Below are 51,134 nucleotides of genomic sequence, written 5' to 3'. Positions count from 1 at the left end.
ATCGCAGCACAGGACCGTCGGTGAGTCCGGTCCATCGGAAGCTGTTCCGCAACCGTCGCTATCCTGCAGCCTGCATTGACCGTATCAAATCCTATTACTTTTTAGCTGTATCCTATAGCTGCATATCATTTGGCCTTGCAGTAGCTACTTGTAATAAGCAGTTGTATATGCTATTCGACTGTTGGGAAGTATGCAGGTAGTGGTCACAGATATAGCTATCAGAATTACATGCTATACAGCTATTTTCCACTATTATTAAGCTTTATGGGAAAATGTCATTAACTACATAAGTTGATCTTCTTATGTACACATCACAATCAGGAACGTAATATAACATTATATCTGCAGCTATACCTCTGTGTAGTTACAATTGTATAACGATAGCAAATGCTGCTCGATATTCCCTGCTAGAGTAAACGGCTGTTATGACTGTTATCCCCATCAAGGATTTCATTATTGAAAACTTTGTGGCTAGTGAATATCGATTGAAAAACAACGAAGATAAAAAATTAAGCAATCGTTTGTGTAGATTAAGCAAACGATTGCTTTCAAGTTTCATTTTTTATTTAGAAAAAAGTGTTATATTATTGTTATAGAGATTAAGTTCTTACATAAGAACCAAATATAAATCCAATCCAAAAGGATTTTTCTATTGACTGTTTAGTTTGTTTTAAAATAGGTGATTTTTTAGAGGGACCAATTGGTCCCTTTAAATTTATATGAACTTTAAATTATGGATTCTAGAAGAGATTTTCTAAAAAAGGCCGGAATATTGTCATCACTGGCTGTTTCACTCCCTACTTTGGTCAATGCCAATACGGCAGCAGAGTCGTTTAATATGTGTGGCTATGCAGCTCCAAAAATTGATAAAGTCAGAGTAGCAGTGATTGGACTGGGCATGCGCGGTCCTGGTGCTGTTGAACGGTTGTCCTTTATTGAGGGATGCGAAATTGTCGCACTTTGCGACAAACATCCAGATCGGGTTGAGCGCGCAACAAAAATCGTTACATCGAAAGGTCTAACAGCTCCGAAAGCGTATTCCGGTGAAGATGGCTGGAAATCCTTGTTAAAAGAAGAGAAACTCGATCTGGTCTATATTTGTACGCCTTGGGATTATCATACTCCGATGAGTATTGCCGCGATGAAAGCGGGTAATCACGTGGCTTGTGAAGTGCCGATCGCTTTGACAATCAAAGATTGTTGGGAGGTCGTGAAGACATCTGAAGCGACTAAAAAGCATTGTATGATGCTGGAAAATTGCTGTTATGATTTCTTCGAAATGCTGACATTGAATATGGTGCGCCAAGGCTTGTTTGGCGAACTCGTCCATGCCGAGGGTGCTTATATTCACGATTTGCTGGATCTTAATTTTGCAAAGAATGGCTATGATAACATGTGGCGCCTGAGAGAAAATATAAAATTAAATGGAAATCTATACCCTACTCATGGTCTTGGCCCTGTGGCACAATGCTTAAATATCAATAGAGGGGATAAGATGGATCATCTTGTGGCAATGTCTTCCAATGATTTTATGATGGGAGAAAAAGCAAAAGAGTTAGCGGCCAAGGATTCTTTTTTTCAGGAATTTGTCGGAAAGAAATACCGTGGTAATATGAATACAACGCTTATCCGAACCGCAAAAGGAAAAACGATTATGCTGCAGCATGATGTTACTTCTCCTAGACCTTACTCTAGGCTGCATACACTGAGCGGTACGAAAGGGTTTGCGCAAAAGTATCCTACGGAGAATATTGCTTTTGGCCATGAATTCATTACAGAACAGAAATTAAAAGAACTGTACGATAAATACACACCAGAATTGGTAAAATATATTGGTGAGCAGGCAAAACAGGTTGGTGGACACGGTGGGATGGATTTTATGATGGACTGGCGTCTGATTGACTGTTTGCGCAACGGATTACCTTTGGACCAGGATGTCTATGATGCTGCTTCATGGAGCTGTATCGTACCATTGAGTTTTGAATCTGTAGAAAAGAACTGTAAAACAGTTGATGTACCGGATTTCACAAAGGGCGCATGGAAAAATAATACGCCGGTAGAAATCACGTTAAAAGGCGGCGGAAATACGCCTATTCGTTCTAGATCAGCGAAAAAAGAAAATATACAACTGGGCGTATAGGCCTCTTATATAAAGTGACTTATTGAAGGGGAACTTTTTATTGTTCCCCTTTTATGTTTATCTTTAATTATGTTATTCAATCTGACTCTAATTACCTGTTTATCGTTATTTTCCACCAAGGATACACTTTCCTGTTGTGTTGGGGAAAATATACCTACGCGCGCAGGTATGATAAAATCCCAAATTGCTCAGTTAAAAAGTAAGACTACGGACAAGATGATATTAGTCGAAGGGGGCAAATTTTTGATGGGAAGTTCAAATTTTGAAGATAGTAAGCCTTTACATCAGGTGCAACTGAATTCATTTTATATGGACGAACATGAGGTCACAAATGCACAGTTTGCGCAGTTTGTAAAGGAGACAGGTTATGTAACTGTTGCTGAGCGGGAGCTGGATCCGAAAGATTTTCCAGGGGTGGATCCCAAGATGTTAGTTCCGGGATCGGCTGTATTTTCCAAACCTAAAGAACTCAATTCATTAAACAATTATCTGATGTGGTGGGAGTATGTCCCTGGTGCAAACTGGCAACATCCCGAGGGACCGAATAGCTCGATAAAGGATAAAATGAATTATCCGGTTGTTCAGGTTGCCTATGAAGATGCTGCAGCTTACGCGAAATGGGCAGGTAAACGATTACCTACAGAAGCGGAGTGGGAATATGCGGCTAGAGGACGTAAAGATGCAAACGATGACTTGTATTATTGGGGCAAGGACTTGAAGCCTAATGGTAAATGGACCGCCAATATTTACCAGGGAAAATTTCCTGTACAAGATTCAAAGGAGGATGGCTTTGAGGGGACTGCGCCTGTAAAATCATTTCAGGCAAATGCATTGGGACTGTACGATATGGAAGGGAATGTGTGGGAATGGTGTGCTGATTTTTATAGACCCGATTATTATCAGCATAGTACAACTGCTAACCCCAAAGGACCACAAGATTCTTATGATCCGCAGGAACCAAATCTTGAAAAACGCGTTCAGCGGGGAGGGTCATTTCTTTGCAATGATCAATATTGCGAAAGGTATAAAGCCGGAAGCAGAGGAAAAGGGGAGGTCAACAGTCCTACAAATAATGTTGGGTTTCGCTGTGTAAAAGATATAAAATAGAAAAGGCTTGCATTTGCAAGCCTTTTCTATTTTATTGATATGTCTTATTGCGCATTCAAAAACATTGATTTTTGATTGTACAATTCTCTGAAATAAGGATCTTGAAGATCTTTGATAAAGCGAATTGCTTCACCAGTTGATTTCATCTCAGGGCCTAATTGCTTGTCTACTTCAGGGAATTTATTGAAAGAGAATACAGGTTCTTTAATCGCGTATCCTTTCAGCTTACGTTCGATCGTAAAGTCTTTCAATTTATTAACACCCAACATAACTTTAGTAGCAATATTGATGTAAGGAACATCATAAGCTTTAGCGATGAAAGGAACTGTACGTGATGCACGTGGATTAGCCTCGATAACATATACATTTTCACCTTTTACAGCAAACTGAATGTTTAATAGACCTCTTACGTTCAATGCTTTTGCTAGTTTAATGGAATATTCTTCCATTTTATCCTGAACAGCTTGTGATAGGCCAAATGGAGGCAATACAGCTGAAGAGTCTCCTGAGTGGATACCAGCAGGTTCAATATGTTCCATCATACCAATGATGTGTACATCTTCACCATCACAGATTGAATCTGATTCAGCTTCTTCTGCACGATCCAGGAAGTGGTCGATCAGGATATGGTTTCCAGGAAGGTTTTTCAACAAGTTGACAACAGCTTTTTCTAAATCTTCATCGTTGATAACAATGCTCATGCCTTGTCCTCCCAATACGTAAGAAGGACGAACCAATACTGGATATCCAACTTCGTTTGCAACTTGTAATGCTTCTTCTGCTGAAGTTGCTACACCGTATCTTGGATATGGAATTTCCAATTCTTTCAATAGATCGGAGAAACGGCCACGGTCTTCTGCCAAGTCCATATTCTCAAATGAAGTACCGATGATTTTTACGCCAAGTTGCTCTAGACGCTCAGCCATTTTAAGAGCCGTTTGTCCACCCAACTGAACGATAACACCTTCTGGTTTTTCTAATTCGATGATCTCACGTACATGCTCCCAGAATACGGGCTCGAAGTATAATTTGTCAGCCATATTGAAGTCTGTCGATACAGTCTCCGGGTTACAGTTAACCATAATCGCTTCGTAACCACATTCTTTAGCCGCCAATAAACCGTGTACACAGGAGTAATCGAACTCGATACCTTGACCGATACGGTTAGGACCTGAGCCTAAAACGATGATTTTCTTTTTATCTGAAGAGATCGATTCGTTTTCTTCTTCGAATGTCGAATAGTAGTATGGTGTTTGTGCAGGAAATTCTGCAGCACAAGTATCGACCATTTTATAAACACGGTTGATACCTAACTCCTTACGACGATCGTAAACTTGATCCTCTGTTACATTTCCTAATAACCATGCAATTTGCACATCCGAATAGCCTTTTTGTTTTAAGGTCATGAAGAAATCGCGTGGAATATTATTCAATTGATAACGACGTAATTCTTGTTCAAGGTGTACCAACTCTTGGATCTGTACTAAGAACCATTTGTCAATACGTGTTGCCTTACGGATAGATTCCAAAGGAACGCCTAATTCGAAAGCATCTTTGATATGGAATAAACGGTCACCGCTTGGATGTTCTAAGCTGTCCATGATTTCGTCAAGGTTTCTCCATTGACGACCGTCAGCACCTAAACCAGCGCGGCCAGTCTCCAAGGATTGACAAGCTTTCTGTAAAGCTTCGATAAATGTACGGCCGATTGCCATTACTTCACCTACTGCTTTCATCTGTAGACCTAATTCCTTGTTTGCTCCTTTGAATTTATCGAAGTTGAAACGAGGGATCTTAACGATCACATAGTCTAATGTTGGTTCAAAATATGCGGATGTTGTCTTTGTGATCTGATTTTGCAATTCATCCAAGTTGTAACCAATCGCCAATTTAGCTGCAATCTTCGCAATTGGATAACCAGTTGCTTTCGATGCTAAAGCGGAAGAGCGTGACACACGTGGATTGATTTCGATGGCAATAATTTCTTCGTTTTCTGGGTTTACCGAGAACTGAACGTTACAACCACCTGCAAATGTACCAATTGAACGCATCATCAGAATAGCCTGATTACGCATGTCTTGATAACATTTGTCTGACAATGTCATGCCTGGTGCAACAGTGATTGAGTCTCCAGTGTGGATACCCATTGGATCGAAGTTTTCAATGGTACAGATGATGATAACATTGTCGTTGGTATCACGAAGTAATTCCAATTCAAATTCTTTCCAGCCTAATACCGCTTGTTCTACCAAAACTTCGTGTGTTGGTGAAGCATGTAAACCTCTATTTAAGGCTGCGTCAAAATCTTCTTTTCTGTGAACAAATCCACCTCCTGTACCTGCAAGAGTATAAGATGGACGTATAACAAGCGGATAGCCAATTTCTTGTGCCGCTTCTTTACCTTCAAGGAATGAGTTTGCAATTTTGGATGTTGCAACGCCCACACCGATATCAACCATTAATTGACGGAATTCTTCACGGTTTTCAGTTTTTTCAATGGCAGCAACATCAACACCGATAACTTTTACGTTGTATTTTTCCCAAAGACCTAGGTTAGAAGCTTCGATACATAAGTTCAAAGCAGTCTGGCCACCCATGGTAGGAAGTACAGCGTCAATGTTGTGTTTTTGCAAAATTTCTTCAATACTTTCGCATGTTAATGGAAGTAAGTAGACATTGTCTGCAACAACTTTGTCCGTCATGATTGTTGCAGGGTTTGAGTTGATGATGGATACTTCAATACCTTCTTCTTTCAATGAAAGAGATGCTTGAGATCCAGAATAATCAAATTCACAAGCTTGACCGATAACGATGGGACCTGATCCGATGATTAAAACCGACTTAATGGAAGTGTTTCTTGGCATTATATCTAGTTCAAAAAATTAAATTTCCTATTGTAAATCTGAGCAAAGACAATCAAAAGTAGCTCATGGGGAAGGGTCATTCCGACTGCTTTGTCGGAGTGCAAAGTTACATTTTAAATTTTGAAAATTAACTATTTATTTTAAGAATATTTCAAAAAAAAATGTAGTTTTTTAGAAAAGTGGCCCTGAAAAAACAAAAACGAGTTGGAAAACATAAGCAGTATGTTTTCCAACTCGTAGGCAATAATGGGGCTGATTTGTTTAATAAACGATGATTTCGTCCGTAAACAAGTAGCCTTTTTTTGGATTGCTGGCTTTGATTTTTATATAACGAGCCTGTTGGGCTTTGTCAAGTTTGAGTTCAAACCTTTTGAAAGTCAACTTGGATTCTTTATCGGATATGTCATTTTTGATTGTTCCTACGGATCTGAAGGTACGGCCATTATCCGAAAGCAGGACTTCCATTTCTCCTGGCATATAAACGCCGGGGCCGATCATCTGCATAAAATTCATGGCTACCTGGTGTATTTCTTCCCTACGTTCCATATCCACGACAACATCAATCGGACTGGTGAATCCTTGCCATTGACCATCGTGATAGGAAAGACCGCCCATGATTCCGTTTGTTAAGGTAGAATCTTTTTGTGCTGGATATCCCGACCATGCTGTGTTGTACGTTACTTTTTTTCCAATAGCACGATGAATGTCAATATCAAAGGATAGGGTTGGACCGATTTTGATAGAATCTAGAAAATAAGCGGCATTGATATGACCTGTTGAGCTGAGTTCAAATGGTCCAGTATATGGTGTAGACAAGATTGTAGGCTCACTGCTATCAATGGTATATCGGATCTGATCTGTTTTTAGTTGCTCCGTTGTCAGCGTAATTTTATTGTTGTTTTTCGCCGCATTGTATGTTGCCGTGTAAGCGACATTGAAGGAAGGACGATAATAATTGACGTTTAGATCTTGTAGTAGCTTATAATGTGATTGTAGTCTTCGCTGAAAGTCTGTCCAGTTTTTCCCATCTTTATTTGTCCAATTGACTTCCGCCAAAGCCAGTGCACGTGGGAACACCATATATTCGAGGTGTTCGGTGGTAGGTACATATTCTGTCCATATATTCGCCTGTGCTCCGAGGATATGCTTGGCTTTGTCCCCTTGTATCGCAGCTGGAATAGGATCATACGAATAAACCTTATCAAGTGTCACGTAACCCCCGATGGCCTCAGGCTGTGTCCGTGGGTCTGTCTGATAAGAATCAAAATAGAGGTGTGAACCTGGAGTCATGATAACATCATGGCCTGCATTTGCGGCCTTTATGCCGCCGTCTTCACCGCGCCAGCTCATGACGGTCGCTCCTTCGGTTAGCCCCCCTTGAAGGATTTCGTCCCAACCGATCAGCTTTCTACCCTTGGATTGCAGGTATAGATCCATTTGTTTGATAGCATAGCTCTGCAATTCGTCGACAGATTTTAATCCTTCTTTTTGCATGAGCGCCTGATCTTTTGGGCAGGTTTCCCAATGCTTTTTCTCAGCTTCATCACCGCCGATATGAATGTACTGGGAAGGGAATATCGTGAGGACTTCATCCAAAACATTTTTTAGAAATTCAAAGGTTTTTTCATTGCCGATACAGAATTCTCCCTGACTATAGGGCTTTCCGGAGCAAGAGAGTTCGGGATATACGGCCAATACTTCTTCCGAATGTCCGGGCATTTCTATCTCAGGAATTACATTGATTCCTTTGCGGGCTGCATAGTCGACCAATTCGCGAGCTTCATCCTGGGTATAGAATCCACCGCTGGCATTTGGCTTACCTTTTTCTACATACTGACGACCATTGTTCCACCAATCTTTCCAGCCCGTATGTGTTCGCCAGGCCGCCTTTTGTGTTAACTCCGGATATTTCTTAATTTCCAATCGCCATCCCGCTCCGTCGGTTAAATGCCAATGAAAATTGTTGAATTTGTAGATGGCCATGATGTCGATATACTTTTTGACAAAAGATAGCGGCATAAAATGGCGCGATACATCCAGGTGTAAGCCACGGTAGGCGAATCGTGGCTCATCGACTATTGTCGCATAGGCTATTTTACTTGGATCAGCTTGTAGATAACCCAATTGAACCAGTGTGTAAATCCCATTGATAACCTGGGGTACATTCCAGGCCCTGAGTAGTAGGCCTTTTTCATCGATTTGGATGGAATAGGCGTTCTTGCTAAGGTTATCTGCATCGACTGCTTTAATAATGCGAAAGCCTTCTTTTGGGCCTTTTTTATTTTTCTTGAGTACTTCGACAGCTAGGCTTTTGATAGCTGGGTGTTCAGTAAGCAGTTGTGTCGCCTCCTGAAATTCATCTGAAACAATAACCTGAAGATGTGTAGGGATAGCGTATGTTCCCGTAGCCAATGTGATTTTCGAAGGTTTGGGTATAATGTCAAAGTTGGTTTGGGCATGTGCAGTAAAGATGGTTGCACCCCCAAGTAACAACATGGATAAAGATCGGCTCAGTCGCATAGTTTTGTTATTAGATTAATGATAATCAACACAAATATCCTAATTTTTGTTTCATAATTCTATTATTGGTGGCAATCGGTCATTTTTTATGATATAAAACCAACAAATTGACGGTTAGAAATTACATTTTTAATCCTTAACTTTGTTGTATGATTGAACTTCCAGTTATTCCGGCAACTCCTGCACAACGCAAGCCTGATTGGTTGCGTGTCAAATTGCCTGTTGGTAAAGAGTATAGACATGTCAGAAGTCTTGTAGACGAGCATAAATTACATACAATTTGTGAGAGTGGAAATTGCCCGAATATGGGCGAATGTTGGGGCGCTGGAACGGCAACCTTCATGATTTTGGGAAATATCTGTACACGTTCTTGTTCATTTTGTGCGGTAGCAACAGGTCGTCCTCTGGCGGTTGATTTGGATGAACCTAATCGTGTCGCTAATTCTGTCAAGTTAATGCAGGTAAAACACTGTGTGATCACTTCGGTGGATCGTGATGACCTAAAAGATGGTGGTTCGGTAATATGGGCGGAGACAATCAACGCAATCCGTAGAGAAAGCCCAGAAACAACCTTAGAAACACTTTTGCCAGATTTTAAAGGACAATGGGATAATTTGGACCGCGTGATCGCAGTACGTCCCGAAGTTGTTTCGCACAACCTCGAAACTGTCCGTCGTTTGACAAGAGAAGTTCGCGTTCAGGCTAAATACGATCGTTCACTCGAGTGCCTACGCCGCATTTCTGAAGCTGGACTCCGTACAAAATCAGGTATTATGCTTGGCTTAGGTGAAACTGAGGAAGATGTTATCGAGGCAATGCAAGATTTATATAACGTCGGGGTACATATTTTGACATTGGGTCAGTATTTACAGCCTACGAAAGCTCACCATCCTGTAATCGAATGGATTACACCTGCACAGTTTGAGAAATATCAGAAAATTGGTTTAGAAATGGGATTCAAGTATGTGGAGTCAGGACCGTTGGTTCGTTCTTCTTATCATGCTGAGAAACATCTATTCGATATGCAATAGAGAATAGTTCTAAAGTGTTTTAACGAAAAATACTTTTTCGCAAGATATAAAAAGAAGCCTGAGTGATTTTTGCTCAGGCTTCTTTTTTTAATAGCTCAAGGCAATTGTTTCTTTTCGATGGAGTTTGATGCTTTAAAGGTTAAAAACTGTGCGGAGTAAAATTGTTCTCCCGCGAAGTTCAAATTCATTCTGGGAAATCATATTGGCCGTCATTAAATAAGTACGATAGTTTTTGATATTGGCCAAATTATTCATTTCCAATTCGAAATCCATTTTCCACTTGTTAACCTTATAGCGCGTAAAAAAGTCTATGAAGGTATAACTCGCATTCTTCATGTTTGTTTGAAAGGTGGCAAGATTACGCAGGTTTAGTCGCATAAAGCCATTTTTGAATGGGCTGGTCGGAAAACCTATATTATGCATCATTGTGGTGGTTTTATTTTGGATCGTATTGTCCAGGCCCTGTTGTTTACTTCTGCTCCAATTGAATAGTCCTGAATAGGAAATGTTATAAGATTTAAAGACTTTAGCTTCTATACTTGGTTGAAATAGATAGCTCATACTTCGAATAGGGACTAGGGCGTTGTTTAACAATTGATTGTATTTGAAGTGAGAAATGCTTCCTTTTAGTTTAAGGGTACTTGCCAGGGGGAAAATGTATTTATCAAACCCGATCTGAGAAGACCAGCGCTCCTGCAGGTTATCCATATTGACCAAGATATTTTCGGTGATGTTATTTTTTATAACGGAAGATAATATCGTGTTGGAAAGCGATCTTGAATAGCTAATACCAGCATTTGCAAATAATACTTTTAGGGTACGGGCTAAATTATAATTGAGATTAAATGTATGTTTTTTGGATTCATTTAGCGCTGCATTATTTTGGCTGAGCATTCTATAGTTCCGCAATACCGCACCACGGTATATATCTTCTATGTTGCCAATATCCTGCGCAAATTGATAGTTAAATTGAAAATAGTCTTCTTGAGAAACCTGCCATCTCGCTTTTAAATTAGGATTGATTAGCACGGAATTTTTGGACGTGGACAGCTGATGACTGACGTCTTCATAATGTGTAAATAAATAGGTGACCGGGATGTCGAGCTGGGTTTCAAACCGATTTGTTTTCCAGGAATATTGAGGAGTAATAAATGCTTGGGACCTGCTCCAATGCAGATCATTACGGGTATTATCGCCCAATGCTCGAATATGTTGATCATTATCCGCTATTGTAAGGAGCGAGTTGAAGTGTTGGCGATCTGTATTGAAGCCAATTTGATAGTATTGTTTGATTTTGCCTTTATTGAAGCGATAACCTGTACTGATCTCCGTAAAAAAGGAAGGAATTTCAATTTGCTGACGGCTACTTTTATAGGGAATGCTATCGTTGAGTATTTCTGGAAAAACACCGGGATAGATCTGTAAAGTCTGTGGTTTATTACCATAATTTAAAGACCAGTTGATTGCAATAATGTCATTGTTTTTAAGTTGGGGTATATAGCTAAACAAGTTGCTGAATCCCTTGATGTGGTGTTTCTGGAACTGCTCGATCTGGCCTGAAGAGTTTGCCAACAATGCTGTTATATCTTTTTTTTCATACTCAAATGACAAGGCATTACTCGCATATTTCTTTTCCGTATTGGTGGATGCCGAAAGTCTGGCTGCGCCAAGCCATCGCGCTGTTTTCAGGTGATTTTGCTCATTAAAATAGACGTCGCCATCATCGAGAAGGTATTGTGTGCTTGAGGCATTATTTTGCCTATCGTTGTCGTATAAAACCTGAATATTTGATTTTAGCTGCCAATGATTTTTGAGGTTGTATAGGTTATTGGTGTTTAGCGAACCTGTATTGTTGAAATAATAGTTGTTTTTAGGAATATTTGGACTGCCTGTTGTGCTCGTCGCCAGGAGATTGTTGATGGGCGAGCTCCCAAACTTGGCCAGTAAAGAGGACTGATTGGCGCCGATGATATCTCCGGAAAGATCATTGCCGGTATTATTACCGCTGAGGACATTCAACATCTTAACTTTTTTGTTGAATAGGATTGAGTTCAATTCAGGATCATAGAGATTGGGCGTGCCGACGCCAATTTTGGCTTGCCCAGTGAGTTTTAGCTTTGCTTCCTCTTTGATAACGAGATTTATGGCGACGTCGTCTGTAAATCTTTTATTTTTAAGGACTTTATAATGTTCGTGATTGTCGAGTACCTGAATGTCCTTTACCATTTTATGCGGGATTGTCCGTGTACCTACACCATAGCGATTTTCCAATAGATCGTCACCGTCAATGTAAAGTTTAGAAACGGTTTTGTCCTGGTATTTAATAAGACCCGATTCGGTAACTTCCATACCCGGAAGACGTTTGATTACGTCGCCTATATTTCGATCCTCTTCTTTGGCAAAAGATCCGACGTCGTAGGAGATTGTATCATTTGAACGGCTTACTTTAGGTTTGCTCTTTACAATGACATCTTGTAGTAGATTGGTTTTTGGTACGAGGGGGATCCGAAGATTCGATGTCTGCGGGCCAAGTTTGAGTTCAAATTTTTCGTAAGTAAGGTGATTGATCTGCAGGTAGAGGCTTGCATAGTCCTTTGTTAATGTAATTGTAAAACGCCCTTCTTTATCTGTCGGTTTGAAAGCGATGATTTTGTTGTCTGAAAGGATGTTGACACTGGCAAAGGGTACGGGATGTTGCGTCTTATCCACTTGGACCGTTCCACTAATCGTTTGCTGGGCAAAGGTTATTTGCCCAAGCAAAACGACTATAAATAAACATAAAAATACTTTCATTAAGGCGTCAGCTCTATCGGATTGTTGGTAACCTTTGAAGGTTTGTATTTATCGTCTCTTGAAATATTGAAACTCTTTATTTTTGACGGATCCAAAGCACCAGCAGGGGAGCCTCCTCCGGAGCCGGAACTGGATCTAACTGCAACCATACTTCCCGATGAACCTACACTGATGGTTCTGTTTTTTCCCGATTGGGCTTGCATATAAGCTTGTGGATTGGCCTTAAAGGCTTCTTGAACTTTTTTTACCTCTTCTGCAGTACTGACGATGGCGTTTTGCGGCAGGGCCACCGATGTTTTTCCATCCTCAATTTTGTCGAATCCGGCGTAAGCAAAAATCACCTCATTTTTTGTGTCACGGGCATCCAGAATTAGGCCAGGAAGACCATGAAGTTTCCACGGACCATAAGAAAACGGCAGCTCGGTTGTAAACCAGGCAATATAGGTCCGGCCTTTGAATGTTGTTTTTGCGTTCTGGCAATTGTAGCCACCAATTTCTTTGCGGTCTCCCAGTATTTCCCAATCTTGAGTAGGGTAAGCCTGTGGAATGGCAAAATTGTCACTGGCAACGCTGACCACTTCGGTCATTTTGTTTTGATTGGCGTCTAATAAATAGGAGGAGCTTGATGGTGTCGAGCGAGTAGTAATGTTTAGCGTACCGTCGAAACTGGGGCCCTCCATTTGTTTTTTGACCTCATCTTGCATGCGCTTGGATGAATATGATGTGTAGTAGCTGGCCTGTTGATTCAGGTAAACGACTGTTTCATCGCGTATAAATTGATCCCGTTGGGTGCTATCATTTACATGCTTGAATTCGTAATGTACTTTAGCGATCGCTGGAGTACGCTCTTGTGCAAATAACAGCTGCGTCGCTAAGGATAATAGGAATGGTAATGAATATTTCATAAATGTATGTTTATATCGTAAATATACGAAATATTCGTAATTAGGAAAATTTATTCTAAATTTTCCTTGTAATCCTCCCTAGGGCAGGTTACTGCAGGTGAATAAATGTTTGATTTGTTAGCTATCTTTTTTGTTAACTATTTCGCTTTGTCAGCGATATAAGTTTAGTGGACATGTTTAGGCATATGAGCTATTGTTATCTTTTAAACACAGTCTCACCTGCAATTACTGTCTGTTCTGTTTTTACATTTCGCAGTTGCTCATTCGGAATTTTCATTATATCCTTTTCGAGGATAACAAAATCAGCATCTTTTCCTACTTCGATACTTCCTCTTTTTTTCTCCTGAAAACAGGAGTATGCCGCCCAGATTGTCATTCCTTTCAAAGCGTCTTCACGGCTTATCGCGTCTTGCATCTGAAATCCGTGGCTAGGATATCCTTTTTTGTCGACGCGGGCTACTGCCGCGTGGAAACCATATAAGGGATTGAAATGTTCGACCGGAAAATCACTCCCCAAAGCGAGTTTTCCATATTCTTTCAACAGATGCTTATAAGCGTAAGCGCCTTTCATGCGTTCTTCACCGAGTCGATCTTTGGCCCAGTACATATCGGAGGTTGCATGTGTGGGTTGTACAGATGGTATGATTTGATACTTTCGAAACTTATCAAAATCTGCAGGCGATATAATTTGGGCGTGCTCGATTCGCCATCTACGATCGCCATTATTGTGGAGGTATTTGCCATAAATATCCAATATAATACGATTGGCCGAATCGCCTATCGCATGGGTATTTGCCTGAAACTTACTTTCGGCAATCTGTTTGATCATTGCTTCGTATTCTTGAGGGCTATGGAGGAGAAAGCCGTGGGTGGGGGCATCATGGTAATGCGTAAGGAGGCATGCACCACGGGATCCCAATGCGCCATCGGCGAGCAGTTTAAATCCTTTGATCTCGAAACGGTCTGTTTCATAGAAACCCTGATCGATAAATGACTTTATATTTTGAGGATTGCCTAGGATCATGGCATAATCTCTAATTTTCAACTGCCCTTCCCGATAGTATTTCTTTAGCAGATCGAGTCTTTCTTTTGATAAACCTGCGTCTACAATGGAGGTAAGACCAACGGAAAGGAGGGAGTCTTGCGTTCGCTTGAGCATTCTTAGATATTCTTTTTCACTCGGAACCGGAATTGTCTTATTGACAAGATCCATTGCATTGTCGATCAAGAGACCATTGGGAGTATCATTAGTCCCGCCGACCACACCGCCGCGAATGATGGGGATACTCGTTAATTTTGCCCATTCGAGTGCTTTGGAGTTCGCAACCGCCGCATGATAATCTACACGTATGAGGTAAACGGGGATATCCGGGAAAGCTTTGTCGAGTAGGTCCTTGGTTGGGAAAGTTTTATCTTTCCAGCGATTTTGGTCCCAGCCACCACCGATCAGCCAAGTTTTGCCCGGTTTTTTTTGTTGGTAGTTTTTGACACGTTGAATAACCTCCTCGAAAGAATCGGTGCCGTTTAGGTCAACTTGATCCATTAGTTCGGCTTCGTCAAATAAATGCGCATGGGCATCGTAGAATCCCGGATAAATGGCCTTCCCCTGTGCGTCAATTTTTTCTATTGCTTTGTACTTTCGCTGTATTTCTTCATCGGAACCAATGGCAATAAACTTACCATCTTTGACAGCAAAAGCATGTGCTGTACTAAAAGCCGAATCTACAGTATATACTTGCGCATGATAAACAATAAGGTCCACTTTCGTTTGCGGTGAACATGATATGATCGTCAAGCAGAATAAAAAAATGATTATTGGGAAGGTTTTCATAACCTAAAAATAGGAAAAAGCTTTTAATAAACTGAAACTAGACTTGGGGCTAGATCTGCTGGATATGCGGACTTGAGGTTTTGGCTGATCGAATTGCTTTAATTGATCGAATTGCTTTAACTGATCGAATTGCTTTACGTGAGGCGCCTATGATGAGTTGCCGCATATTGTTCGGACAGGAGACTATCTGTAAAGTTTTGAAAGGGGACGTGCAGGAAAAGTAAGGAAAATACGAATTATCCAATAGACAAAAAAGGCTATCCAAATAACTTGGACAGCCTTTTTAATTCAAAAATCAAAATACGTGATTAACAGTACTCGTCAAATGCTGCAACTAAATTGTCAGCAATCATTTGTGCCGGGCGACCTTCAATCATATGTCTTTCAATCATGTGTACCAATTTCCCGTCTTTAAATAAAGCCATTGCTGGTGAAGATGGAGGGTAAGGCAACATGTAGTTACGTGCAGTGTTTACTGCATCAGTTTCCATACCTGCGAAAACAGTCACCAATTTAGCTGGGTGTTTTTCGTTTTTTACAGCAGCTTTTGCAGCAGGACGTGCATTTGCAGCAGCGCAACCACAAACAGAGTTTACAACCACAAAAACAGTTCCTTCTGATGCGATAGCCTGATCAACTGCTTCAGGTGTTTTTAATTCTTCGAATCCCGCATCAACTAACTCTTGACGCATTGGAGTTACTAAATATTCTGGATACATTATTTCTTAAGTAAAATGTTAATATTCTATTTTAATTGTATTTATAAAGCTTTCTGTCGCCGGGCAAGTATACTTACTCCGCATAAACAACAGCTATACTTTATTCCTACAAATATAGCTGTAAAAGGCTGCTTCGTCAAGACACTTGTCTCAAATCAATGTCAGAAAATCTTTTATAGCATAAAGTCCATTTTCAAGACGTTGGTCGCCGAGTCCCGAAATAAGACGATAATTCGCATTAATGGCGTTCAATTCGTTTTTCCAGATCTCCATGAAATGTTCGCGCTGTTCGGGAAAATCCCGTAGTGGATCGTCCTGCCAGGGTAGATCGATATCCATCAGCAGATAGAGATCATAAACATGTTGTTGAATTTTATCGGTGACTTCCTGTGGTGTATGTCCGAAAAGATGATCTGACCAAATTTTGACCGTAAGGAAGGTAGTGTCACAGATGAGGAGCTGTCCTTGTGCTAAAGGGACCAACGCTTCCTCTAAGGCGACCTGTCCATAAAACATATTGACTTCGTCCTGTAAGGTATATTTATTGTTGAGGCTTTGGCAATAATAACGTGAATATTCGGGCACGCATACCGTCTGAAATTCCTTGGCAAGAAATTGTGCCATCGTTGATTTTCCGGTGGACTCGGGGCCAACAACGGCAATTTTTATGAAATCTTTTCCCACATCGATCGTTTTGATAGGCAATATTACGCAAAATTTTTATAGGTTTTCTGCCAATCGCGATAGCCATTCCAAGCAATGAGTGTGAAAACAAGGTAGAGTACTGCGGTCAGCATAAGGTCTTTGTGTATATAGAGCGGGATATAACAAATATCCACAAATACCCATAAGAGCCAGTTTTGAAGCACTTTGCGTGTCATCAGAAATTGAGCAACAAAACTTACGGACGTGCAGAAAGCGTCAATATAAGGAACATCGGAATTTGTCTTGCTATCGAGGAGATAACCGATTGACAGTGTCAGGACGAGGATTGCCAGGAGGCAAAGAAACAACTGCCCCTTGCTGGCTTTAACGATGGGTTTCTTTTTTTCTTCTTTTCGTTTTATCCAATAATACCAGCCATAAACAGCAGTAGACAGAAAGTAGAATTGCAGTACAGTATCTCCATATAGTTTGGCATCATAAAACAGAATAGCATAGGACGCCACGCTGATGATACTAATCGGCCAGTTCCATATATTTTGCTTAGCGGCCAAATAGACACAAAGAAAGCCTGTCAGGGTACCTAACCATTCGAGCCAAGAGGTCTGGGCAAATTGACGTGCAATCTGCTGAAAAAATTCATGCATGTGGTGTATTAAAAATTACACCCTAAATATACAAAGTCTGCCTTATAGTCAATTATTGAACCTGTTTATTAGCGCAATTGGTACTGGCAAAAGACTCGGGCTTGGCCTTAAAAACAAATCCCATACCCATAATATAGCCCATGGCTTCTTTCAGGGCAACATTTGACTGGAAATTTGGATTGGTGTTGATGTCGGCGTGGACTTCGAGGTCTACTTTGTGTTTTTCGAGGAGGGGGCAGAGTTGATAGGCTATATCGATGGATTTTTGGACTTCGAGTAGCATCCTTTCTTTAATGCTCATTCGGTGGTGCCTTTTGTCCCGTTGGATAAACATAAATCCACCTTTATGTTCCCGGAGAAAGACGATGACTGTTGCGAAGTCGATGATGCCTCTCTTGACTTGGGAATCGGTGCCGATATAAACCTTGAGCTTATTCCCTAGGGCATCTTCTCGTTTAATAACTTCTTCAACAGCATCGAAAATCGTGGAGCGAATGGATTCGCCATTGTATTTTTGCCATCTCATAGCGATATAAATTAGATATAAAAAAATTAAACTTCGTCATTGACATAAATTTACTGAATTTCAATGAGCTAAGTGTTAATTTAGTTTTAAATAATTTATCCACATTAATGGTGTTTTACACCATAGGCCAGGTCTCCGGCATCACCGAGCCCAGGTACAATATAGGCTTTTGAGGTCAGTTCGTGGTCGACGTCACCAACCCAGATATGCGCCGTGGGTACAAAAGCCTGAACGTGGTTTAGTCCTTCTTCGGATGCAATGGCCGCAACAATGTGTAATTCCTTGATGTCATATTCGGCCAGGAGATCCTTACAGCATAAAACGAGGCTCTTTCCTGTAGCCAGCATGGGGTCTACAATGATTACTGTACGATTATCTAAGTTTGGTGTATTGACATATTCCTTATGAATTTCAAACTCACCGCTCTTTTTTGTATGCCGATAGGCTGCAATGAAGGTGTTATCGGCCTGATCAAAAACATTTAAAAGTCCCTGATGAAAGGGAAGGCCCGCTCTCAGAATTGTAGCGAGTACGGGTTGTTCCATCAAGAGATGGGTTTTGGCCACACCTAACGGAGTTTCAACTTCAACAGGTTTGTAGGTCATTGTCTTGCTAATTTCATAAGCGAAAATTTCACCTAATCGTTCCAGATTCCGACGAAAGCGCATGCGATCCTGTTGAATAATGTTATCTCTCAGCTCGGCAATAAAATGATTTGCAATGCTATTTTGGGTAGATAGAATAGTGACCATGGCGTGTGTGCTAGTTCAATTAAACTAAAGATAATAAATAATCAATTGAAAGTAATAACATCTATGGTATTATTATAGTTTGCGCTAAAATGGTAAAATTTTTAGTAAATTTGTGTAAGACCTTAGAAGGATATGGCCTGGATCACAGGTCGAAAAATCGTCTTTTTGCAGATTGAAACCATCGGATCATAAAAGCTGTTTTTGAGCTTACGGCTTAAGTAATTCGTGGTGCAATGTTTGCTGGAAAAGGCCTGAATAGTTTTCTTTAAGAAATAGGAAGTATATGAAATTTGAATTGACATCGGAGTACAAACCCACAGGCGATCAGCCAGAAGCAATTAAGCAGTTGGTAGCAGGTGTAGAGCAGGCAGAGCAATACCAGACGCTTTTGGGGGTAACGGGATCGGGTAAGACCTTTACTGTTGCCAATGTGATTCAGGAAACGCAAAAGCCAACATTGATTTTAAGTCACAATAAAACATTGGCGGCTCAGTTGTACGGTGAATTCAAGCAGTTCTTCCCCAATAACTCGGTCAACTATTTTGTGTCTTATTACGATTATTATCAACCCGAAGCTTTTATTGCTTCGACAAATACCTACATCGAGAAGGATTTAGCGATTAACGAAGAAATCGAAAAGTTGCGTTTGGCGACTACCTCGTCATTGATGTCGGGTCGGCGTGATATTGTTGTCGTTTCTTCGGTGTCCTGTATCTATGGTATGGGAAATCCGGAGGATTTCTCCCGATCTATTTTTCGTTTTGGTGTCGGTATGACTGTCACAAGAAATGCTTTCCTGCATAAATTGGTTGAGATCTTATATTCACGGACGACCGCAGAGTTTAAACGGGGTACCTTTCGTGTTAAAGGTGATACCGTGGATGTGTTTCCGGCATACTTGGATAATGCCATTCGGATTTCATTCTTTGGGGATGAAATTGATGAACTGAGTGAGATCGATCCTATTTCGGGTAAAACGCTCAACAAGATGGAAGATCTTGCTCTTTTTCCGGCAAACCTTTTCGTTACACCGAAGGAAAAATTCAAGGAATCGATCTGGGCTATTCAAGATGAATTGATGCAACGGAAAACGCAACTGGAAGAGGAGGGCTTAATGCTTGAAGCGAAGCGTTTGGAGGAGCGGGTCAATTATGATTTGGAAATGATGCGTGAACTGGGCTATTGCTCGGGAATTGAAAATTATTCCCGCTTTTTCGATGGTAGACAACCGGGGATGCGTCCGTTCTGTTTGCTGGATTATTTTCCGGAGGACTACCTCTTGGTCATTGATGAAAGCCACGTCACCTTACCACAATTGCGAGCGATGTATGGTGGTGACCGGTCGCGAAAAGTTTCCTTGGTGGAACATGGGTTTAGGTTGCCAGCAGCTTTGGATAACAGACCTTTGAACTTTCCGGAGTTTGAATCCCTGACGAATCAGACGATTTATGTGTCCGCAACTCCGGGCGATTACGAACTGCAGCAGACCGAAGGTGTTGTTGTTGAGCAGGTCATTCGTCCAACAGGACTTTTGGATCCGATTATTGAAGTACGGCCAGCGATCAATCAGGTCGATGATTTCTTGGAAGAGGTCGATAAGACCATCAAAGAAGGAGGGCGTGTTTTGGCTACTACATTGACCAAACGCATGGCCGAAGAGCTTTCCAAATATATGACCAAGCTGAATTTAAAAGTCCGTTATATTCACTCCGAAATTAAAACCTTGGAGCGTGTGGAAATCTTACGGGGTCTTCGCTTGGGCGAATTTGATATCCTGGTCGGGGTGAACTTACTCCGTGAGGGGCTTGATTTGCCTGAAGTTACGCTTGTCGCTATTCTCGATGCGGATAAAGAGGGCTTTCTGCGTTCCGAACGATCGCTTATTCAGACGATTGGTCGGGCTGCCCGGAATGATAAAGGTCGGGTTATTATGTATGCCGATAAAATGACGGATAGTATGCGTGTCACAATAGATGAAACCAATCGTCGCAGAGACAAGCAGATGAAATATAACTTGGAACATGGCATTACACCGCGTACAGTCGGCAAAACAAGGGAGGAGATTCTGGAGCAGACTTCTGTTGCTGATTTTTCGGGTATTGAACCTAAAATTTATGTTGAACCTGATCCGTCGCAAGCCATTGCAGCTGACCCAGTGATGCAATACCTCAGTGAGAAAGATTTGAAGAAGGCGATCGATAACGTAAGGAAGAAAATGGACAAAGCTGCAAAAGAAATGGACTTCTTGGAAGCAGCGAAATATCGTGATGAAATGTTCTCCTTGGAGAAGCTCTATGAAGAGCGATTCCCATCGTAAAATAAGGTGGTTTGTTAATATGTATTAATTATTGTTAATCAATATTAAGATTTGTTAAACAACGCTAAATAGCGTTTAAATTAAGATTCCGTCGTGCATATTTGTGGCAATTGTAAATAAATTGACCACATATGAAACATTTAATCTGCAGTATAATACTGTTTTCTGTGCTTTCCACAGCGTTCTGCCAAAGTAAAATTTCCTACGGTATAAACGCCGGGTACACAAATGCCGGATCATTGGTATCCAATAAACGAACGCACAGTTATAGCTTCCGAAGCATTTCGGGTGTTACAGCAGGGCTTTTTCTTGAAATACCGCTCGTTGGTGGACTCTCTATTCAGCCTGAAGTAAACTTTACCCAAAATGGTATGGAGGCAAAGCATGCCCTTGAAAATAACTGGACAACATACCGAAGAAATGCGATCGATATTCCTTTAAACATAGCTTATAATATTACGGTTGGAGAAGGTCGGATTTATCTTGCTGCTAGTCCCTATTATGGTATACAGATGTCTGTGAATAATAATGATGGAAAATTTTACGATGCAACGACCAATCCTTCAGACTATGGTTTGGGTTTTAACTTAGGTTACAAATGGAATGGGGGCTATGGTTTCTTCATTGGCTCCAATTATGGGATGAAGGATATGAGCGTCAATGAAAATGTAAAACTCTATAACCGTACGTTCAATGTTGGCTTACGATTTGACCTCCATCAGATACTAAAAAAATAGCAATAAATATATCTTTAACGAGAAGCAGCATTCCATCACCTATATCGCCTCAGAAAGTGGCAACTTTTTTGGTATTATATTGGAATTGCTGCTTTTTTGTAAGCTCAAGTTTTATGTTTTCATCTTCAGGCCATTTGTACTGATCGCTGAGATCTGTATTGACCTCTGAGATCTACGCTAATTATTTTCCTTTCTTTCACATCGGATGTCTCCTGATCCACTGGAATCGACCTTATTCCATGAGTTTTTCAATTGAATTATATTGTTCAATTGTTAACATATTTTGCGTAAATCAAATTCTTCTCAGTAAATTAGTGCTCAAATCTAAACTAAAACATACTAAAAAATGAAAAAGCCAATTCTCGTTGTCAAATTTGGATCGGCTTCTATTACCACGAAAGAGGGAGAAGTTGATGAACGTATTGTTTTGGAGATCGCTAGGCAGATTGCTTCCTTACAAAAGAAATACAATATTGTCTTGGTCTCTTCAGGTGCTGTTGCTGCCGGTAAACGTTTTCTGCCCAGTTATACGGGAACGTTATCCGAACGAAAGGCCGCTGCTGCAATTGGGAACCCCATATTGATTAATACGTATTCAACTTATTTCCGACCGTTTAAAATTTCATTGGCGCAGAGTTTATGTGAGCGACATCATTTTTCCAATCGAGATCAATTTCTACAATTGAAAAATACGTATGAGGAATTGTGGCGGAACAATGTTATTCCAATCGCAAATGAAAATGATGTGGTGAGTAATAAAGAACTGAAGTTTTCAGATAATGATGAGCTGGCAACCTTGATTGCTGTTGGGTTTGGTGCCGAAAAATTGCTATTTAGTACTTCTGTCCCCGGTGTGTTGGATGCAAACAACAAGATTATACCGCAAATTGAAACCATCGATCGGGATATCTTAGGTTTAGCAAGGAAGGATAAATCTTCAGTAGGATTGGGGGGAATGACCTCGAAATTGAACTTTGCCCGACTGGCCAATCAGATGGGGATCGCTGTTGTGATTTTTAGTATGCAAACCGAAGAGGCGATCCAAAAAGCGGTTAAGCACGAGACTGGCACATTGTGTCTGGCTCAAAGTAAGAAGATCTCTTCCCGCAAGAAATGGCTTGCGAGTGGAAGTTTGATAAAAGGGGAATTGATGGTTGACCGTGGAGCGGAAGAAGCATTATTGAAACATAAAAGTTTGCTAGCTGTAGGGGTAACCCGTATCGTTGAACATTTTGAAAAAGGAGAAGTGTTAAATATCGTCAATCTAGAAGGCTTAACCGTTGCGGTAGCGCGGGCGAAGATGGATTCATCCGCTTTGTCCCAGACCAGTAAAAAAAATGTAGAAATTGCACATGCAAATGATATCGTATTGTTATGAGTGAATCCATCGTAGAACAACTTCAGGCGGCGGCCAAAGCAAAACAAATTTTGCAACAACTGGCTCCTGATACCAAAATAACTATTTTAAATGCCATCGCAGATGGTCTTGTCGCGCATACTGCGGATATATTACAAGCGAATAAGATTGATTTGGATCGTATGTCTGATGATGACCCCAAAAAGGATCGTCTTTTGCTCAATAGCGATCGTCTAAAAGGCTTGGCTGACGGTGTTAAGCAAATAGCCCAGCTAGCGGACCCAACAGATCAGCTATTACTAAAAAAGATATTGCCGAATGGATTGGAGATCGAGAAAATTACGGTTCCGCTCGGTGTCGTTGGGGTAATCTATGAATCGCGACCCAATGTGACGATAGATGTTGCTGCACTATGTATTCAATCGGGTAACGTTTGTCTATTGCGTGGTGGTTCTGATGCTTTATACACCAACGAAGCGCTGTTGAAAGTGATCCATAATATTTTGGAGCTGCATGGTATCGCAACAACTATTGTGCAACTGTTGCCTGTTGAGAGGAAGCATGTTTCGGAATTATTGGAAGCTACCCAATATGTGGATATTATCATACCACGTGGCTCACAGTCATTGATTGATTATGTCAGGGAGCACGCTAAGGTGCCTGTCATTGAAACAGGAGCGGGAGTATGCCATACGTATGTGGACCGTACAGCAGATTTGGATATGGCAGCTAAAATTGTTGCTAATGCTAAAATTTCCAGGCCATCGGTGTGTAATTCTTTAGATACTGTTTTGGTCGATCGCACTATTGCTCCCGAGTTTCTACAGAAATTGAAAACTTATTTTGAAGATGCTCAGGTGGAAGTTTTTGCGGATCCTACAGCTTATGAGGTACTGCAAGGTGAAAATTATTCAAATTTAAAGCGCGCAGAAGAAGATGATTTTGGAAGAGAATTTTTAGATTTGAAGTGTTCAATAAAGACGGTCTCGAGTTTGGACGAAGCTTTGGAGCATATCACAAAATATTCTTCCAAACATTCGGAGTGTATTGTTTCTTCCAGTGAACTCCATATCGAACAATTTTTGAACACAGTGGATGCTGCTGCGGTATATGCCAATGCATCAACACGTTTTACAGATGGTGGTGAGTTTGGTTTGGGAGCAGAAATCGGTATCTCGACCCAAAAGTTACATGCCCGCGGACCATTTGCATTAGAAAAATTGGTAACAGAGAAATGGATTGTCCGTGGAAATGGACAGATCAGATAAGCATAGATCATGGGATTAAGTTTTAAAAAAGATGTATTGATGAATTGGATCGAAGAAATTGGTAAATTTCTTCGCATATGGACAGAAGGTCATGATGCCTTTACGGAGCCGACTGATCCAGCAGTGTTTGAAGATGCTTATGAAAAATTCTTCGAAAAGAGTAGGGCCTATTTTTTAAATCTTTCCGAAAGTGAGCTTTCGGCATATCTCAAAACAGATCTTCAAATACAGCAACTACATCCATTGGCTTTGACCTTGTTGTTTGATGGTTTGAATGCTACAGATGGTAATCAGGAGAATTTACTTCGCAAAGCAAAGTTTATTTTGAATCTGGCGATGGCCGAAACGGCGAGCTTTGCCTTTCAGGATTATCAATATCTTGCCATGATCGATAACAAGTTGAAGAGCCTTTAAATTTAAAAAACTGTCAGTCATGCAATGCCGCAAAAAAGTTAGACACTTTTTGGGTTCATAGCATGACTGACAGCTTAGCGCAGAATCTCGCGGGCGATCACCAGACGTTGGATTTCAGAGGTTCCCTCGTAGATTTGTGTGATTTTTGCGTCGCGCATTAACCTTTCGACATGATATTCTTTTACGTAACCATAGCCACCGTGGATCTGTACAGCTTCTACAGTGTGTTTCATGGCGACTTCCGATGCATGTAGTTTGGCCATGGCAGCTTCTTTACCGTAAGGAAGTCCCTGGTCTTTCGTCCAAGCGGCTTTATACGTCAAAAGTCGAGCTGCCTCGATATCGACTTCCATATCGGCCAATTTAAACTGTATGGCCTGATGGTCCGAAATTGGTTTTCCAAAAGTCTTTCGCTCTTTTGAGTAAGCCAAAGCGAGATCATAAGCACCGGCAGCAATTCCTAGGGCCTGTGCTGCAATGCCAATACGACCGCCATCGAGTGTTTTCATGGCAAACTTAAATCCGAAGCCATCTTCTCCGATGCGGTTTTCCTTAGGAACTTTAACATCCGAAAATAGGAGAGAATGCGTATCAGAACTACGGATGCCCAATTTGTTTTCCTTCGGACCAATGGTAAAGCCAGCTAGGCCTTTTTCAACGATCAGTACATTGATGCCTTTGTGGCCTTTTTCAGGATGTGTCTGTGCAATGACAAGATAGATATCGGCATGGCCACCGTTGGTGATCCAATTTTTTGTGCCATTTAGTAGATAGTGATCTCCTTTATCTTCGGCGGTCGTGTGCTGCGATGAGGCGTCCGAACCGGCTTCAGGTTCTGATAACGCAAAAGCGCCAAGTTTCTCGCCCTTCGCTAAGGGAATCAGGTACTTTTGTTTCTGTTCCTCTGTACCAAAAGCATTGAGTCCATATAATACCAGGGAATTGTGGGCGGATACAATAACGGCCGCAGAGGCATCAATTTTGGCAATTTCTTCGAGAACAAGAACATAGGCCAACGTATCCATGCCAGCCCCACCATAAGCTTCGGGGGTCATGATACCCATAAATCCTAGTTCGGCCATCTGCTTAACAAAATCTGTTGGAAATTTTGCGGCTTCATCGCGCTCGATTGCCCCAGCCTTTAGCTCCTGGGCGAATTCCCGCGCTGCGTCGCGGATCATTTTATGTTCTTCACTTAATTCAAAATTCATGGCATTTCAGTTTTTTGGTTCATCAGTTACCAAGCCGATAACTTATATATCTAATAAGATTTGCTCTCAAAAAGTTTTCTCCCAACTCACAATCGTTTTATGAGATCGGTGTACCACCATACTCAAATATACAAAATATATATTATGCAAGCATAGTAATTTAATAAATTACTTTTTATACTACTTTTGGTAATCATAATAAGTTTTTGGGTAAAATCCTTACTTTCAATTGGATTAGGGTTAGTTTTTTCATCTTAATTTAAAAAATTGAAGAATTACTTGTTTGCTAAATTTAATCTACTATATTTGTAGACTATATGATTTAAACACATTTAAAAAATAAGATTATGAGTTTAAGATTAGGAGATGAAGCGCCAAATTTTAAAGCGCAAACAACCATTGGTGAAATAGACTTTCACGATTATATCAAAGATAGCTGGGTCGTTTTCTTTTCGCACCCATCAGATTATACGCCGGTATGTACAACAGAGTTGGGCCGTACTGCAAAATTGAAATCTGAATTTGACAAAAGAGGTGTGAAGGCCATTGCGCTAAGCGTCGATAATGTAAACGATCACTTGAATTGGATTAAGGATATCAATGAAACGCAAAATACCGAAGTGAATTTCCCGGTTATCGCTGATGAAGATCATCATGTATCCGAATTGTACGATATGATCCATCCAAATGCGTCCGCAACAGTGACTGTACGTTCCGTATTTATTATTGGTCCTGACAAAAAGATCAAATTGACGTTGACCTATCCAGCATCAACAGGTCGTAATTTTGATGAAATCTTACGGGTCATTGATTCTTTACAGTTAACAGCCAATTATCAAGTGGCTACACCTGCTGACTGGAAGCATGGCGAAGATGTTATTGTCGTTCCAGCGATAAAGACAGAAGATATTCCTGCTAAATTTCCAAAAGGGTTTAAAGAGATCAAACCGTATTTGAGAACTACGCCACAACCTAATCTGTAAGGTTTAGGCTTGTACTAAGGGATAAAAAAAGGCAACGTTGAGAAAACGTTGCCTTTTTTTATAAGCTATAAATGCGTCCTAGTAGACTTTAACCATGTAGATATAGTCTTGCATTTTCTTGATTTGTTCTGTTCTTGGTAAACCTGCCAAGCTATTCTTTTTGTTGATCTTAAGACCAGTAACCAGTGAATCACTTGGGATGTCCGCTAAAGCATTCAAGATTGATTTCGTTTTGATTGCAAAGGCAGCACCATCTATGCCACGTTGTTTTCCGGAAATAATACCAATCACATTACCTCTGCTATCCAATACGGGGCCGCCACTGTTACCTGGATTGACAGGCACGGAGATCTGATAAGCAATGGTATCACCAGCATAACCTGTTGATGAACTTAGGTATCCCTGACCATATACTGCTTCGTCACGAGGAAACCCGATCGTATAAATATCTTCACCAAGATCTGAAGTCGATGTTTTGAATGTGTAAGGTAAGCTTTTAGCTTTCTTAAAGGTCTTATCCGCGATGTATAAAATAGCCAAGTCTTTGCTTGGATCGGTATGTACGATTTGTGCTTTATACGATTCACCTTTGCTATTTTGCAAATAGATCGAATCTGCTCCACTAATGACATGGTAGTTGGTGACAACATAGCCATCTGTTGTCAGCATAAATCCTGTCGCGCCAAACTGGCTTTCGGTACCTTTTACTGATTTTTTGTCATTGATATCCCTGATTGCAGCGTTGTGTGCGTTGACGTTCTTTTTGACATTGTTCATGTCTCTACGTAGCGCGCTGTAATCGGAAGATGCTTTCTCGAGGTTGCTGTAATAACCGCTCAGCCATAATGTGCCAAATACCGCAAATACTGCTACCACTGCAGCCACTAAAGAACTTGCTTTGATACGTTCCCAAAGTGAAATTACCGTTGATTGTTTTATAGGAACCACCTTTGCGGATTTGTTTTGGGTTTTATGGTATTCTTTTGCTGATTGCGCTAATGCATTTTTGAAATCCAGCCGTTGACTAGTTTCTTTCATATTGGCAACAAATTCCCGGTGTTGTTGTAATTGGGCAGCATAGGAGGGCTGATCAGCACAAAAAGATTCAAATGCAGCTTTTTCTTCGGCCGATAATTCGCCGCGAAGATAGTGATCTGCTAATTCGAAAAATTCTTTTTGATTCATTGTTCCCATGGTGTTACACTAGTTTTAATCTGTTGAAAAAAATATTTTTTTCAGCCGTTGTAGGCATTTATACTTCTGAGTCTTGGCGTTATCTGTATTGGTATAACCAAATTTTTCACAGATGTCCTGCATCGAATGGTTTAAGATGTAGAAATCATGTAAGATTGTCTTACAAGGTTCTCCCATTTTCTCTAAGGCAAGCTCCATTTGATCGAACTTTTTTTCAAGTTCTTGATGCTGTTGAAGATCTTCTTCCTCAAATAAGGAATCTTCATAACCTCGAATGTCACTATTGCCAAAACCAGCACGATTGAGTTGCTTAAGCCAAAGCCTTCTGCAAATCGAGTAAAGATATGTTTTTAGTTTGCTGCTGAGCTCAAAGTTCCCTTTGGAAACTTTATCGTAGAGCACAATGACAGCTTCTTGAAAAATATCTTTCGCTTCGTCCTCACTTCCATTGTTTTGCAAGATCATATGGCTTATAGACGGATAGTACCGCTTATAGATAGCATCTATCGCCAAGCTGTTGCCGTCTTTGATGCCTTCAATGATTTGCTCATCATTTTCTAGCAGGACTGATTTACTGAATTTACTCACCTATTAATACCTTAATGCTTAAATTGTAACCCTTTGAAAAATAAAATTCTTCGAAATATTTTCAAACGTAAACTTTTATTTGTTTAAAGCGAAATCTATCCCCAAAAATAAGGCTTATTCCTTGAAACCTAAAGCATTTGTTTTTTATTGAAATCTGCTGCTTTTGGGAGGACATCGTGATTTTTCGCCGTCTCTATTTTTTATGTTTTTGCTTTGTTTTATGTGCAATTCTCGAAGGAAGCTCTTATGGAACGATTTTAACGTTCTATATGGCCTTTTTTTGTATCGAAAAAGTTTCGCAATCGAGTGCTTTAATAATCTGCTTGTTATTACTGCAAAATGAAGTTACATTTGGTTTCCTGGACTAAATTGCTTAATTACATTATGTTAAGAAACTCTGTTATTTTTTCAACGATTCTAGCCTCATTGCTGTCGCTGGACACTACCGTTGCGATAGGGCAAACGATTACGCCATCTATCGACGGTTTCCAGTATGGAGCTGCAATGGCTCCAAAAGGGAATGAATGGGAATCGCCTCAATTATTATCACTTAATAAGGAGTTGCCACATGCTTCGTTCTTCTCCTTTCAGAACGTAGAAAGTGCGAGAAAAGTACTTCCCGAGCACAGTAACTATTGGCTTTCGCTCAATGGATCCTGGAAGTTTAACTGGGTAAAGACTCCGGAAGAGCGACCAAAGGACTTTTATGATCCTAGTTATAATGTTGGTGCCTGGGAATCTGTTCCAGTCCCTATGAGCTGGAATATTTATGGTATACAGAAGGATGGAAGCCTAAAATATGGTGTACCTATTTACACGAACCAACGTGTGATCTTTCATCATCAAGTAAAGGTCGATGATTGGCGCGGTGGAGTCATGCGAACACCGGCCCAAGATTGGACAACTTATGTCTACCGTAATGAAGTGGGATCGTACCGACGCAATTTTACAGTACCTACCGATTGGGACGGTCGTGAGGTATTTATCAATTTTGATGGTGTAGACTCCTTTTTCTACCTGTGGATAAATGGCAAATATGTCGGATTTTCAAAAAATTCAAGGAACGTCGCATCTTTCAATATCTCACCTTACTTAAAAAAGGGTGCTGAAAATGTGTTGGCAGTTGAAGTTTACCGCAGTTCAGATGCTTCCTTTTTGGAAGATCAGGATATGTTTAGATTGCCCGGGATATTTCGGGATGTTTCCCTGACTTCAACGCCAAAAGTTCAGATTCGCGATCTAGCGGCTATTCCAGACTTGGATAGCAAGTACGAAAATGGTTCGTTGAAAATTACAAGTACTGTACGCAATCTAGGGAATAAGAAAGCTGAAGGGTATAAAGTTGTTTATTCACTTTATAAAAATAAGCTATACAGTGACGAGAATACCCTTGTTGACCAGACAGAAGCCTCTTCTGCTGTGCCAACCCTGGATGGTCAGGTTTCCAATAGCATCGCAGCAACGTTGAACGTTAAAAATCCAGATAAATGGTCTGCCGAATTACCATATCGGTATACTTTGGTAGCTGAATTGAAGGATAAAAAGAACAAAACGATAGAGACTATTTCTACCTACGTTGGATTTAGAAAGGTTGAGATTAAAGACACCAAGGCTGCTGATGATGAATTTGGCTTGGCCGGACGTTATTATTATGTCAATGGCAAGACGGTGAAACTGAAAGGTGTCAACCGTCATGAGACCAATCCTGAACATGGTAAGGTAGTGACCAGAGAGCAGATGGAAGCTGAGGTGAAATTAATGAAACGGGCGAATATCAACCATGTCCGGAATTCGCACTATCCAGAACCCGCTTATTGGTATTATTTATGCGATAAATATGGAATTTATCTCGAAGATGAAGCCAATATCGAAAGTCATGAGTATTATTATGGCAAAGAATCTCTTTCTCATGTTCCTGAATGGAAAAATGCCCATGTAGCCCGTAATATCGAGATGGTGCATTCGACCATCAACCATCCAGCTGTTGTGATCTGGTCTTTAGGAAACGAAGCCGGTCCGGGTGATAATTTCGTGGCCGCCTATCAGGCGATTAAAAAAATTGATACATCACGACCTGTTCAATACGAGCGTAACAATTCAATCGTCGATATGGGTTCCAACCAATATCCTTCGATAGACTGGGTAAGAGGAGCTGTAAAAGGTACCTACAAATTGAAATATCCATTTCATATTTCGGAATATTCACATTCTATGGGGAATGCCGTTGGTAACCTTATAGATTATTGGGAAGCCATCGAATCGACCAACTTTTTTATGGGCGGTGCCATCTGGGACTGGATTGATCAGGCCATGTATTATTATGATAAAAAGACCGGCGAACGCTTTCTTGCCTATGGTGGCGACTTTGGAGACAAACCCAATGATGGAACCTTTGTCAATAACGGGTTGATCTTTGCCGATATGAAACCTAAGCCACAGTATTATGAGGTAAAGAAAGTATACCAAAATGCGGGTGTAAAAGCTGTTGATATTCAACAAGGGAAAATTGAACTTTTCAATAAAAATTATTTTAAAGATCTATCCGATTATCAGGTTGAATGGTCGCTATATAAAAATGGGGTAGAGGTGAAAAATAGCACGGGTACAATCAGTGCAACAGATTTGCCCAAGGCGCGCCAACGCAAGCAGCTTGTATTGCCGATAAATTATGCGCAGTTAGATGCGGGATCGGAGTATTTTGTAAAAGTACAGTTTATTCTCAATACGGATCGACCTTGGGCAGCCAAAGGTTTTGTACAAATGGAGGAACAACTGTTTGTTAAAGCGGCTGAAAATAAACCGTTGATTTCATCTGTGGCACAAGGAGAGGCTCCCTTGCTTTCCAAGGAGGGTGATTTGCAGGTGGTCAAGGGAGATCAGTTTATCGTTAGGTTTGACAATAAAACTGGCTCGATATATAATCTAACGTATGCCGGTAAACAAGTTATCCGCGATGGTGAAGGTCCTAAATTGGATGCGCTACGTGCTCCTGTTGACAATGACAACTGGGCTTACCAACAATGGTTTGAAAAAGGATTGCATAACCTGAAACATAAGGTTTTGTCTTCAAATAGCTATACCAAGAAGGATGGAACAGTTGTATTGGCGTTTACGATTGAATCGCAAGCACCTTATGGCGCATCACTGTTAGGTGGAACTTCTGGAACGTATACCCTTAAAGAACATACGGATAAGCCTTTTGGTAAGGATGATTTTAAATTTACAAGCAATCAGATCTGGACAATCTATAAGGATGGCTCTATTGAATTGTCGTCAAGTATTACATCCAATAATGCGAGTGTCGTGTTAGCTCGATTGGGCTATTCTTTGCAATTACCGACCGAGTTTGGCAATTACAGTTACTATGGACGTGGACCGATCAACAATTATGCTGACCGGAAGACTGCTCAATTTATTGAATTGCAGAAAAGTACTGTAAAAGACCAGTTTGTGCCATGGCCTAATCCGCAAAATATGAGCAACAATGAAGAGGTGCGTTGGACAGCATTAACCAACAATAATGGTCAAGGAGTTATCTTTGTTGCAAAAAATCATTTAGCAACTTCCGCTTTGGAATATAGTGAGCTCGAACTGACATTTGCGCCGCACCCTTATCAATTGCCAAAAAGTTCGGGTGTACATCTGCATCTAGATGCTGCGGTAACAGGATTGGGCGGTAACAGCTGTGGACAAGGTCCGCCGTTGGAAAAAGACCGTGTGAAAGCGGTGCCAACGTCTATGGGCTTTATTATCCGTCCGATTCAGAACAATGATATGATGGCAAAGGCTCAGGTTGCGACTGCCGGTGATGCGCCAATTTCTTTGGCAAGAAGTTCTAACGGTGAAGTTTCTATTTTATCAGGTAATAAGAATGAACCTGTTGTATACAGTTTGAATAATGCGAAAGCAAGTGTCTACAATGCGCCTTTTGATTTACGTACTGGTGGTACCGTGACTGCTTGGTATCAGCATAATGAGAAATTAAAGGTAACACAGCAATACTCAAAAATCGAAACTATTCCAATGGAAGTGGTGTTTGCTTCAAGCCAAGAGACTGGCGAAGGAGATGCTAAGAACCTACTGGATGGGGATCTTTCCTCGATTTGGCATACGATGTATTCGGTTACCGTAGCACAGTACCCACATTGGGTTGATTTTGATGCTGGAAGTAGCAAAACAATTAAAGGCTTCACTTTTCTACCAAGACAGGATGGACCGAATGGTGATATCAAGGATTATAAGATTCAGGTGAGTAAAGATGGGAAGAACTGGGAAGATGTGATGTCCGGATCTTTTGAACGGAATAAAAAATTAAAAACTGTTCGATTCGAAAAGCCTGTGAAAGGACGTTATATCCGCTTTACTGGACTTAATTCCCAACGTGGTGACGATTATGCGTCGGGAGCTGAATTTGCTGTTATAGCTGAATAATTTGCTTTATATCGCATATTGAGCCAGCACCTGTCACAGGTGCTGGCTTTTTTGTTAGCGACCCTATGCTATGTTTAAATAGTGGTTGAAAAGGGTGATTGACCGTCTTGCCTAAACCGGTAAGGTAGAATCTTGCGCGATAATTTTGCAAACATATTACAAAGAATGTTCGCGCACTTCTGTATTTTTAGGCCAGTTTAAACCGAGGCAATCTGAACAGTATGGAAATAAATAAACTTGATAACGCGCCTTTTACGGCATATCAAAAACTTGTGGTGTTTTTATTGGCAATGACACAATTTACGGTTGTGCTTGATTTTATGGTGATGTCACCGATGGGGGATATCCTGATGAAAGCCATAGATCTCAAACCGGCTCAATTTGGTATTGCGGTTTCGGCCTATGCCTTTAGTGCCGGTGCTTCGGGGCTGCTGACCGCGGGCTTTGCCGATCGTTTTGATCGGAAGAAACTGCTGTTATTTTTCTATTCTGGCTTTATTATCGGGACCTTCTGCTGCAGTTTTGCCAACGATTACTGGACTTTGGTTGCTGCACGAATCGTCACTGGACTGTTTGGCGGCGTTATCGGCTCGATTTCTATGGCTATTATCACCGATATCTTTACGCTCCAACAGCGCGGACGTGTGATGGGCTTTGTGCAGATGGGCTTCGGTGCAAGTCAGGTCCTGGGGATTCCCATAGGATTATATATTGCAAATAATTGGGGTTGGCATAGTGCCTTCTTGTGGATTGCAGTGATGGCTTTGATTATTGTCGTTATTATAGCTGTCAAACTCATTCCTATTACAGCGCATATAGGTCTTCAGAAACATCAATCTGCGTTAAAGCACCTTTGGTTGACTTTTTCACAGCGAGAATACCGCGTCGGCTTTATGGCAACAGCTTTGCTCTCAATTGGAGGTTATATGATGATGCCTTTTGGAAGTGCTTTTGCAGTCAATAATCTAAAAGTAAGCCACGAACAGCTGCCGATGTTGTTTATGATTTCGGGTATTGCTTCATTGATTATTATGCCTATTGTAGGGAAATTGAGTGACCGTTACGATAAGTTTAAGATTTTTGCTTTCGCTTCCCTTTGGCTTATGGTTGTCGTATTTATCTATACGAACCTAGGTGTTACGCCATTTTATATCGTTGTTATCTTAAACATTTTAATGATGGCAGGCATTTTAAGTCGGATGACGCCATCTTCGGCTTTGATCACAGCTGTTCCGGAGATGAAAGATAGGGGCGCATTTATGAGTATCAGTTCTTCGTTGCAACAGCTGGCAGGTGGTGTGGCTGCTTCATTGGCAGGTGTAATCATTGTCCAAGAAACAAAAGAAAGTCCCTTGGAGCATTATCCGACATTGGGGATGATTGTTATTCTACTTTCCATTGTCGGTATTTTTATGATCTATCGGGTAAGTAATATGATCAAAAAACGACGCGCTGTTTCTTAAAACAAAATTGCCTTTATCGTTATTAGTTCTTAAATTATGAATTGTTAAAGAGAGATGGAATTATGGAAAAAATAGTTAGATATCCACATCCAAATGGAGAGATAACCGTCCTTTGGATACCGGAACGTTGTGTACATGCTGCAGTTTGTGTAAAGAGTCTGCCGAATGTGTATCATCCGAAAGATAAGCCCTGGGTCACGGCCCAAAATGCGAGTACGGCCGAATTGATTGAACAGATCAAGCACTGTCCTTCGGGAGCTCTTCAGTACGAATTAAAAAAATAATAGCTGTTGTATTGTTAAGGCAAAAAAAAAGCATCATTTATAATTAAATGATGCTTTTTTTGTTGGCGGTCTGGACGGGACTCGAACCCGCGACCCCATGCGTGACAGGCATGTATTCTAACCAGCTGAACTACCAGACCAACAATTGTGTTTTTAAAATTTTAGCGGTCTGGACGGGACTCGAACCCGCGACCCCATGCGTGACAGGCATGTATTCTAACCAGCTGAACTACCAGACCTAAAATCTTAAGGATTGTTTTTAATAATTTTTGGCGGTCTGGACGGGACTCGAACCCGCGACCCCATGCGTGACAGGCATGTATTCTAACCAGCTGAACTACCAGACCTAAAAATCTTAAAAACTTATTTTGTTAAAGAACGTATGAGATTTCTCTCTCTTTTGAAGCGGTCTGGACGGGACTCGAACCCGCGACCCCATGCGTGACAGGCATGTATTCTAACCAGCTGAACTACCAGACCTCAACCCTTCTCCTCAGAAGGTGTGCAAATATAGCGTTTGTTTACGTATCTGCAAAGATTTTTTGAAAAAAAACTAATCTACTTGGCCATCTTTCATCTTCTCTGCATTCTCAGCAAACTGCAATGCATCGATAATTCCTTGAATATCACCGTCCATAATTGCCGGTAAGTTGTACATCGTCATTCCAATACGGTGCTCCGTTACGCGACCTTGTGGGTAGTTATATGTACGAATTTTTGCCGAACGGTCTCCTGTAGAAACCAAAGTTTTTCTTTTTGCAGCGATGTCGCCGTTCTTTTTGTTCAACTCGAGCTCATAAAGTTTGTTCCGCAACATCTCCATCGCTAACTCACGGTTGGCTAATTGGGAACGTTCTACCTGACAAACAACAACGATACCTGTCGGTTTATGCGTCAACTGTACCTTTGTTTCTACCTTGTTGACGTTCTGCCCACCAGCACCACCTGAACGGGATGTCTGTAATTCTATATCACCAGGATTCACTTCAACATCGACTTCCTCAGCTTCTGGTAACACAGCTACTGAAGCTGCAGAGGTATGCACACGGCCTTGAGTTTCGGTATCTGGAACGCGTTGTACACGATGTACTCCTGATTCGTATTTCAATTGTCCGTAAACGTCTTCACCGATAACTTTTAAAATCACCTCCTTGTAACCGCCAGAGGTTCCTTCGGTAACGTCCATTACTTCGTTGCGCCAGCCTTTGGTTTCGAAATAACGTGTGTACATGCGGTAAAGGTCACCCGCAAATAAGGCTGCTTCATCACCACCTGATCCACCGCGAATTTCGATAATGGCATTTTTCGCATCTTCAGGATCCTTCGGAATAAGCATTAGGCGAATTTCTTCTTCTTTTTCTTCTTTTGCTACGTATAAAAGATCCAATTCCTCTTTGGCCATCTCACGAAGTTCTTGATCCTTCTCGTTCATGATGATGTCCTTATTGGTATCAATATTACTCACCATATTTTTGTAAATATGGTATTGGTCCACAATTTTGCCCAAATCTTTGTACTCTTTATTCAATTTGGCAAAACGTTTCATATCTTGCATGGTATCAGGGTTGCTCAATTCAGCTTCCACTTCTTCCCATCTTTCTTTTATCGCTTGTAATTTGTCTAACATATATCAAAAATGCTTCTTCTAGGAATGTATGACCTAGATTACTATTGAGTGTACAAAAGTAAGGAAATTTTGTTGCTTTTAAACAACCTAGCCTGCTATTAATGAGAGGAAACTGCTTTTAGTCCTACGATGGAAGCAATCAGCGTGAAAATAAAGAATATGCGCCAGAAATCTGCAGGCTCCTTAAAGAAGAAGATCCCCATTAAAACAGTACCTACCGCACCTATTCCGGTCCAAACAGCATAAGCGGTGCCCAAGGGAAGTGTCTGTGTGGCTTTGATCAATAAGCCCATACTTGCAAATAGGAATACAACAAAGGCACCATACCAGAACCATTGCCCATTCCCGTTTGCATCTTTGGCTTTACCCAAACACGTGGTGAAACCAATTTCACATAATCCGCCCAATATTAAAAATATCCAGTTCATATCGTTTTCTATTTTTTATTTTGGTACAAAGTTCCAGCTTTTGGCCGATAATAATTTTTACAAATGTTAAAAATTTGTGTGAATATTTGCGCGAATCCGGCTTAAGGTTACCTGACTGACGCCGAGATAGGAGGCGATGTAACCAAGTTTGATCCGCTGGATATATTGGGGGTATTTTTGAAGTAACTCGGCATAGCGCTCTTGGGCAGTATTAAAGAGCTTGGACATGGTTCGTTGTTCGGCCTTGATGAATTCAAGTTCAGCCATCTTTCTTCCCCAGTTTGCAATGGCAATATCACTTTCGTAGAGGTCAAAAAGTTGCTTTTGGTCTATCTGATAAACAACACTATCCTCCAAAAGGTCTATGTTTTCATAACCTGGGGTATCATGGACATAACTATTCATGGATATGAGTGTTCCACCAGGTGAAACAAAATCAAGGGTAATCTGGCGGTTGGCCGTCTCGTAGTAAACGCGGGCTAATCCTGAAGCCAAAAAATAGATGTCTTTTTGAATTTTGTCCTGTTCGATCAACAGGCTATTTCTTTTCGCCGTAATTTTCTTACTGACCTGCTCCAATTTTGCAGCACTTTCAGGCGTTAGAAAGTGATAACCGTTCAGGCAATCGGATAAAGAAATTAGGATTTGCTCGCCCATTTTTCCAAACGTAAAGTTTCACCATCCCAAACTGCATAGGTATGGTAATTGATCCATTCCCCTAAATTTAGAATACGACTATTGGCGTTCAGCTCAACATCATAGGGAAGATGTCTATGGCCAAAGATATAGTAGTCGTGATGTTGGGTTGACTCCAGTTCCTTTGCATAACCGATCAACCATTCTTTGTCTTCGCCCAGAAACTTTTCGTCCTCATTATTCGAAAGCCTGCTATGTTTGGACCAACGTGTCGCGATTCCGATTCCGAGATTTGGGTGCAACCGTGCAAATAGCCATTGACAGACACGGCTCCGAAATACTTTCTTGAGTATCTTGTATTTGTAATCTCCCGAACCTAAACCATCGCCGTGGTGAATGTAAAAATGTTTTCCGTTGAGATGTAACTCCAGCTCATTGTCGATGATGCGTACATTTAATTCCTTTTTGAGGTAATCAAACATCCACATATCGTGGTTGCCTTTAAATAAAGTAATGGGAATGCCGAGATCTGCAATTTCGGCTAATTTACCCAAAAAGCGGATATAGCCTTTTGGGACAACAGTCGCATATTCAAACCAGAAATCAAAAATATCACCAACAAGATAGAGCTGTGCAGCATCTGTTTTGATCTGGTCCAGCCACTGTATAATTTGCAGCTCCCTTTCCCGTGAACGTTCCAAGGGGTAAGATCCAAGATGAAAGTCGGAGGCAAAATAAATTTTTGTTCTTGTTGACATGTGGCCAAAACTAAAAAAAATGGAGGCGAATACAAAATTCGCCTCCACAATATATTTTGCTATGATTTAGATAATTCGGTGATCAGCGCCTTTAGATATTCCGTAGCATCGGGATCAATGCGCTTCAAGGACTGCTGAAGTTGATCTGGATAAGCACTTTTTATTGCCATGATTGAACTGGCAATAACCATATAGGATTTGTCCGTTACAGCATTCAGAATTAGATTTTTGTATTTTTTATCTTTTGTCTGTGCAAGCTTTTGAATCGCAGAGGCACGGATAACAGAGGCTTCGGACTTCTCTGCAAGTGCCAAGATGGTTTTTTCGGCTGACTTGCGCATCGCGGGATTGCTTAGATCGAGACCTTGAATCGCTGTTGCGGCAAGATCCGCATCGGTATCCGCCAATGCTTTTGTTAAGATTTGCTGGCTGATGGTATTTGTCGGATTTTTTGAGGCATAGGCAATCGCACCGACGCGGTTGGCAAATGAAGGTGCATGCTCATATTGATATAGATAGTCGGCATCTGATTTATCGATTTGAATTTGACCCACGAGTGTTTTTTCGGGATCAATATCAATAAATTCAACAGCAGCAGGTAGCGGGATCATAAATTGGGCATTCCGCCTGTTGAGTTGAAATGTCTGTCTGATCTTCCCATTTTTGGTGTAGATATCGACGGCCAAGGGAAGCTGGAAAGTCTGTACCGTAGAATCTTGAATTTGGGCTACATTCAGTATGACACTGTTCTCTCCGTTTCTTGTTGTGATCTTCAAAATTGGATGTCCGCCTTGGTAATACCATTGATTGAAGTACGGAGCCCAGTCTTTGCCGGTCACTTCTTCCATTGCTAGACGGAGCTGTTGCGGCTCGCCGGTTTTAAAGGAATTGTCTGTCAAGTATTTTTTCAACGATTGATAGAACGCTTCATCACCCATTTGCTCTTTTAGGGCATAGAGAATCAATGAGCCTTTCGCATAGCTGATATTATCAAACATATCTTCTTTATCATGATAATAATAACGGGCTAAAGTCGGGCTTTTCCCATTTTTAGTCGATTTGAGATAGGACTGGAGTTTTTCAAATCTAGATTTATCTCCACGATCTTTACCGCCATCGTGCTCACGCCAGATAACTTCGCCGAAAGTGGCAAAAGATTCGTTCATGGTTAAATTGGACCAAGATTCTGCTGTGACCAAATCACCAAACCACTGGTGAAATAGTTCATGCGCAATCGTTCCTTCCTGATTATCGTCCAACAATTCGCGTTTCGTCTTTTGTACATGTTCGCCATGTAGTGTTGCACTTGTATTTTCCATGGCACCTGAGACATAATCGCGACAGACGATCTGTGCATATTTATTCCAAGGGTAAGGAACACCCAAAGTCTTGCTGTAGAAGTCCATCATCGCTGGTGTCTTACCGAAGATATCTTTGGCATAGGGCGCATATTTCGGTTCAAGGTAATAGTCAACGGGGATATTGTTGTATTTGTCCTGATAGATTTTAAAATCACCAACGGCCATCATAAATAGATATGGGGCATGTGGTAAATCCATTTTCCAGGTATCTGTACGTGTGCCATCACTATTCTTCTGTTGATTGCTCAATGCACCGTTCGATAAACTTACATAATTGTCAAGAACAGTCATGGAGATTTCTGCTGTAGTCTTTTGGTTGGGGCGATCAATCGTCGGGAACCAGGCTGATGATGCTTCCGTCTCACCTTGTGTCCATATTTGACGAGGTTTGTTCGGCATGCGTTCATCAGGGTTGATAAAATATAGTCCCTTAGCATCGTTAATCGCTGCGCTGCCCTGAACTTTTAATAAGTTGGGTTTTGCTGTGTAATCGAGGTATACTGTATATTGTTCCTTGGCTACGTAATTACGGTCGAGCTTAATCAGTATCGAATGATCATCATAGGTATATTTTAAGGGAATCAATTGTGAACCATTGACCAAAGAAACCTGTTTGATATCCATGCCTTTTGCATCAAGGCGAAGAGAGTCCGTTGGGTAGAAATGAGGTTTTAATGTAACCCATTCTTTTCCATTGAGGAATTGATTGGTATAGTCAAAATGGACATCGAGCTTGGTGTGAACAAGATCGTTGATCTTAGTAGGAGTGGCTCGATATTGTTGATCTATGGAAAGTTGTTGTGCTTCGCTTATTCCAATTTGAAGAATGGAAATTGACAAAGAAAGATATATGACTTTTTTAAACATTGTTGTGATATTTTCAAGATTTAAATAAATCTAAAGAAATTTCGGTTGCTATAAAAATATACCGCAAAGAAATATGTGTATAATATTGTTGTATAGGTTGTTGTGAGTAAAGAAATGCAGATGTCTCGTATATTTTAAGATAAGAGATCGATAAATTTATTTATATTCAACTCAAATTGAATTTTCAGATGCTAAGTGAATAAAACTTAGGTTGGTTGAAACAAGTAGACGATTTTTTATGATAAACAAAAATTTTGGCCTTATTCTAATGATGATAGGTATGGCAGGTACGGCGACGACCGGTTATGGACAACAGTTGACATATCCGAAGACAAATAAAGGAACCGTCGTGGATGAATTTTGGGGTGAAAAGGTTGCAGATCCTTACCGCTGGTTGGAGGATGATCGTTCAGCTGAGACAAAAAATTGGGTACAGGCAGAGAATAAAGTGACTTTTGACTATTTGAATGCAATTCCATTCCGTACAAAATTAAAAGATCAATTAACCGAAATATGGAATTATGAAAAAATAGGGACTCCGTTTAAGGAAGGTGCATATACTTATTTTTTTAAGAATAACGGCTTACAGCAACATGCTGTGCTTTATCGTAAACTAGGGGAGACGGGAGGAGAAGAAGTTTTCTTGGATCCAAATACATTCTCGAAAGATGGATCAACTTCATTGGCCGATGTTTCGTTTTCAAAGGATGGCAGTTTAGTCGCCTATTCTATTTCTGAAGGAGGATCAGACTGGCGGAAAGTCATTGTACTGAATGCCAAGGATAAGTCGCCTGTAGGTGAAACGCTAGTGGATGTCAAATTCTCCGGTATTGCATGGAAAGGAAATGATGGTTTTTATTACTCGAGTTACGATAAACCAAAAGGATCTGAACTTTCTGAAAAAACAGACCAACATAAATTATACTACCATAAACTTAAAACAGCCCAATCTACAGATAAATTGATTTTTGGTGGCCCTGAAACACCGAGACGTTATATAGGAGCTTCATTAACAGACGATCAACGTTACCTGATTATTTCCGCTGCAAATACGACAACAGGAAATGAACTTTATTATCAAGATCTCAATCAGCCGAACGGCAAGATTGTCTGCTTACAAGATCATTTTGACGCAAATACAGGTGTCGTTGACAATATTGGGGATAGTTTCTTATTGGAGACGAACTACAAGGCTGCCAACAACCGTTTGGTAAAAGTTGATTTGAAGAATCCTGCAAAGGAGAACTGGAAAGATGTTATTCCAGAAACTGAAAATGTACTTTCGATCAGTACGGGTGGAGGCTATCTTTTTGCAAACTATTTGAAAGATGCCGTTTCGGTTGTGATTCAATACGATTATACGGGTAAAAAGATTCGGCAAATAGAATTGCCTGGTGTGGGTACGGCGAGTGGTTTTTCGGGTAAGAAAAAGGAAAAAGAAATCTATTTTGGTTTTTCAAATTACATTACACCTTCTTCAAGTTATAAGTTTGACGTAAATTCTGGTCAGTCTACACTTTATATCAAACCTAAGGTGAAATTTGATTCCGATCAGTATGAATCGAAACAGGTTTTCTACACATCCAAAGATGGTACTAAGGTTCCGATGATTATTACGTACAAAAAGGGGATTATCTTGAATGGGAAAAACCCGACGATTGTGTATGGTTATGGCGGCTTTAATATCAGCTTGACACCTGCCTTTAGTACTTCCGTTGCAGTTTGGTTGGCCAATGGTGGTGTTTATGCTGTTCCGAATTTGCGCGGAGGGGGTGAATATGGTCAGAAATGGCATGATGGCGGTAGACAATTCAACAAATTGAATGTGTTTAACGATTTTATTGCCGCGGCACATTATCTTCAGGAGAATGGTTATACATCACCCGAGTATACTGCTTTATCGGGGGGCTCAAATGGTGGCTTGCTCGTTGGAGCAACAATGACAATAGATCCCAAAGTAGCCAAGGTCGCACTGCCTGAGGTTGGTGTTTTGGACATGTTGCGTTATCATACCTTCACAGCTGGTGCAGGTTGGTCCTATGATTATGGTACGGTCAGTGATAGCAAAGAAATGTTTGATTATCTGAAAGCATATTCTCCGGTGCATAATGTGAAATCTGGGGTTTGTTACCCTGCGACGATGGTCTTTACCGGAGATCATGATGATCGGGTGGTACCGGCGCACTCCTACAAGTTTGCTTCCGAACTGCAGGCAAAGCAAGCGTGTGATAACCCAGTATTGATTCGTATTGAGACAAAAGCTGGCCACGGTGCTGGACGGTCAACAGAAGTTCTGATCAATAGTACAGTTGATAAATATGCTTTCGCGCTCTGGAATATGGGTATCAAAGAGTTAAAGTAAGTAGACAGTTTTCCAGTGCTCAAAGCATTATCTGTTGGTTCAAAGCACTGTTTGTAGAGCAATGAATAAAAAAGCCGCGATCAAGTTATTGACCGCGGCTTTTTTATTCATCGACGATTAGAATATCTTCTTATTGCCAAGTCTTTTCACCTTTTTTCATTTTTTGTAAGGTCGCTACATATTCTTCTTTTTGGGTAGCATCTGTTATAAGTGAAATTGCTTTTTCTTGCGTTTTAATTGCTTTTTCTTTTTCTCCAAGGCGATACAATATGTTTGCAAAAGTGTCTAGATACATCGGCGCATCCTTTTCTTTCTCATTGGACAATTTACTCCATTCCGCTGCTGCTTTTAAACAGGCAGGATCATTGCAGTTTTCAAAAATAGACCAAGCCATGTTGTTCAATTCCGCTGCTGTGATGGTCGAACCATATTTTGCAATATATTTATTGAAGCTATCTCTTAAGCCCGGGTAATTTTTGGTATAACCGTAATAACGTGGTTGCATTTCGAGACTTGCTTTTTCTGTATTGACAGTTGGATATTTTTGCGCCAATTCTTTTTCTATGCTTGCGAAATCAACCGTTTCCTTTGCCCGGATTTTGGTATTTACGGCGTTACTAACCAACAGCTGGGACAAGAAGTCATTTGCTTTTACTTTTTCACTGACGGCATCAAATTTAGCAGGGTTATCTTTGATTAAATTAAAAGCCTTAGAATCGACAACATTAGCCGCCGAAAGTAATAAACTGATATTCTCCTTTGTAAAGATTTGATCTGTAGTCAAGGACGCTAATACGACTCCTTCCGCTTTTGCCTGTGTCTCTTGATCATAAGCTTCTTTGGCTGCCATAGCCATACTTTTGGCAATGTTTACATTAGTTGGGTCGGCATTAAATTTTGCTAATAGCGTTTCATATTGTGTATTTGGATCAAGTGATTTTTGTGCTTTCGCTATAAAATCGTCCGCTTCACCGCCACCAACGATACGATGAACAAGGGTACCTTTTGAATCAAAGATCAGAAAAGTTGGGTATGCCCTAACTTTATAATCTTTGGCAAAACGGTCGGCCTCTTCGTACCATGATTTTACATCTTCATTATCATTCTTGGTTTTATCCATCTGAATTTTTGCATTGATAAACTTTGCATTGAAGAAATCACCTACTTTAGCTTGTGGGAAGATAGTACTCGACATATATTTACAAGGACCACACCAGGTTGTAAAACAGTCTACAAAAATGAATTTGTTTTCTTTAGCCGCTTTTTCTTTAATCTGACTCCAGTTGAGCCCATGCTCAAATTTGACCCCCTCGCTTTGCGCAAACAGTAGGGTAGGGATTAGAAATAGCATTAAAATCAATTTTTTCATAATGTTGGTATTTTAGATTTTTAATTTAATCGTTCGCATTAGTTGGGATAAGGTTAGTTCTCCCAAGTTTTTATTCCTTTCATCATTTTGTCCAGTGTTTCTTGATAGATAGGACGATCGTCCTCACTGGCCATTTCAATAGCTTTGTTTTGCCACTTTATGGCTTTTTCTTTTTCTCCTTTCTTATAGAGTAGGTTTGCATAGGTATCCAAGAATGCACTGCTTGGATCTTCAATGATGGATTTCTTGCTCCAGCTTAACGCGGATTCAATACATGCAGCATCGCTACTATTGTTAAAAATAGTCCAGGCAAAGGTATTTAATTGATGTGGAGTAAAATCTTCTGACGAAAGGTAATCATTGATCGTATTCTTCATGGCTACATAATTCTTCACCTGAAGGTAGTAGTGTGCTTTTATCTTCTTGAACATCGGAACGAAATCGATGTCTGGATATTTTGCAGCAAGTTCATTTTGATAACTATCCCAGTTGGGTTCATGTTTGGCATCTATTTTAATCTGAAATAATTCATTGACGACAACATTTGCCAGAGTACGGTTGGCAATACCTGGTGACTCTAATAGAATATCAATTTTCTCTTTATTGTTGCGAATAAGATTGAAAGCTTTTGAATTGGTGAATTTGGCAGCCGCCAATAAAATATGGACATTTTCTTTTTTGAATAGTTCATCCGTGCCCAATGAATTTGCTAAGGTATTTTCTGCCTTTCGTGCTGTATTTTCATCGTAAGCGATATTTGCTGCTTTCAGCATCTGCTTGGCTGTGTAAATATCTTGAGGTCTTTTCTCGAATTTTTTTAACAGCGTGTAATACTGTGTTTCGGGATAGAGTCCATCCATCACATGACCGACAAATTCGGGAGCGTCACTTGCACCGACAATCCGGTGTACCGCTTGCCCACTGGGATTAAAGATAAGAAATGTGGGAAAGGATTGAATATTGTATTCATTGGAAATAGCACGCGCATCGGCATACCATTTTTTGACATTGGCATTGTCGGACTCTGTGGAATCCATTTGTACCCTAACACTAATGAAGTTCTGATTAATTGGCTGCCCCACCTGCTCTAAGGGAAAGATCTCATTGCTCATATATTGGCATGGGCCACACCAGGTTGCAAATAGCTCTACGAAGATAAACTTGTTCTCAGCTTGTGCCCGCTCCTTTATTTGTTTCCAACTCAACCCTTCTACAAATTTCACCCCCTTGGTCTGGGCCTGAGCCAAATTCCCGAATAAAATTGTAAGGCATAATGCGATTATACTTCTCATACTCACTCAACAAAAGATTCATAATTATGTTTAAGTTATTAAATTAATCTGAAAACAAAAACACCTCTGAAGTATTAATTTCAGAGGTGTTTTCGTGGACTGATAAATCGCTTATTTGATATTTATCTTCGATTTTAAATCTTTTGTTAGACCGTCTTTATGTAACATCAAAGAAGTTGTTTTATAACGTACAAATTCTTTTGACGCATATAAATAACCATGATAGTCATTTGTTGTGCCCCAAGAGTTTTTAACGATGTAATACTCTTTTCCGTTTTGATCTTTTACAAGACCTACGATATGCATGCCGTGGTCATCTGTAGTTTGCCAGTTGTCGAAAGCTTTTTGTCTTTCTTCCGCTGTTACTTTTAACTCTGGTTTAGGACCAACAAACATCGTTGACTTTTCCTGATCTGTCATTTCCTCGAAAGGTTTTTCTGGCACATAAGCTACACCGTTTTTCCAAGAGAAGCCTTTTTCTGATACGTCAGTTGCCCAAGCTACAGTATAACCCTTTTGTAACGCATTGTCAATGATGTCCGTTAAATCGTTCATCTTAACATTATAGAAACGGTCGAATGACCAGTTGTCAGGAATCAACAATACGAATTGGCTATAGTATGGATGGTCAGTTACCGAAGCAATACCAACGTAATCATCCGGATTGATACCGATTACCTGATCTGCAAAAGTGCGTGGTGTATAAGATTTACCGTTGTAATCAAATTTCTCAGGTACTTCTCCAAGATAAGAATCCATCGCTGCGGTATATGCTTTCTCCCAGTTTGGCGTTAATGTTTTACCTTTTACTACTGCTCCTAACATCGCATCCAACATATTTGTCATTTCACCAAAGTTGTTACGTGTAGTACCGTAGTGCAGACCTGTGTAAGCAGATTGCGGCATTGTACCGTATTTACGGAATGAGTTCAAAACATCATGGAATTGACCACCTTCACCCAATGACAATCCACCATGAAGGCGTACATAAGTACGAGCTTTGTCTAAGTACGTATTGCGCGCAGTATAAATTTGGGAGATCTCAACTGGTTTTTTACCCATACGGATCATCTCTGACTCCAGGAAAGAATTACCTGAATAAGACCAACAAGTACCTGATGAACCTTGGTTTTTGATGGATGTGTTACCTAGATTGATAACTTCAGTAAATGTAAATCCAGATTTGCTATTGTCATTTTGATTTGCTTTTAGTGCATTGATCAAATTGTCCTGTGCTTGTACTTGGAACGAAGCTGCGAAAAGTGAAGCAGCTAGTACAATCGTTTTATTCCAATTCATTGTTAGTATTTTGTTAATTTAGTGTGGTGCTAAATTAAATAAATTAAATTTAGTAAGGTAAATTCCTCTGTAAAATAATTGTTCTTAAAAATCTACTATTTTTTTGCTAATCTTTTGTTGGAGAATAGGATATATAAGAAATGTTAACATCAAATAGAAATGGTCAGAAATTTCTTTCTGACCATGGTGTTTTGTATCGCTTATAATTTAGCGCTGATTACCGGTGTTTTTTGTCGAACGATGACCACCGGTAGCTTGTCAATAATCACTTAATCAGCCGGTGAAGGCTTTTTTGGAAAAAGCAGCGAAGCAATGATACTCAATGCAAGTATGCTGACAATAACAATCAATGAATGTGTTGTTGTAAAACCTACTTCGGCCAACCAGTGATGCAGCAGCATCTTTAAACCAATGAAGACCAGCAAAAATGCTAAACCGACTTTGAGGTATTGGAACTTGTGGATAATATTGACCAAAAGAAAAAACATAGACCGCAATCCAAGTATGGCAAAAATATTGGAGAAAAATACAACATAGGCATCTTTGGTAACTGAGAAAATTGCAGGGATAGAATCCACAGCAAAAATCAAATCCGTAAATTCTATGACCAGTAATACAAGAAATAGTGGCGTCATATATTTCACTCCGTTCTCTACATGGAAGAAGTGCCCGCCATCTAATTTTGGTGTTACCTTAAAGTATCGGGAAGCGAATTTAACAACTGGGTGGTTCTGTGGATCTACTTCTTCTTCCTGGTTGCGGTTGATAAACATTTTTACACCTGTAAAGACCAGAAAAGCACCAAAAACATATAGAATCCAGCCGAATTTAGCAATCAGGGTAGCGCCAAGGAAGATAAATAAGAAACGCATAATGATTGCGCCCAAAATCCCCCATACCAAAACTTTATGATAATAGCGCTCCGGAATCCCAAAAGAAGTGAATAATAATACCATCACAAAGATATTATCTACGGATAAGGCATATTCCACAACATAACCGGTGAGATATTCCAGCCCAAGATTTTTGTTGTAGAGCTCGAGACTCGCTGCTAAATCACCCGGAATGATTTTAATATCGTGGTGGTGTTTGGTAATGATTTCCTGAAGGTGGTCTAAGTCATGGATGTTGTGTAGTTCAAATCCATAGTGACGAAGAAGCCAATAGAAACCCAATGAGAATAAGACCCAGATGGCGCTCATGATGCTAGCCATCTTTAGGCTAACAGGTTTGTCGCCTTTGGAGAATAAGCCTAGATCTATTGCTAGCATAAGTGCAATAAAGATGAGGAATCCGCCAAAAAACATTAATTCGTGACTCATTTTATTTTTTTCTTTCTGTTGTATATTTTACCAGCTGCTCCAACCCCGCTTTGTATTCACTGTCGGGAAAGTCTTCCAAAATCCGGAAAGCGTCTTGTTGGTATTCCAGCATCTTATTTGTAGCGTATTCGAGCCCCCCGCTCTGGCGGACAAAGGCAATGACTTCAGCCACTTTGTGTGCATCCTCATTATGGTTTTTAATCAAATTAATGATCCTACGCTTTTCACTTGAAGTCACTTGATTCAAGGCATAGATTAGCGGTAAGGTCATTTTCTTCTCTTTGATGTCATTGCCAAGCGGTTTGCCAACATCATCTAACCCAAAGTCGAATAAATCGTCCTTGATTTGAAATGCAATTCCGATTTTTTCACCAAATTGATGGAGCTTATCTATTGTTTCCTGACCTGCATTTGAAGAAGCCGATCCACAGGCACAGCAAGAGGCAATCAGCGACGCTGTTTTCTTCCGTATGACCTCAAAATAAATAGATTCTTCGATATCCAGTTTACGGGCCTTTTCGATTTGAAGCAATTCACCTTCGCTCATCTGATCCACGGCTTCCGAGACAATTTTTAACAAGTGATAATCCTGATGTTTTACAGAAAGGAGCAGGCCTCTAGACAGGAGAAAATCACCCACCAAAACAGCGATTTTATTTTTCCATAATGCATTGATGGAGAAAAAACCTCTGCGTTCATAGGAATTGTCCACCACATCATCATGTACGAGTGAGGCGGTATGCAACAATTCTACGAGAGCAGCTCCTCGGTAAGTGGACTCATTAATTCCGTTGCATATACCAGCAGAAAAGAACACAAACATAGGCCGCATTTGTTTGCCTTTACGTTTGATCAGGTATTGTGTAATACGATCCAACAAGGGGACGGAGCTTTTCATTGAAGCTTTGAATTTTTTTTCAAAAGCCTCAAGTTCGTGGGCAATAGGGCGTTGGATCTCTCTTAATTTTGACATGAATTGGGGTGAAATACCAAAATAGTTAAAGCTTAAAGATAGTGATTTTGTTACAACTCTTCGACTGCTTTCTCAAGATTTTTGTACCATTCTTCACCATAGGTGCGGATGAGCGGATCCTTTAAAAATTTAAATACAGGGACCTGTAATTCTTTGCCAAATGAGCATGCATCTTTACAGATATGCCAACGGTCATAGTGAAGTACGTCGAATTCGGGATAATGTGTTGTCCTGATAGGATAGAGGTGACACGAAACGGGTTTGCGCCAATGGACTTCGCCAAGTTCGTACGCCTTTTCGATAGCGCATTTTGTAATGCCATTTTCCCAGGTCACATAGGCACATTCTTTATTCCCATCCACACAGGTGGTCGTTAGATCGCCATCAACATCGACAACATACTTCCCTTGCTCTTCAATCGCTTCAATACCTTTCTCGGTCATATAGGGCTTTACTTTGGGATAAATCTCCTCTAATATAGCCTTTTCACTCTCCAATAAAGGTGCGCCTGAATCGCCTTCAATACAACAGATTCCTTTACATTTTGATAAATTACACACAAAGTCATTGTTGATTAGATCTTCGTGCACCAATACATTTCCTACTTCAATCATTCTAATTATTTTGAGTAGCTTGCTTTTTGTCCCAATTTGTATTTTAATCCACTGGCTTCGAGTAATTCTAATGTTACCGAGCCGATGAGAATATCTACATTGGCTTTGACCGGAATACGGTTGCCATCATTGGTTACCCACAGATAAAGCTTGCTATTTTTTTTAAAGATACGTCCCGGTTTAATCTCAGGACTGAATTTGAGACATTCTAAAGTGCCTAATTCTGTTTTTATTTTTTCTATTCCAATATATTGTATGCCTAAGGTGGCAATCTCATCATTCAAAAAATAAGTCAGCTTAAAAGATTCTCCTGGTTTAACAGTCGACAGATCTAGATTACGGGCAAAATAATAGGAAGAAAGCAAGTCGAAAGTCTGATCTACCTTCGAGTTGAAAGTCCCTTTATTACCTACAACACTATTTGTCTCCTGGTTGAAGCGTACCTTATCATTCCGTCTATATCCTCCTTCACGAATGTTCTCTGTATAATAATACGGTAAAAATGTTTTGCTGTTGATATACGAGTTGTATTCATTTCTTACGGTATATATCGCAAAGGCGCCAGCTGTTTTGCCGGCAGCATATAGATGAAAGGAGGGGTTTCCAGCTCCGTCCTTGGTATCCTCAACGGTTAATGTCCCTGTTGCGGCTGAAATAAAGCCATAACGGAGTTTATATTTTAATTTCTCACCACCTTTAAATGCCGATTCTTTTAAATGCGGTAAATCTTGAGCGAAAGCAGTACTTACTATAACGGATAAGTAAAGGAGCAAAGTCGATATAAGTTTCATGTACGTAAGTTTACGAAATTTGTTTGAAAAAGAAATGTTAATTTCATTCAAATAAATTTAACTTCTGGAGTTAATGAGACGTTCATGGACGATGACTTATACTTATTTCTGAGCTGATTTATTTAGGCTGTGTTCGCTTAAATACGGGGACTGTAGAACAGGGTTCACCGTACATAATACTTTTTGCAACCTTACTTAGTTTTACCGTAAACTGTACAAATGTAGACGCTGGAATAAAAGTATCGCCACAACCTTTCACAACGACACGTTGATCCCGAAATTGTTCCATGTCAATCTGTTCAATTGCCGCAGCATATTGAATGCGTAATAGCTCATCCGCGTCTCCAAAGATAACAGTTGCCGCATAGGGCTCCAATTTGTTTGCCAATAACATGTAAGCCCAGGTCGGCACAATAGCATCAGCAGAACAAGTAATTGCGACATGTTTACCCGTATATTGCGACCAATCGTTCGTCTTAATGAATTCGCGAAAATCCTTTTCTTTAAGAATCAGGCCATGGAAGAGATTATCCTTAATATCATATACTACATTGTCTGCTTTAGGATGGTAGTTGGCCAAGTCAACTGTGACTAACCCACTTTGCGCAACTTTGTTGACAATATTTGTTTGAATATCCATATTTACATCAAAAAAAAGCCGGACGATAATTCGTCCGGCTACAAATTTAC

At 40.4% G+C, this 51,134-nt stretch carries 40 protein-coding genes and 4 tRNA genes; 14 read left to right on the top strand and 30 right to left on the bottom strand.

Annotation, left to right across the window (positions count from 1 at the left end; translation table 11 throughout):
* The 3 genes from ACHWSC_RS06885 to ACHWSC_RS06875 all read left to right on the top strand — a co-directional run.
* A partial coding sequence (locus tag ACHWSC_RS06885; RefSeq protein ID WP_394676272.1) for a hypothetical protein occupies positions 1–200 on the top strand: 200 nt, incomplete at its 5' end.
* A 533-nt stretch (positions 201–733) separates the two neighbouring features.
* Positions 734–2,140, top strand: a complete 1,407-nt coding sequence (locus ACHWSC_RS06880) for a Gfo/Idh/MocA family protein (RefSeq protein WP_220801655.1) — start codon at positions 734–736, stop codon at positions 2,138–2,140.
* Positions 2,141–2,308: 168 nt separating this feature from the next.
* A complete protein-coding gene (locus tag ACHWSC_RS06875) occupies positions 2,309–3,247 on the top strand; it encodes a formylglycine-generating enzyme family protein (protein WP_333576411.1) in 939 nt (312 codons plus the stop codon).
* Between the two features lie 44 nt (positions 3,248–3,291).
* On the opposite strand, the gene carB is transcribed toward ACHWSC_RS06875, so the two are convergent.
* On the bottom strand, positions 3,292–6,111 hold the full coding sequence (gene carB, locus ACHWSC_RS06870) for a carbamoyl-phosphate synthase large subunit (protein WP_120333934.1): 2,820 nt from the start codon (positions 6,109–6,111) through the stop codon (positions 3,292–3,294).
* Between the two features lie 261 nt (positions 6,112–6,372).
* Entirely contained in the window at positions 6,373–8,607 is a 2,235-nt protein-coding gene (locus ACHWSC_RS06865; RefSeq protein WP_394676271.1) for a beta-N-acetylhexosaminidase, read from the bottom strand.
* Positions 8,608–8,780: 173 nt separating this feature from the next.
* On the opposite strand from ACHWSC_RS06865, the gene lipA reads away from it, so the two are divergent.
* Entirely contained in the window at positions 8,781–9,662 is an 882-nt protein-coding gene (lipA, locus tag ACHWSC_RS06860) for a lipoyl synthase (protein WP_075990947.1), read from the top strand.
* 132 nt (positions 9,663–9,794) lie between these two features.
* Here the strand turns inward: lipA and ACHWSC_RS06855 are convergent, their stop codons facing one another.
* The 8 genes from ACHWSC_RS06855 to upp form a co-directional block, all read right to left on the bottom strand.
* Complete coding sequence (locus ACHWSC_RS06855) at positions 9,795–12,455, bottom strand: hypothetical protein (RefSeq protein ID WP_394676270.1); 2,661 nt, start codon at positions 12,453–12,455, stop codon at positions 9,795–9,797.
* The gene (locus tag ACHWSC_RS06850; RefSeq protein WP_201666479.1) at positions 12,455–13,360 is read right to left on the bottom strand and encodes a GLPGLI family protein; all 906 of its coding nucleotides are present in this window, start codon (positions 13,358–13,360) and stop codon (positions 12,455–12,457) included. Before ACHWSC_RS06850 ends, ACHWSC_RS06855 begins: the two co-directional genes overlap by 1 nt.
* Positions 13,361–13,556: 196 nt before the next feature.
* The gene (locus ACHWSC_RS06845) at positions 13,557–15,122 is read right to left on the bottom strand and encodes an amidohydrolase (protein ID WP_394676269.1); all 1,566 of its coding nucleotides are present in this window, start codon (positions 15,120–15,122) and stop codon (positions 13,557–13,559) included.
* A gap of 377 nt (positions 15,123–15,499) precedes the next feature.
* Positions 15,500–15,910: a BrxA/BrxB family bacilliredoxin gene (locus tag ACHWSC_RS06840; protein ID WP_070563263.1), complete on the bottom strand. Its 411-nt coding sequence runs from the start codon at positions 15,908–15,910 to the stop codon at positions 15,500–15,502.
* 150 nt (positions 15,911–16,060) lie between these two features.
* Entirely contained in the window at positions 16,061–16,594 is a 534-nt protein-coding gene (locus ACHWSC_RS06835) for an AAA family ATPase (RefSeq protein ID WP_201666476.1), read from the bottom strand.
* 23 nt (positions 16,595–16,617) lie between these two features.
* Positions 16,618–17,220, bottom strand: coding sequence for a nicotinamide riboside transporter PnuC (gene pnuC / locus ACHWSC_RS06830; RefSeq protein WP_394676268.1), 603 nt, complete (start codon positions 17,218–17,220; stop codon positions 16,618–16,620).
* 52 nt (positions 17,221–17,272) lie between these two features.
* Positions 17,273–17,746, bottom strand: a complete 474-nt coding sequence (locus ACHWSC_RS06825; protein ID WP_046672303.1) for a ribonuclease H-like YkuK family protein — start codon at positions 17,744–17,746, stop codon at positions 17,273–17,275.
* Positions 17,747–17,850: 104 nt separating this feature from the next.
* Entirely contained in the window at positions 17,851–18,498 is a 648-nt protein-coding gene (upp, locus tag ACHWSC_RS06820) for a uracil phosphoribosyltransferase (RefSeq protein WP_394676267.1), read from the bottom strand.
* Between the two features lie 283 nt (positions 18,499–18,781).
* Here upp and uvrB point away from each other — a divergent pair, with 283 nt between their 5' ends.
* The 5 genes from uvrB to ACHWSC_RS06795 all read left to right on the top strand — a co-directional run bounded on the left by uvrB (position 18,782) and on the right by ACHWSC_RS06795 (position 24,591).
* Entirely contained in the window at positions 18,782–20,815 is a 2,034-nt protein-coding gene (uvrB, locus tag ACHWSC_RS06815) for an excinuclease ABC subunit UvrB (RefSeq protein WP_075990954.1), read from the top strand.
* Between the two features lie 131 nt (positions 20,816–20,946).
* The gene (locus tag ACHWSC_RS06810; RefSeq protein WP_075990955.1) at positions 20,947–21,552 is read left to right on the top strand and encodes a porin family protein; all 606 of its coding nucleotides are present in this window, start codon (positions 20,947–20,949) and stop codon (positions 21,550–21,552) included.
* 346 nt (positions 21,553–21,898) lie between these two features.
* On the top strand, positions 21,899–22,930 hold the full coding sequence (proB, locus tag ACHWSC_RS06805; RefSeq protein WP_046672306.1) for a glutamate 5-kinase: 1,032 nt from the start codon (positions 21,899–21,901) through the stop codon (positions 22,928–22,930).
* The gene (locus tag ACHWSC_RS06800) at positions 22,927–24,177 is read left to right on the top strand and encodes a glutamate-5-semialdehyde dehydrogenase (RefSeq protein ID WP_394676266.1); all 1,251 of its coding nucleotides are present in this window, start codon (positions 22,927–22,929) and stop codon (positions 24,175–24,177) included. The genes proB and ACHWSC_RS06800 overlap by 4 nt, the downstream gene beginning before the upstream one ends.
* Before the next feature lie 39 nt (positions 24,178–24,216).
* Positions 24,217–24,591 carry a hypothetical protein gene (locus ACHWSC_RS06795; RefSeq protein ID WP_232475671.1) on the top strand — a complete coding sequence of 125 codons (375 nt, stop codon included), beginning with the start codon at positions 24,217–24,219 and terminating at the stop codon, positions 24,589–24,591.
* Positions 24,592–24,665: 74 nt separating this feature from the next.
* Here the strand turns inward: ACHWSC_RS06795 and ACHWSC_RS06790 are convergent, their stop codons facing one another.
* On the bottom strand, positions 24,666–25,802 hold the full coding sequence (locus tag ACHWSC_RS06790; RefSeq protein WP_201666467.1) for an acyl-CoA dehydrogenase: 1,137 nt from the start codon (positions 25,800–25,802) through the stop codon (positions 24,666–24,668).
* Between the two features lie 347 nt (positions 25,803–26,149).
* Between ACHWSC_RS06790 and ACHWSC_RS06785 the strand changes: the two genes are divergently transcribed.
* A complete protein-coding gene (locus ACHWSC_RS06785) occupies positions 26,150–26,785 on the top strand; it encodes a peroxiredoxin (protein WP_075990959.1) in 636 nt (211 codons plus the stop codon).
* A 78-nt stretch (positions 26,786–26,863) separates the two neighbouring features.
* On the opposite strand, the gene ACHWSC_RS06780 is transcribed toward ACHWSC_RS06785, so the two are convergent.
* Positions 26,864–27,970 (bottom strand): serine protease, encoded by a 1,107-nt coding sequence (locus tag ACHWSC_RS06780; RefSeq protein WP_236582662.1) that lies wholly within the window; start codon positions 27,968–27,970, stop codon positions 26,864–26,866.
* Between the two features lie 24 nt (positions 27,971–27,994).
* Positions 27,995–28,567, bottom strand: a complete 573-nt coding sequence (locus ACHWSC_RS06775; protein ID WP_075990961.1) for an RNA polymerase sigma factor — start codon at positions 28,565–28,567, stop codon at positions 27,995–27,997.
* Positions 28,568–28,951: 384 nt separating this feature from the next.
* On the opposite strand from ACHWSC_RS06775, the gene ACHWSC_RS06770 reads away from it, so the two are divergent.
* From ACHWSC_RS06770 to ACHWSC_RS06760, 3 genes are all read left to right on the top strand, one after another.
* On the top strand, positions 28,952–32,998 hold the full coding sequence (locus ACHWSC_RS06770; RefSeq protein WP_394676265.1) for a glycoside hydrolase family 2 TIM barrel-domain containing protein: 4,047 nt from the start codon (positions 28,952–28,954) through the stop codon (positions 32,996–32,998).
* Between the two features lie 221 nt (positions 32,999–33,219).
* Positions 33,220–34,461 carry an MFS transporter gene (locus ACHWSC_RS06765; RefSeq protein ID WP_394676264.1) on the top strand — a complete coding sequence of 414 codons (1,242 nt, stop codon included), beginning with the start codon at positions 33,220–33,222 and terminating at the stop codon, positions 34,459–34,461.
* Positions 34,462–34,523: 62 nt separating this feature from the next.
* Positions 34,524–34,745 (top strand): (4Fe-4S)-binding protein, encoded by a 222-nt coding sequence (locus tag ACHWSC_RS06760; RefSeq protein ID WP_088160155.1) that lies wholly within the window; start codon positions 34,524–34,526, stop codon positions 34,743–34,745.
* Between the two features lie 63 nt (positions 34,746–34,808).
* On the opposite strand, the gene ACHWSC_RS06755 is transcribed toward ACHWSC_RS06760, so the two are convergent.
* The 9 genes from ACHWSC_RS06755 to ACHWSC_RS06715 all read right to left on the bottom strand — a co-directional run bounded on the left by ACHWSC_RS06755 (position 34,809) and on the right by ACHWSC_RS06715 (position 40,422).
* Positions 34,809–34,885: transfer RNA gene (locus tag ACHWSC_RS06755), tRNA-Asp, on the bottom strand.
* A 25-nt stretch (positions 34,886–34,910) separates the two neighbouring features.
* Positions 34,911–34,984: transfer RNA gene (locus ACHWSC_RS06750), tRNA-Asp, on the bottom strand.
* A gap of 31 nt (positions 34,985–35,015) precedes the next feature.
* A tRNA-Asp gene (locus tag ACHWSC_RS06745) sits at positions 35,016–35,092 on the bottom strand.
* Positions 35,093–35,151: 59 nt separating this feature from the next.
* Positions 35,152–35,225: transfer RNA gene (locus ACHWSC_RS06740), tRNA-Asp, on the bottom strand.
* Between the two features lie 73 nt (positions 35,226–35,298).
* On the bottom strand, positions 35,299–36,372 hold the full coding sequence (gene prfA / locus ACHWSC_RS06735) for a peptide chain release factor 1 (RefSeq protein ID WP_088160156.1): 1,074 nt from the start codon (positions 36,370–36,372) through the stop codon (positions 35,299–35,301).
* A 98-nt stretch (positions 36,373–36,470) separates the two neighbouring features.
* Complete coding sequence (locus ACHWSC_RS06730) at positions 36,471–36,800, bottom strand: DMT family transporter (RefSeq protein WP_394676263.1); 330 nt, start codon at positions 36,798–36,800, stop codon at positions 36,471–36,473.
* A gap of 66 nt (positions 36,801–36,866) precedes the next feature.
* Positions 36,867–37,457, bottom strand: coding sequence for a Crp/Fnr family transcriptional regulator (locus ACHWSC_RS06725; RefSeq protein WP_201666461.1), 591 nt, complete (start codon positions 37,455–37,457; stop codon positions 36,867–36,869).
* Positions 37,439–38,194, bottom strand: coding sequence for a UDP-2,3-diacylglucosamine diphosphatase (locus ACHWSC_RS06720; RefSeq protein WP_394676262.1), 756 nt, complete (start codon positions 38,192–38,194; stop codon positions 37,439–37,441). Before ACHWSC_RS06720 ends, ACHWSC_RS06725 begins: the two co-directional genes overlap by 19 nt.
* A gap of 59 nt (positions 38,195–38,253) precedes the next feature.
* Positions 38,254–40,422: a M1 family aminopeptidase gene (locus tag ACHWSC_RS06715; protein WP_394676261.1), complete on the bottom strand. Its 2,169-nt coding sequence runs from the start codon at positions 40,420–40,422 to the stop codon at positions 38,254–38,256.
* Between the two features lie 238 nt (positions 40,423–40,660).
* Between ACHWSC_RS06715 and ACHWSC_RS06710 the strand changes: the two genes are divergently transcribed.
* Positions 40,661–42,784, top strand: coding sequence for a prolyl oligopeptidase family serine peptidase (locus ACHWSC_RS06710; RefSeq protein ID WP_333885850.1), 2,124 nt, complete (start codon positions 40,661–40,663; stop codon positions 42,782–42,784).
* 130 nt (positions 42,785–42,914) lie between these two features.
* Here ACHWSC_RS06710 and ACHWSC_RS06705 read toward each other — a convergent pair whose 3' ends face one another.
* The 8 genes from ACHWSC_RS06705 to ACHWSC_RS06670 form a co-directional block, all read right to left on the bottom strand.
* Positions 42,915–44,153: a thioredoxin family protein gene (locus ACHWSC_RS06705; RefSeq protein ID WP_120333596.1), complete on the bottom strand. Its 1,239-nt coding sequence runs from the start codon at positions 44,151–44,153 to the stop codon at positions 42,915–42,917.
* A gap of 53 nt (positions 44,154–44,206) precedes the next feature.
* The gene (locus tag ACHWSC_RS06700) at positions 44,207–45,445 is read right to left on the bottom strand and encodes a thioredoxin family protein (protein ID WP_088160162.1); all 1,239 of its coding nucleotides are present in this window, start codon (positions 45,443–45,445) and stop codon (positions 44,207–44,209) included.
* A 111-nt stretch (positions 45,446–45,556) separates the two neighbouring features.
* Positions 45,557–46,744: an aminopeptidase C gene (locus ACHWSC_RS06695; protein ID WP_120333595.1), complete on the bottom strand. Its 1,188-nt coding sequence runs from the start codon at positions 46,742–46,744 to the stop codon at positions 45,557–45,559.
* Between the two features lie 269 nt (positions 46,745–47,013).
* Positions 47,014–48,066, bottom strand: a complete 1,053-nt coding sequence (locus ACHWSC_RS06690; RefSeq protein ID WP_075990971.1) for a TerC family protein — start codon at positions 48,064–48,066, stop codon at positions 47,014–47,016.
* A 1-nt stretch (position 48,067) separates the two neighbouring features.
* On the bottom strand, positions 48,068–49,039 hold the full coding sequence (locus ACHWSC_RS06685) for a polyprenyl synthetase family protein (RefSeq protein ID WP_394676260.1): 972 nt from the start codon (positions 49,037–49,039) through the stop codon (positions 48,068–48,070).
* 50 nt (positions 49,040–49,089) lie between these two features.
* The gene (locus tag ACHWSC_RS06680) at positions 49,090–49,653 is read right to left on the bottom strand and encodes a DUF3109 family protein (RefSeq protein ID WP_046672325.1); all 564 of its coding nucleotides are present in this window, start codon (positions 49,651–49,653) and stop codon (positions 49,090–49,092) included.
* Positions 49,654–49,658: 5 nt separating this feature from the next.
* Positions 49,659–50,444, bottom strand: a complete 786-nt coding sequence (locus ACHWSC_RS06675; protein WP_070563318.1) for a DUF3108 domain-containing protein — start codon at positions 50,442–50,444, stop codon at positions 49,659–49,661.
* A 118-nt stretch (positions 50,445–50,562) separates the two neighbouring features.
* Positions 50,563–51,084, bottom strand: a complete 522-nt coding sequence (locus ACHWSC_RS06670; protein ID WP_394676273.1) for a DUF2480 family protein — start codon at positions 51,082–51,084, stop codon at positions 50,563–50,565.
* Positions 51,085–51,134 lie beyond the last annotated feature (50 nt).

It is taken from the genome of uncultured Sphingobacterium sp., assembly GCF_964277905.1.
In the GTDB taxonomy this organism is placed as follows: domain Bacteria; phylum Bacteroidota; class Bacteroidia; order Sphingobacteriales; family Sphingobacteriaceae; genus Sphingobacterium; species Sphingobacterium siyangense.
This window is presented reverse-complemented; position numbering and strand designations above follow the sequence as displayed.

Excerpts from the sequence above, each read along its gene's own strand:
- ACHWSC_RS06880 (WP_220801655.1), top strand. The coding sequence starts at position 734 with ATGGATTCTAGAAGAGATTTTCTAAAAAAGGCCGGAATATTGTCATCA.
- ACHWSC_RS06875 (WP_333576411.1), top strand. The coding sequence starts at position 2,309 with ATGATAAAATCCCAAATTGCTCAGTTAAAAAGTAAGACTACGGACAAG.
- carB (WP_120333934.1), bottom strand. The coding sequence starts at position 6,111 with ATGCCAAGAAACACTTCCATTAAGTCGGTTTTAATCATCGGATCAGGT.
- ACHWSC_RS06865 (WP_394676271.1), bottom strand. The coding sequence starts at position 8,607 with ATGTTGTTACTTGGGGGTGCAACCATCTTTACTGCACATGCCCAAACC.
- lipA (WP_075990947.1), top strand. The coding sequence starts at position 8,781 with ATGATTGAACTTCCAGTTATTCCGGCAACTCCTGCACAACGCAAGCCT.
- ACHWSC_RS06855 (WP_394676270.1), bottom strand. The coding sequence starts at position 12,455 with ATGAAAGTATTTTTATGTTTATTTATAGTCGTTTTGCTTGGGCAAATA.
- ACHWSC_RS06850 (WP_201666479.1), bottom strand. The coding sequence starts at position 13,360 with ATGAAATATTCATTACCATTCCTATTATCCTTAGCGACGCAGCTGTTA.
- ACHWSC_RS06840 (WP_070563263.1), bottom strand. The coding sequence starts at position 15,910 with ATGTATCCAGAATATTTAGTAACTCCAATGCGTCAAGAGTTAGTTGAT.
- pnuC (WP_394676268.1), bottom strand. The coding sequence starts at position 17,220 with ATGCATGAATTTTTTCAGCAGATTGCACGTCAATTTGCCCAGACCTCT.
- ACHWSC_RS06825 (WP_046672303.1), bottom strand. The coding sequence starts at position 17,746 with ATGAGATGGCAAAAATACAATGGCGAATCCATTCGCTCCACGATTTTC.
- upp (WP_394676267.1), bottom strand. The coding sequence starts at position 18,498 with ATGGTCACTATTCTATCTACCCAAAATAGCATTGCAAATCATTTTATT.
- uvrB (WP_075990954.1), top strand. The coding sequence starts at position 18,782 with ATGAAATTTGAATTGACATCGGAGTACAAACCCACAGGCGATCAGCCA.
- ACHWSC_RS06810 (WP_075990955.1), top strand. The coding sequence starts at position 20,947 with ATGAAACATTTAATCTGCAGTATAATACTGTTTTCTGTGCTTTCCACA.
- proB (WP_046672306.1), top strand. The coding sequence starts at position 21,899 with ATGAAAAAGCCAATTCTCGTTGTCAAATTTGGATCGGCTTCTATTACC.
- ACHWSC_RS06800 (WP_394676266.1), top strand. The coding sequence starts at position 22,927 with ATGAGTGAATCCATCGTAGAACAACTTCAGGCGGCGGCCAAAGCAAAA.
- ACHWSC_RS06795 (WP_232475671.1), top strand. The coding sequence starts at position 24,217 with ATGAATTGGATCGAAGAAATTGGTAAATTTCTTCGCATATGGACAGAA.
- ACHWSC_RS06790 (WP_201666467.1), bottom strand. The coding sequence starts at position 25,802 with ATGAATTTTGAATTAAGTGAAGAACATAAAATGATCCGCGACGCAGCG.
- ACHWSC_RS06785 (WP_075990959.1), top strand. The coding sequence starts at position 26,150 with ATGAGTTTAAGATTAGGAGATGAAGCGCCAAATTTTAAAGCGCAAACA.
- ACHWSC_RS06780 (WP_236582662.1), bottom strand. The coding sequence starts at position 27,970 with ATGAATCAAAAAGAATTTTTCGAATTAGCAGATCACTATCTTCGCGGC.
- ACHWSC_RS06770 (WP_394676265.1), top strand. The coding sequence starts at position 28,952 with ATGTTAAGAAACTCTGTTATTTTTTCAACGATTCTAGCCTCATTGCTG.
- ACHWSC_RS06765 (WP_394676264.1), top strand. The coding sequence starts at position 33,220 with ATGGAAATAAATAAACTTGATAACGCGCCTTTTACGGCATATCAAAAA.
- ACHWSC_RS06760 (WP_088160155.1), top strand. The coding sequence starts at position 34,524 with ATGGAAAAAATAGTTAGATATCCACATCCAAATGGAGAGATAACCGTC.
- prfA (WP_088160156.1), bottom strand. The coding sequence starts at position 36,372 with ATGTTAGACAAATTACAAGCGATAAAAGAAAGATGGGAAGAAGTGGAA.
- ACHWSC_RS06730 (WP_394676263.1), bottom strand. The coding sequence starts at position 36,800 with ATGAACTGGATATTTTTAATATTGGGCGGATTATGTGAAATTGGTTTC.
- ACHWSC_RS06725 (WP_201666461.1), bottom strand. The coding sequence starts at position 37,457 with ATGGGCGAGCAAATCCTAATTTCTTTATCCGATTGCCTGAACGGTTAT.
- ACHWSC_RS06720 (WP_394676262.1), bottom strand. The coding sequence starts at position 38,194 with ATGTCAACAAGAACAAAAATTTATTTTGCCTCCGACTTTCATCTTGGA.
- ACHWSC_RS06715 (WP_394676261.1), bottom strand. The coding sequence starts at position 40,422 with ATGTTTAAAAAAGTCATATATCTTTCTTTGTCAATTTCCATTCTTCAA.
- ACHWSC_RS06710 (WP_333885850.1), top strand. The coding sequence starts at position 40,661 with ATGATAAACAAAAATTTTGGCCTTATTCTAATGATGATAGGTATGGCA.
- ACHWSC_RS06705 (WP_120333596.1), bottom strand. The coding sequence starts at position 44,153 with ATGAAAAAATTGATTTTAATGCTATTTCTAATCCCTACCCTACTGTTT.
- ACHWSC_RS06700 (WP_088160162.1), bottom strand. The coding sequence starts at position 45,445 with ATGAGAAGTATAATCGCATTATGCCTTACAATTTTATTCGGGAATTTG.
- ACHWSC_RS06695 (WP_120333595.1), bottom strand. The coding sequence starts at position 46,744 with ATGAATTGGAATAAAACGATTGTACTAGCTGCTTCACTTTTCGCAGCT.
- ACHWSC_RS06690 (WP_075990971.1), bottom strand. The coding sequence starts at position 48,066 with ATGAGTCACGAATTAATGTTTTTTGGCGGATTCCTCATCTTTATTGCA.
- ACHWSC_RS06685 (WP_394676260.1), bottom strand. The coding sequence starts at position 49,039 with ATGTCAAAATTAAGAGAGATCCAACGCCCTATTGCCCACGAACTTGAG.
- ACHWSC_RS06680 (WP_046672325.1), bottom strand. The coding sequence starts at position 49,653 with ATGATTGAAGTAGGAAATGTATTGGTGCACGAAGATCTAATCAACAAT.
- ACHWSC_RS06675 (WP_070563318.1), bottom strand. The coding sequence starts at position 50,444 with ATGAAACTTATATCGACTTTGCTCCTTTACTTATCCGTTATAGTAAGT.
- ACHWSC_RS06670 (WP_394676273.1), bottom strand. The coding sequence starts at position 51,084 with ATGGATATTCAAACAAATATTGTCAACAAAGTTGCGCAAAGTGGGTTA.